Consider the following 55,498-nt stretch of genomic DNA (forward strand, 5'->3'; position numbering starts at 1 on the left):
TTCAGTGTAAAATGTACTTGGGTCATGTAACGTCCTCCTGGGTATGTTTTTGTGGTTAAAAACATTGTACCGTAAAAGGGCTGTTACATGGCCTTTTATCTTTTACACAATTATATGGACGTAATCTTTTTTTATAAATTACTATACTATAATAAACAAGCCACTCTCTACTAAAGAAAGTGACTTTATTTTTTTAAAACGCTCCGGCCATACGTGAAGCCTTTGCTAATTTTCTGTTTAGTTTATCCAATTCACTTGGATTATTTGCATCTACATTGCCAATAGTGATCGTTTGATTTACTGTTGTTTGACTACCTTTACCTCCGATACCTTCTCGTTTTTCACGATCAGATAGAGGTGTGACAGTCGTTTTACCTCGATTGACAGATAATAATTCTGGACCTGCTTCGCCTACGATCGCTTGACCATCGATAAGCGAACCACCTTTTGCTAGATATGGTATTTTCGGTATATTGATACCTATGCCACCGATCGGTGGTATACCTTTTGGAATTTTGATTTTATTTGCTAAATTGATAAAGTCATTGATCAACTTGATCATTCCGTTAATAGGTGCTTTAGCAAATTCGAGTATAGAACCAAAAATACCCTTAAATACGTTGATGATTCCATTCCATGCTTGTTCCCAATTACCAGTAAATACACCAGTAAAGAAATCAATAATCCCATTAAAAATAAGTTTCATATTTTCGATTTGCGCTTTGATAAAATCAAGTATTCCAGTAAACGTTCCTTTTAGATTTTCCCAAACTGCACTAAACGCTCCGATAATCACATCTTTTATAAAAGTGAATGAAGCATTGACTCCATTTCTAAACCATTCGACATTGTTATATGCCCAAATAAAGCCAGCAACGAGTGCGGCAATACCGGCAATAACTAAAATAAAAGGATTAGCTAACAAAAAACCGTATAATTTAGTAAATGCCCCTGATAAAAATTCGACTGCTCCAGATATTTTACTAACTGCCCCTAAAACACTCCCTAGAGCAACTAATATTGGACCAACCGCAGCAATTACCGCTCCAATCGTCACAATCATGTTTTTAGTGTTATCATCTAAACTTCTAAACCATTCAGCAAAGCTTTTTAGTGCTTCTGCTGCTTTTTGTAGATAAGGAGCAAAGACTTCTCCCACTTCGCTTGCTGCGATCATTAAGCTATTCATGGCTTGTTGATAGGTTACAGTTTCCTCAATACCGTTTTTAAAGTTTTCAGCCGCATCTTTTGAATTTTCCAATGAGTTTTGAAATTCTTTAGTAGCTTCATTTGCTTGCCCCATTGCAGTAATTACTTTAATTCCGGCATCTTCTCCTAAAGAACCAAAGATAGTTGAAATAGCCGCCGCTTTTTCTTGTTCTGAACCAAGTTTATTGATTTCAGCTACCATTCTAGGAAATGCTTGTCCGGCCGTAATCTCGCCATTTTTCACTTCTTTAAATACTTGTTGAAAACCGCCGCCCATATCTTCAACAGCTTTTTCTATAGAACCATCAGATAGTCTTATACCAAATTCTTTTACCAAATCATTCACTTTGTCTAAGTTATAAGCGCCACCATCTAAACCGGCTTTTAAGATTGTGAACATTTCTTCTGCGCTATATCCGCTCTGTTCAAACAAAGTTGCATATTCTGCTAAGTTGTCGCCCAGTTCGTGTGTCTTATCCAGTCCACCTTGAGAAGCTACTGTGATAAGGTCCATAGCTTTCTCTCCAGAAATTCCGTAAGCGTCCATAAGAGAGTTTGCCCCTCTAAGTGTTTCTTCAAAATCTGAACCATACGCCTTTTCTAAAGACAAGGCTTTTTCTGTCATATCTTGAATTGTATCAGCACTCGCCGTTTTCAACTTTGGAAACTGATTGATTAAACTGATAACCGCTTCTTTTGATTCATCCACAGATTCAACCATACCGCTTGCAAAAACATTTTCCACCGCATTATTCACGTTTTCTGCTTCTTGGGCAGTTAAACCGAACGCAGCTTGTATTTGCTTTTGAGAGTTATTCAAATCAGTAGCGACTTTAGTGCCAGCTGCTGCAATACCGATAAGTGGAGTTGTAACACCAACAGAAAGCCCTTTGCCGGCTTTTTCAATACTTTTTCCGGCCGCTTCTATCTTTTTTAATTTTTCAGCAGTGGAAATGGAAGTATTTCCTTGTGCTTCTAGTGCATCATTTGTTTTTTCTAACGCTTTACGTAAGTTATTTTCGCTTGTTTCCGATTTCAAGAGCATTTCATAAAGCTTTTGCGACTTCGCTGAATACTGTCCTGTTTCTTGGACAGATTTCTGATATTCTTCGCGCAAACCTTCAGTTTTTGCAGTCATGATCGCAACTTGCTTTTCTAATTTTTGCTTTGCAGCAGTTAGTTTTTCAGTTGCGCTTGCGTTTTTATCCATCGATGATATTTGATTTTTGTACTCTAAATTAGCAACTCGCATATCGTCATTGATTTGTTTGATACTCTTAGAATAAGCAACCTCACCATTCATTCTGAAATTCAGAATAACGTCAGATTCTTTTGTTTTTTTAGCCATAAACTACCCTCCTTTCCTATATGCAATAAATTTATTTTCCGCCTTTAGCATATTGTTAAATAAAGAATCGAAAGATTTTGATTTCAAACTTTTTTTACTTTCTAATTTATTTAAAATGAATTTTACTAACAATATTCTCTTGTTTAACAAGTTGATAGATAATTTATACATTTTACGATGCTCTAATTGTTCTTTTAAAGATACACAATTAAAATCTTCTTTTATTTTCATCAATTCCGTATAAATATATTTATAATCGTTATAAGCATTTTTATCTTGAATATTTAAAGCGTAACTTATCCAAAAATCATCAAATTCTCCGATACAGTCTGATAAAGTTTTATATTTCTTCATAATGCACCTCTCTTTATTCTCTTTTGGCTAGAAAATCATTAAATTCGTTAATGTACGGATCTATTTCTTCATCTTTAGGAAGTAGCGCAACTAATTTTTCAGTAACAGTGGTATATCTTTGTACGATTGCATTGTATGACTTTAAAGCCGGATGCTCTCGCAAGATTGAATAACTTCCTTGTTCCATTTGATCTAATACGCCGTCTTTTTGAATGATTTCTTTTAATTCTCTAAGCGTCACAACCATAAACGCTGCTTCTGCAATCAGACCTCTGACAGTTTTGAGTTTCTTGTCTGGTACTTCGGTAAAAATCGCCATTAAACGCTCAACTTCCGCTTTCTCTTGCATTAATCGTTCTTTCTTTTTCAAGAATCTACCTCCTTTCTTTTAGGGGTGGGGTTATAGAGAGAAACCCGTGTGTTTTTTCGAGGTTGCACTCCGTTCTGTAAAATTTTCAAAAAAATATTTTATAACGGGGGCTATCCTACTTTTTAATTTCAAACGGTTTAGAATGAATTCCTTTAAAAATTTCTACCTTTAACCATTCATCTAAAGATCTTCTAATTTTAGTAGCATAAGCTCTCACACCTTGTGGGCTATTAAAACTTAATCTAGTAGGTAGATCGTGTTGACTAACTTCAATTCCAAATACTTTTACAAGTTGATTTAAAGCAGCATCATTACTTTTATACATAACTCTTTTTGCCTCTAATAACTCTGATAGTTTATAAAGATTAGCAGTTACTTGTTTGAAGTCTTTACCCTCAAATAAAGAATACGCTTCTTGCAAGAGTTCATTATCAAGCGCTCTACATTCTGATTCAATTTGTTTGATATACTGATGCTTTACTTCACTTACAATTTGCGCTCTTACTTTGTACGCATCAGCAATCACTTTCTCTAAGTCCTCAATATCTTGTTTGATTCCTTTTACTGCTTTAAACGAATCTAAACTAAATTTTCCAGTAGATTGTTCTTGCTTTTCTTTTGCAGCAAGTAAAGTATCTAATTCTTTTTCTAAATCATTCAAATTTGTATCGATCTCTAGTAATTCTGATACATAAGGCATTTCAATAGTTTTTGTTTTCATGTTTAATTGTCCCCTTTGATTTTCGTTTTAATTTTATTAATAATCGTTTGTTTATTCTTTGGTACAGTAGATACTCTTTTCTTTCTTGATTCAGCTACAAACTTACTGATTTTAAGGGCTTCTTCTTCCTGTTCCTTTTGTTCAGCATTAAGTTCTTTTTCTTGATCTTCTAAATATTTTTCCCAATCTCTATCTGAGAAAAAATCATCTTTTGTTTTCATGTACTCCTCCTAGTTTGATTCTTTTTTATTTAAAAGACTAAATCTAAAATTCGTAGCTTCTTGTAGCATATCGTTAAAATTTATTGATTCTTTTTTATTTTGATTTAAAACCAATTTCGCCATTCTAGCATAAGCCTTTTTTTCTTCTTTGCTTTTTGCATTCTTAGATAGCACATAAATATCTAGCAATTCTTCTTCCAATAAATCTTCCACGTTACTTTTCAAAATCAATTCCATTCTTTTTTCCTCTTTTCTATTTTTTTATTCCCACTGAAAGACACATTCGTAATCATAATCATGTTTTCTTTCTTTTAGTGGTTCTTTTTCCATACCTAACTTGTATATAAAATCTTTCGCCAATTTGTCGTCTTTATGAAACACTTTCGCTTGTCTGCCGTCTTGGGTCAAAACATATTCTGGTAATACCCTACCTAGTGCAGTGACTTCAAAAGACTTTAGATACAATCTTCCAGTTTTAAGCGTGAACTCCTCGGCTTGATTCGATAGATATTCTTTTTGCTCTTGTTTGACTTTCTGCAATATCATTTCTAGCTTTTTCTCAATTTTTATACGCTTCATTCTGTACTCTCGGATAGGTATATCTAACTTCATAGCCATTACTTCATCAGAATACTGAAGATAGGTTTTTGATATTCCAGTGATAAAGTTAGCTTGCGCCGGTCTGTCGGTGTAATACTTTTCTTTTAGTAGTGTGAGTTCATCTTGATCTAACTGTTTTAAACCTTTAAAGAAAATCAGTGCTGCATATCGTTCTCTTTCGTTTAAATACTCACGATTGATTACATACCCTTTCCAGTGCGCAAAGAACCACTTCAACCGGATAGGCATATCGCTTGCTGAAAACACCTCAATCATCAAATCTAAGTCCTCCAGTGGGTCATTAACCTGTATACGTTCCATTGGTGGCTTAAAGCCATACTTGAAACATATAGCCGTTTCGATCTCGTATATTTCATCTAGCGCTTTTTCCTGTACGCTTTCGCTTGCAGTACCACCTAAAAGGCTCTCACGTTCGTTTCTAGGCAATTTATCTATGAATTGGATAAAATACTTCTGTTTGTCCTTTAGGCGCTTGATACGTTCGTCAATCAGTTCACACGCCACCACGTTATCAGAAACAATATACTCAATCTTTGGCGCTTTAGTGTGCATACCTAATTCATCATAAACAACATGAGTAGCTAGTGTTTGATTGTATATAGATAGGCGTGTTTCTCGTTTGCGCTGCTCTAGTTCGTCAATTACTGCTGCAATGTTTAAATACTTCTCTAAGCTAAATTCTTCCATATCTACCTCCCTAAAAAGTAAAAAAAGAGGATACAAAGACCACCAAATTAATGATGAAATCTTTATATCCTCTGTTATTCACAGTCAGACAAAACAAACTATTCAACTACATTCATTATACCATTTTTTACGATATTTTTCTACTCATCTATTGTAATTTTTATTGATTCCTCAACGTTTCTAGGTGTTTTTAACGGTACAAATTTTTGCCTTTCATTCTTCATTACATTTATAATTTTTCCGTCCTGAACAGAAATTTCTAGTTTGCAAAAGTTCGAAATATATAAGTTTGATTGATTCCCTTGATCGTCTATAAATATTAATCTACTCATGTACTTTAGCCGCCTTTTTATCGTTTAATCATTTGCGAATATATAGCATAATCACAAGTTTATTTTTAATGCCTTAGCTCTTGATACTCCAAGCGTTCTTTTTGATTTCGTTCAATCATTAAAATGTACTATTTTTTTCATGTCTGTTTTCGTTACTTTCTTAATACGATAGCCGGTTTCTTTAAACGGCGATTGATTATTTGTGCAGTGCGCTATAACGTGGCCTTGTTCGTTTCCGTGGTTATGCCATTCGCTACAATAAGGACACCATACCATCAAAGAATTGTCTGATTTACTTCTATTAAATCCTAATAGTACCGGTACATTATTTTTCATTGGTATGCTCCTTTTTCCACTGCTCTAAATCAATTTGTTGTACTAACTGAATACGGACTTCTGTTTCTCGCTGCTGTTTCTTCAGTGCTTCCAAACCCTCGGCCAATTCTGTTGGCGTAGTTGCTACATAATACCCACGATCTTTACCGTTTCTTTTCGCTACAATCGGATTGCCTTTTTTGATTAAACGATTAACGGCATACTGAACTTTTCTTTTCTCTAATCCAATGATTGAACCGATTTCTGTTGACGTTCTTTTGACTGCTGCACCTCTAGGGATTAATTTAAGCACTGCTTCTTCTCGTTCTGTCAAATTCGTATTGATTTTCATGTGTTGTCTCTCCTCTGATCATTAATTTTGCTCTACTTGGCTTCTCACTCATTACTTTTTCTCTCCTTAATCAAATACTCACTTATGGTAAAGGCTGCACAATTTCACGAAACCTTATTTTTTTCTAACTGTTTGCACTATCAACCGTTGCTTGCCATTCTTCCTCTGTAAATGTATCGCCGTTCTTGCTATCACCTATAAGGATTCTCAAGGGCTCTAGCGGTACATCACACTGCTTGGCATACGTTGCAGCAAGAAACAAATCATCATTTCTGTTCTCACTGGTACATTCTATTATTCTTTGGTAGGCCTGTTTTCCGGCTCCTCCCTTGCGTTCAAAACTCGGCATACTAGAAAATTTATATTCCGGCATAATGTACTTAGTATCATATTTTTCTAATGTCTGCTTATCGTAGCTGCCGCCACTAGAAAAGATACGATCTTCAAATGTACCGTCAAAATAATCTATATAAGTACCGTCAAAATAAGCAATGTCTTTACCGTTGTTCGTATACTCTCCGGAAACAGTCTGGCTTCCAGTTAAAACAAAAAAGTTGTTATCTTGCGCTTTGATGTCTACACCTTTTAAATAGCCGATATGCTGCCGGTAGTCTATGCCGTCCACTTTGCGAAAAACTAAATGCTTACCACCTCTGGGCGTAGTTTGAACAAAAGTATTTTGACCGTTCTTGACTATGTCCGGCCACACATCTTCCAACTCCTGTAAACTTTCAAAGCCGTTTTCTCCTTCATCGTGATTTACATCAATATCTATACACCAGATACCACGACACAATAAAACAAGCCCTTTTGCTTCTTGGTACACTGTCTTATTCGCTTCAATAAATTCTTTAGTGATAGGCACATTCTTAAACTCCAGTTTAGGCCGTTTATAATAATTTATTGGTATTGTCTGGTATTCATCTTCTAATAGAAGTAACGCTGCTTCGTAACAATCCACTTCTAAAACCTCCTAGCGTGTAATAATTACTAGCTTTTGTAATGGCCTGTAATTCGCTTGAAACACTGATATATCAACTTAAATTCGTTATGTTTTTTAAAAATTACACGATTACACGATTCTCTATAATAAAGAGTGTGTATATAAAAAATAATACTCTTAAACTATAAAACCATGTAATACGTGTAAGAACCTTATATATCAACACTTTAACCCTGTAAGTCTATTGTAATTGCTAGTAATATATAGTAATTAATCATATAAACTATGGAAAGCGTGTGGATCTTCAATGCAATGTACCCTTGTTGTCTTTCCGTCCACAAATCTTGGTTTACTTAAAGCGATACCGTATTTTTTGAACAATTTTTTCTTGCGATCATTTTCTTCTTTAGATTTTCCATAGCATTTTTCTAACAGTTCTTTTGCTCGTGGATCGCTAGCAAGAATAAAAGGTTCAGTATCAGTTAAATCTTTTTGCATTTTTTCCAAAGTAAGAAAAATATAAGTAAATGCTTCGTTTAAAAAAGATTGTTGAAATTGAACTTCTTTAAAAACAAATTTATTTCCTTGTGCTTTGAAATACTCCAGACTTTCCACCAAGAAAGATAATGCACTGGCTAAAGGTACGTTGTTACCGTCTGGGGCGATATACTCCCAATAAGGTTTAAAAACCTTGTGTCGTTCTGCTTCTGTTTCTTGCATAGGTCTATCTTTTAATGCTAGATTGACCATTCGTGACACATTCGCTTTTAACTCGCCAACTTCTACTTCTCCATTTGTATCTATAATCATGGTACAAAAAGGCTTGAATACAAAACTATCTCCACCAATATTCCTGGCAGTAAGCCATTCATTTGTAGCGATTGGCCGTAACACATTCATATCTCTACTTGTGATCTTTTCGGCTTCATTGATATGCACTACTTCGCAATCATAGGCCTTGATATGTTCGTTGTTGCGTTCAAATACGGCGCTGCTTGTAAGAGTTGGTAAATTCAATTTATTTACTTTAAACAACGTATTGAACGTTTTAACAAATAACCCTTTACCAGTCCGGCCTTTATCTTTGAATAAGAAAAACTTTTCTGCCGGCTCTAGTCCTATTTTTCTCCTCATGATATACGTGTGCATTAAATTTAAGTTGTGCAGCGTATCATCATTTGAAACAATCTTCTTTTTAAATTCTTTGACTAAATCTGTGTTTAGTTCGCTATTCGATACATCATAATAGGCGAAAAACAATTCGCTTTTTAGCGGCTTACGTTCTTCTTTAAGCATTTTTTCCATGTCATATATAAAATCATTCGTATAGAAAGCGTATCGCCGGATAGTGTAGCTATGCTCTCTTTGGATATGGATTCTATACAGTTCTTCAAATACCGGTAGGAAGTGTTTAATTGTGCCTTGTTTAGCTTGTGCCGGATAATGATATTTGAAATAGGCTTCATCAATTACTTCAAATGTTTGATCGTGTCTATTTATTTTGATAAAACAATCAAATTCTTTTGAGAAAATGATTTTTTCATCTAGTAAGTCGGCCACAAAATAGGCATAGTTGCTTTCATTAGGATAATTGACTTTATAACCGACTAACTCGCCGTCTTTATACTTAGGTGTGAAATTAGCATATACAAGCGCCGTTCTTTTGTTTCTAATGTAATACGTCACATCATAGCCATATTTAGTTACTTCTTGTTTACCTTGCTTCAAAATCACTTTTGCTTGGTTTAAATCAAGTTGTTCTTGATCTTGAATATAGCCAAAATTCATATAGTTAAGCACTCGTTTAATCTTTGCTAATGCCGGCGTGTCTATCTCGTTTATCTTTTGGACAATCTCCTGTTTTCTGGTATTTAATTGTCTGGCTTCTTCCACATTGCCAAACTCGTTTGCTTTAATCTGCAAAGTGCTTATGCTCCTTTCTGGTATATAAAAGTCAACTCAACCAGATTGATACCGGAAAATATCCTAGTAAAAGTTGCAAAAATTATTTACTGAATTCTTCTAAATCGTTAGCGTGTTTTTCTGCTAAATATCTGATAGATTCAAGTGTAGCTATTGCGATATTCATTTTCTGTACATCATCAGAAGTCATATTGTAAAGAGCGTTTACAACTCCCTCCAAGCCATTCTTAACGTGTGTAGCTTGTACCACTAAATCATCTATGTTATTCATACTTAAACGCTCCTCTTATTTAATCTGGGCAAATATCGTTACTTATTTGTTGGATTGTGTTTCTAATATCAGAAATAACCTCTCCAATATCTTCTAACAAACCGGATTGTAATTGATGATTGATCGAAAATTGATCTTTATTGATTCGTGCATATTCCACACCTTCAATTAAACGTTCCGCCAACTTTAGTTGATTAGCTGCTGCAGTAAGTCTTTCTGCTCTTTTTAATAGTTCTTTATCGTTCATTTTGTTGCCCTCCAGATTTCATTTTTGATTGCAAAGTAAATTCTTCAAATTCAAGCAGCAGTATCATTGCGATAGGTATACCCACAATAAACTTAAAAAATACTGGCGCTGCCGAAAATACGAGAACCAACAAAATATACGAGAACCAACAAAATAACGGCTAATGTTCTTCTAATCGTGTACATACTTTATTCTCCTATCATAATTTGATATAATGAGAGAACAAAGAATAATAAGCATTATTGCTTACTGTGTGCCTTTAACGTTCGCTTTGGTCGGTGGATACGTTATTGGCTTTTTCTTTGCTCTCATTCATAGAAACCACTCCTACAATTTAATTTCTAGCAAGTCGGCCAAACATTCGATCTCATTGCTTAAATCATATTGAAAATCTTTAATTGTAACCTCACTAGAAAAATTATCATGTGCCATTTGATGAATATTTCTAACTCGTTTAGCAATTTTTTCATCTTTTGGTAGTTCCGCTTCTTTTTCGTTTGCAGCCATTGCAGCGTTTACCATATCTAAAATAGTAATTCGTTTTTCAGTCATTTCTAATCCTCCAGTTCAATTCCTAGCAAGTAAGAAAGTGTATCCAGTGATCTATACAAATAATCTTGTGATTCTGGTACACTCCATTTTTCTAAACAATCTGATTCGATAAACTCATACAATTCTTGCAGCACGCTCTTAACAGTCGGCACTTCCGGCAGTACATTATGATAATCTGCTTGTTCTGCTACCAAGTTATAAACCTTTTCCAATCTCTCTCCTTTTAAGGTAGCTACTTTTTCGGCTGCCTCTACTCCGATAATTTCAACTAATGCTTTTTGGATCGCTTCTGTTTGCGTGATCATCTTTTTTCCTCCTATTATCAAACCATTCGCAACGGACAACTAACTCATTCTGTATGCTCCCTAGGCGTAGTGAGTTATTTTTTGTTTTGTGCTAAAAAATCATCTACATCTTTTTGATCTACTCGGACAATTCCGGAAACTGTAATCAACGGCAAGCCGGCTCTTACAAATTTTTGAAATGTGTTAAAACTACAACCGATATACTCGGCAGCTTGTCCTTTAGTCATGTAACGTGGCAATTCTTGACGCTTAGTGCTAACTTGGTTAGCTTCTTGAATAGCAGCAGCGATTCTTTCAACGATTGGTTGAAATGCCGGATCAGCCAATTCTAATGATTCAATTTTCAATTCCATTGTTTTACCTCCTTTGCATACTTTTCTATACAAGAAGTTTAAAAAAATAAAACAAAATTTAATTTGCATACTTTTCTGTACTTCTTGAATTCATTATAGCGTCACTCAATTTCAAATGCAAGAGTTTTTGCATACTTTTTTGAACTTTTTTTAGAATTTCAAATTAATCTATGATATTATGTAGAAAACTACTATATAGTGGAGGTTCTAGCATGAGTAGAAAAAAATATCCAGAAGCTGTCGAAACTGGGCAAAGAATTAGGATTTCTAGAAAAGAAAAAGGTCTATCCATGGAAGAGTTAGGCCAAAAACTAACACCTCCGGCAAGCAAAGGCGCTGTCAGTAACTGGGAAAACGGCTATAATTTGCCTAATAATAATAGATTGAAACAACTTTCTGATATTTTAGATGTTTCAACTACTTATTTACTAAACGGCGATAAATACGCTGCACTTCTTTATAATCAAGATATAGAAGCAATAGATTTTAATAGAATAAAAAGTTTAAATAAATCTCTTGTATCAATTGTTATTAAAAATAAAATCACTTCTAAAGAAGTACCAGAAATTTTCGATGATAACGGCAAGGTGTTAATCGATCAACAACTTTACAAATTGTTTAAAGATTATGATTGCAAACAATTAAAACTTTTATCTAGTAAACTTTCATTTAATTCTTTAGAAAATTTGAGTTTATACTATGCCTTATGTGAGAAATTGAATATCGAAAATGAATTATCACTTTTTAATGAAGATGAATTATATTTTTATTTATCTAGGTTAAGGCAAGATTACTATAATTTCGAAAAATTCATAAAAAATACTTAACTCTTCCTAATATGCTCCCTAGGCGTAGTACTGGAGGAAAAACAATGGCAACATTTAAACAATACGAAACTAAACAAGGTAAAAAATGGTTATTCAAGGTCTATCTAGGTATAGACGCTGCAACCGGTAAACGTATCGAAACGACTAGACGAAACTTTCCAACAAAAAAAGCCGCTCAATTAGAATTAAGTCGGCTACAAGTTGAGTTTGATCGTGGAGAATACGGCAAAAAGAAACAACCAGAACAAACATTTCAAGAAGTGTTCAAGTTGTGGCAAGAAAACTATGAGTACACCGTTAAAGAAAGTACTTACGTCAAGGCGATTTCACAATACAAGGTACATATATTGCCTGTATTCGGTCATAAAACGCTCTCTAATATCTCTATTAGTGACGTGCAACAATTTGCCAATCAGAAAGTTAAAACGTTCGTAAAGTATCGTGATTTGATTTCTGATATATCTAGGGTATTTGAGTATGCTATTACATTAGGTCTGGTTAAAGATAACCCTGTAAAGCGTATTGTGATACCTAAACGCAAAATTGACGTACAAAAAGAAACCAGAATGAACTACTACACCAAAGAAGAATTAAAAACGTTCTTAGATTGTACGAAAAAGCAGCAGCCGTTTTACATTTACACGTTCTTTCAACTACTGGTGGCTTCTGGCTGTCGTCAAGGCGAATTATTGGGGCTAGAATGGCGTTCTGTTGATTTCAAGAATAAATGTATCCATATCAAACAAACGCTCGCTCGTGGCAAAAATAGGCGCTTATACTTGGAACAACCTAAAACGACACACTCAAAGCGATCAATCAGTTTAGATGATGTTACGATTGCTGCGCTCAAACAATGGAAAAAAGAACAACGTGCCGTTATGCTCCAACTCGGACACAATACTTTAAATGATACGCAACTTGTTTTTTCAAACGAACAAAATACCTTTTTACAATTAAGCAAGCCTAGAAAATGGCTACTGCAAACGATCAATAAAAATAACTTACGTGAAATTACTATTCATGGGTTTAGGCATACAAGCGCCACTCTACTTCTGGAACATGGCGTACAAACTAAAGTTATATCTGAAAGATTAGGTCACTCCTCTATTACAATAACAAATGATATATACCTAAACGTCACAGAAAAAATGGAAAAAGAAGTGCCTAATGTATTCGCAAAAATCATGGAAAATTAGTCAATGTGGGTCAATTCGTGGGTCAGAAAATAAAAAAAGAGTAGTAAAAAACGCTCAAACCCTTGTCGGATAAGTATTTCTACTACTCTATATTCTGACTATAAGGAGAGTACGGGATTTGAACCCGTGCACCGGTTATCCCGGCTCGCTGGATTTCGAGTCCAGTGCATTACCACTCTGCCAACTCTCCATTGTCTTTATTTTTCTACTTTTCAATTCATTTGTCAAGCTAAAAACAGAAGGCAGCCCTATTTTGCACCACCTTCTGTCGTTTACTTATTTTTCTCGTCTTTTAATACAGATTCAATAACTTCATCAATGATCACAGCTTGTTGTTCACGCGTAGGCTCAATGATTCCCGCTTTGCGTAATTGCGCAATTCCTGTGACTGCCATCCAAATCCCGTCATGCATCCGGCTGATTTGGCGTTCTGTTAAGTTTTGCATTTTTTTGTGTGAGGTAATAATGTGCTTAAATTCTTCTAGTGACCGTCTATACAGCATTTTTCCTGATCCAGAGTTATCGAAATACAACGCATTGAATACTTTTGGATACAAGCGTGCAAAATCGATATACGTCGTGCATACATCTAACAACAAGTCTTCAGATTCTGGGATCTCGTTCATTTTTTGAATCATATCTTCTTGAATCCACTTAATTAACGCAACTTTTAAATCTTTCATACTTTCAAAATGAAAATAAATCGGTTGTGTCGAGCCACCCATTTTTTTTGCAATATTCCGAGCAGTAAAATGGTCAAACCCGCTATCAGCCGCAAGATTAAAGGCCGCGCGAAGAATCTGTTCTCTTGTATAAACCTTATGGCGCATAAACTCCCTCCTAGCGTGAAAAGAATATTAAAAAAACTCTTCCTACTCTTATTCTAAAAGATAACGCGAAAAAAGCAAATATAAATTGTTATTTTTCTGATTTTTTTATCAAGAAAAAGGCTTGTGCCTTTGTTTAATACACTGTACACTACAACTAAATTGTTATTATCAAGGAGTGTATTATGTCAAATCCAAAAGACCTTTTAATCGAGACTTGCTTGTTAGCTGGTCGAATTATGATGGAAAATGGTTCTGAAGTCTATCGTGTAGAAGACACGATGGAACGCATTGCTAAAAATGCTGGTGAGGTCAATAGCGTGAGTTATGTGACGGCTACTGGTATTTTTATGAGCTTGCGCAACGATCATTTTACTCAAGTCGAAAACGTAGGAGATCGCATCATCAACTTAGAAAAAGTCGTGGCGGTCAATCGATTATCTCGTGAGTTTGCAGAAAAAAAAATCAATCTCCCTACATTAAATGCACAATTAAAACGTGTGAATCCAGATACACCGACCTTCCCATTTTGGTTACAAGTCTTGGGAGCTGGAGTCGTCAGTAGCACCTTGATGTATGTATTTGGTGGGACTTGGTTTGAATTTATTCCAACTTTTATCGTAGGTATGATCGGCTTTTATAGTGGAACTTGGATCAAGAAGCACGTGACCATGCGCTTTTTCGATATGTTTTTTGCAGCCTTTATTATTGGTGTCTTGGCCATTCTTTTTGCCCATTTTTTCGACCAAGTTACCCCCGATCACATTATTATTGGTGCCGTTATGCCTCTTGTTCCTGGTGTGGCGATCACGAATTCATTTCGTGATATTTTTGCAGGACATATGATTAGTGGGCAAGCGCGAGGCGTTGAAGCCGTCATCGTCGCTTCTGCCATCGCAATCGGAATTGCAACGGTCCTCACCCTTTTAGGAGGTTTAGTATGATCTATTGGTTGATTCAAATCGCATTTAGTTATTTTTGTACTGTCGGCTTTGGCGTACTAACGAATGTGCCAAGACGTGCCTTAAACGGCTGTGGTATTACCGGAATGATTGGTTGGTGTGTCTTTTTGCTGATGCGCCAAAACGACTTTGGCATTGGCTCTTCAAATTTTATTGCTGCCTTTTTGATTGGAATTTTTAGTATCTATTTTTCGCGATACAAAAAAATGCCTGTTATTATTTTTTCAATTCCTAGTATCGTCCCTTTAGTTCCTGGAGGGCCAGCTTACCAAGCCGTACGTGAATTCGTACTTGGGAACTCTTCTAATGGGTTTCAATATGTTGTTATCGTGATTTTGACCTCTGGTGCGATTGCGGCTGCGTTTATGTTAACAAGTTTAGTTGAAAATATCGTGTTGCAATGGCAACAAAAGTATAAGAATCCGTCTAAAGGACGAGGTTAGCAATGCAATGATCACGTATACTAAAAATACGTAAAGTTTACTCTTTTGAAAGAGTTTAAATAGCTTTTTAATGAGGTTTTCGTTTATGATAGAACTTAAAGGGGAGTGGCTTATGAACGTTGCAGTTTCTAGGAAAATCATGAATAGTCTATCGATTGCAGGGATTGGGGTCTCGATAATCTTTGCGATCTATCTTTATCGTTTAGGTGTCTTCCACGATCTAAATTCGATGCGTGGGTTGGTTGGCGATTCGGTTATTTTAGGGCCACTTATTTTCATCTTTATCCAAATCATTCAAGTCGTTGTTCCGATTATTCCAGGTGGAATCTCGACTGCTGCGGGTGTTTTGATTTTTGGTCCTTATGCTGGGTTTATTTACAATTATGTAGGAATCTGTTTGGGATCGATCATTATTTTCTTATTGGCTAGAAAATATGGAAAATCGTTCATCTTGAGCTTTGTCAGTGATGCCACTTTTGCAAAATATTCACGTTGGCTAGAAAATGACAATCGTTTTGCAAAATTATTTGCCATTGCTATTTTTTTACCTGTAGCACCAGACGATGTCTTGTGTCTAATGGCGGGTTTAACAAAAATGAGTACTAAACAGTACACATTGATTATTTTGCTTGCCAAACCTTTTTCGATTTATCTATACAGCTTAGCATTGATTTATGGAGGACATCTTTTATCAGGGCTACTTGCTACGTAAACCAGACGTCACATTGTGTGGCGTCTTTTATTCTAATGTAAGGAAGGGATTTATATGCAATTACTCCGTCAGCAACTGCAACTCACATTTCGTTTTTTAAAACAAAGTCATCGCTCATTTCGAGACGTACTTGTCGTCCACGGGTTACTACTTTTTGTCATCATCCCGGGACTGACTGCAACGGTAAAATTTATTTTATCATCTGGGAATATCACCTACCTTTCGCTTGAACAATTTCCAACACTTATCACAAAACACCCCATCGTGTTAGTAAATTTATTACTTGTCGGTGTATTGATTTTATTAGCTGTGTTTTTTGAATTTACATTTTTACTCTTTAGTATGTACTTCATTCAAAAAAAACAATATGTTAAACTGACACAATTATTGAGATTAAGTAGCCAACAGTTAAAAAAAGTGCGGATTAGTGTACTTTTCTTTTTCCTACTTTATTTTGTCTTGCTGTTACCGATCGGTAGTTTCAATTTTCGTTCAGATTTACTCGCTAAAATTCAGATTCCAGCCTTTATTATGGATTATATCTTCGCCAATCGTGTCAGCGTGATCGTGAGTTTTGCACTTGTATATCTATCGCTTCTTTATCTCGGGATTCGTTTTTTATTTGTACTTCCTGAACTTATTTTAAACAATAAAAAAGTCCGTGAGGCCATCGCAATCAGTTTGCAGCTCACCAAGAAACGTTTTTTGATCATTTTTCTAACTTTTTTAGGTATCTCTTTTGCAATTGTTGCAATCAATACACTTTCATTTATTGTGTTGTTATCGATCCAAGGTCTCTTTGATCGCTATCTGCCACATTACGCTTTGATCGCTGCTGTATTTATTATGTTTTGTATGCAAGCTGCTTTGTTAATCAACATTATTTTAACGACAATCAGTAGTTTTTATTTTATGATCTTATTACTCGATCAAGAACAACGACTTCCACAGCAATTATTTGTTAGCACAGATACGAAAACACAAGCTTTTTCTAGTTGGCAAATGGTCGGACTCACCCTAGTCGTCAGTCTATTTGGGATCTCGGTCGGTTTATATAATTACGATTACTTGAAAAATGCGGAACTTTCTAACCCCTTGACGATCTCGCATCGTGGCGTTTCAAATGGGAACGGGATTCAAAATACTTTGGAAAGTTTAAGTAAAACGTCAGCTGAGTACCATCCAAATTATATTGAGATGGATGTACAAGAAACGAGTGACCATCAATTTATCGTCTATCATGATTTTTCCTATCGCAACTTAGCCAATACACGATTAGTCCCTGAAGAAAATACGCTTGAAACAGCGCGATCCTTACGCTTAAATGAAAATGGTCAGACGGGTACCATCGCCTCTTTTGATGAGTATTTAGCAAAAGCCAAACAATTGAATCAAAAATTATTGATTGAGATCAAAACCCAACAAACAGATAAAAAAGGCTTAGCCGAACGCTTTCTAGCTCGCTACCGTACACAAATCATCAAACAACATCACTTGGTACAATCGCTCAATTATACGGTCGTTGAAGCTTTAAAAGAAAAAGCACCCGAATTGACCGTCGGGTATATTCTACCATTTAATTTAATCGGACCACCTAAAACGAATGCTGATTTTTTAGTTATGGAAATGACGACCTTAACTGCACAATTTGTCACATCTGCGCATCAAGATCACAAACAAGTCTTTGTCTGGACACCTAATGATTTAAACGCTATGAAACGGATGATGTTTTATGGTGTCGATGGCATCATCACCGACCGGATGGACTTGTTGAATCAAGCAAAAAAATTAGATGAAGAAGAAACTTATGCCGACAAACTAGCTTACTTTGTCGTTGGATTTGGTTAAAATATTCTGAAAATTCACTTATAGATTTTTTAATCTTTTTTAAAAAAATAAGTAAATATAATTGTAAAACGATTTAAAAAGTGGTACATTAATGTCGGTGTTAAAACACCGGCATTATAACAATGAAAGGGGTCTTATAACATGACATTTACAAAAGCTGCAATCGAATACAGAATTGCTTTTGATTCTGTGAAAAATGAATTTCTAGCTATTGATGCGCATAATGAAAACCACGTTGCTTCTGGTGTAACGATCGAACAAGCAATCACAAACTTAAAAAACGCGCACAAATAGAGAGGATGCAAACTATGACTTGTGAACAGTCTGAAGATCATTATCAATAGAGGTTATGTTTAGTTTTATACTAAAGATAACCTCTATTTTTATGCCCAATTTTTCTCTCCGCTTATAAAAAAAGAACCGTCGTCAGTACGACAGTTCTCATGATTTGAATGCTTATAAACGAGCGTTTAATTCTTTTGATAGTTCTTCAAATCCAGGTTTGCCTAATAAAGCAAACATATTTTTCTTATATGCTTCTACTCCTGGTTGGTCAAATGGATTGACACCCATCAAATAACCAGATACGCCCACTGCGATTTCAAAGAAGTACATTAAGTAGCCTAAAGTGTACGCATCCATTGCAGGGATTTTAACCAATAAGTTTGGTACATCGCCATCTGTATGTGCCAACAATACACCTTCAAAAGCCTTCGTATTGACAAAATCGACTTCTTTTCCTTGTAAATAGCCTAATCCATCAAGATCAGCATCTTGTACAGGAATTTTCACAGATTTACGTGGATTTTCTACTTTTACGACGGTTTCAAAGATATTGCGGTTACCTTCTTGGATAAATTGACCTAATGAATGTAAATCAGTTGAGAAGTTTGCACTTGAAGGATAGATTCCTTTTTGGTCTTTTCCTTCAGATTCACCAAACAATTGTTTCCACCATTCAGAAAAGTATTGCATTCCTGGTTCGTAATTGATTAACAATTCCGTTACTTTTCCTTTGCGGTATAAAATGTTACGTAATGCAGCATATTGATACGCTTCATTTTCTTCTAATTTATCACTTGAATACGCTTCAGAAGCATCTGCTGCCCCTTGCATCAACGCATCGATATCAGCACCACTTGCTGCAATCGGCAATAACCCAACAGCAGTCAAGACAGAAAAACGTCCACCAACATCATCTGGAATCACGAATGTTTCCCAGTTTTCCGCATCCGCTTCTACTTTTACCGCACCACGCGCTTTATCGGTTGTCGCATAAATACGTTTATTGGCTTCTTCTTTACCATATTTATTGATCAATAATTCTTTAAACACACGAAATGCGATGGCAGGTTCCGTTGTGGTACCTGATTTTGAAATCACATTCACAGAGAAATCGCGATCACCAATCACTTCGATTAAATCTGCTAAATAAGTTGATGAAATCGAATTGCCGGCAAAAAAGATTTGCGGTGCTTTACGTTCTTCTTTTGGCAACACATTATAAAACGTATTTTGTAAAAATTCAATCGCAGCACGAGCACCTAAATAAGATCCACCAATCCCAATGACGACTAATACTTCTGAATCAGATTGGATTTTTTTAGCGGCTTCTTTGATGCGCGCAAATTCTGCTTTATCATATGCTTTAGGTAAATCTAACCAACCACGAAAATCGCTACCAGGGCCTGTACCCTCACGTAATAATTTGTCGGCAGCGGTTACTTGTGATTGCATGTAACTTAATTCATGTTCATTAATAAATGGAGCTACTTTCGAATAATCAAATGTAATATGTGTCATGTTCATCCTCCTAGGGTTGATTTCACTACAAGTATTACTTTACTTTTTTTTGCTAAAATTGGCAAGTAAATCTTGATACACCGCCTATTTGGTCAAACTAGACAAGTCCTTGCGCAAGCATTGCTTTAGCAACTTTTTCAAAGCCTGCAATATTTGCACCGGCTAAAAAATTATTTTTTTGCTTGAAAGTTTCTGCTGTATCACGGCAAGTTTCATAGATATTTTTCATGATTTCATCTAATTGTTGGTCCACTTCTTCAAATGACCATTGCAAACGTTGGCTGTTTTGACTCATCTCTAGAGCCGATACCGCAACCCCACCAGCATTCGCTGCTTTACCTGGACAATAGTATACGCCAGATGCGATCAATTGATTCGCTGCTGGTAAGGTCACCGGCATATTCGCACCTTCAGAAACAACTGTTACCCCAGCATCAATTAGTTTTTGTGCTGCTGTTTCATTGATTTCATTTTGAGTGGCACATGGAAAGGCTAGATCAGCTTTTACTTCATGGTTGTCCCATAATGAGCCTTCATAGTAGTTCGCTGACGGACGTTCTTTGACGTATTCAGTCAAGCGCTCACGGCGTACTTCTTTGATGTCTTTTAATAAGGCTACATCGATTCCTTCTTCGTCGATCACAAATCCATTTGAGTCTGAGCAACTGATTGCTTTAGCTCCTAATTCATGTAATTTTTCGATCGCATAGATCGCCACGTTTCCGCTACCAGAAACTAAAGCCGTTTTGCCTTCTATCGTTTGCTCTAGATCATGTAACAGATGTTTCACAAAATACACTGCACCATAACCAGTCGCTTCCGTACGCGCTAAACTTCCCCAGAATCCTAATGGTTTTCCAGTCAATACACCGGCATCATATTGTTTTAACCGTTTGTACATTCCAAATAAATAGCCGATCTCACGACCACCTACCCCAATATCTCCAGCTGGGACGTCTAAACTTGGACCAATATGTTTTGCAAGTTCTGTCATAAAACTTTGACAAAAACGCATGATCTCAGCATCCGATTTCCCTTTTGGATCAAAGTCACTTCCGCCTTTACCACCACCGATCGGTAATCCAGTCAAAGCATTTTTAAAAATTTGCTCGAATGCTAAAAATTTTAAGATGCTTAGATTTACTGTTGGATGAAAACGCAAACCACCTTTATAAGGACCTAAAGCAGAATTAAATTGGATGCGGTATCCGCGATTAACTGCCCATTGTCCATTATCTTTTTGCCAAGGTACGCGAAATTGGATGATCCGTTCAGGTTCAGTCAGGATATCTAAGACATTCGCTTCTTCAATTTCAGGATGTTCTTCTAAAAAAGGCAAGACAGTCGATAAAAACTCATCTGTCGCCTGTAAAAATTCCTCTTGATGTGGATCCTTACGGTGAATATTTTCTTGAATTCGTTGAAGATATTGTTGTGAATTTTGCATGTGTTTTCCTCCTTTTTTTGTTACTATATATAATAGCAAATACGCTTGGACTTTGCAGAGTTTTTTTCAAAATACTTTGAAAAGTCTGATAATGGAGGAACTATGGAAACAAATTATGATGTAATCGTCGTTGGTGGCGGAACAAGTGGCATGATGGCGAGTATCGCTGCAGCCGAAAATGGAACGTCGGTCCTGTTGATCGATAAAAATAGAAAGTTTGGTAAAAAACTATTAATGACCGGTGGTGGTCGTTGTAACGTGACGAACAATCGGGACGTAGATGATTTGATTCGCCATATCCCCGGAAATGGCAAATTTTTACATAGTACGTTTGCACAATTCAATAACTATGATATTATGAACTTTTTCGAATCGCAAGGTGTCTCACTAAAAGAAGAAGACCACGGTCGGATGTTTCCGGTAACGAATAAATCCAAAACGATCGTCGATGCGCTTGTGGAACGTGCAAAGGCATTAGGCGTCACTTTTTGTCCGAATAGTAAAGTAACAAAATTACTTTTTGACGATACCCAAATGAGCGGTGTAAAGACAGAAACAGATACGTTTTTGGCACCTTGTGTCGTCTTAACAACTGGCGGCAAGACCTATCCTTCAACAGGTTCAACGGGTGATGGGTATCGTTTAGCAAAATCAGCTGGTCACACCATCACTCCCCTTTATGCAACGGAGTCTGCCTTACTTTCTGATGCTGCGTTTATTCAAGATAAAACATTGCAAGGATTATCACTGCAAGATGTGTCTTTAGCGGTACTGGATGAAAAAGGAAAAATAGTGACCGAACACGTGATGGACTTGTTGTTTACTCACTTTGGAGTTTCAGGACCAGCAGCTTTGCGCTGTTCTTCTTTCGTCAATCAACAGCTAGAAAAACACGATGAAGTTCCTGTACGTTTAGACTGCTTTCCCACAAAAAGTCTTACGCAGCTAGCAAAAGAGTGGAACATGACCTATCAAACCTCAAAAAAATCTGTAAAAAACGATCTTGCCCAATGGATACCTGAACGCTTAGCTGATTTTTTTGTGACACGTCTAGCACTAGAAGACGTTGCGAGTTATCAATTAACACAAGTACAACGCGATTCTTTGATTGAACTATTAAAAGACTTTACATTCCCAGTTCATCATACCTTACCGATTGAAAAATCATTTGTAACCGGTGGCGGCGTTCATTTAAAAGAGATCAATCCTAAAACAATGGAAAGCAAACAAAAATCTGGACTCTTTTTTGCCGGTGAACTAATCGATATCAATGGCTATACTGGTGGTTTTAATATTACGGCTGCATTTTGTACAGGACACTCAGCAGGTGTACATGCAGCACAAATCGCAAGTTACTTCCAGTATTAAAAAAACACCCTCAAGTGCGCCTGTCTTGCAAAAGGTAAACTAAACGTCTAGCTTTTCGCAGATCAGTACACCACTTGAGGGTGTTTTCTTTAATTTTTGGTATTCCCAAACATCAAAACTGTATCTTCGCTCGCTGAAAAGCCATGTTTTTGATAGAATTTTTCAGCTGGTGTATCGCGATCTGTATCCAACATGATCGCAGGTATCTCTCTTGATGCAAGTACGATTTTTAAATGCTCCATAAATCGCGTTCCTATATGTTGCGACTGGTGGTTAGGATCAATAAAAAACGTATCTAAAACGTATTCCTCTCCTTGGTACCATGGTTTGATATACCCCAATGCCACTCCTAAAAATGTATGGGTGTCACTTGTTTCAACAATTAAGCCCATAAACGTATTCATCGCAGCTAACCGTTTGATATACATTAAAATCGTCTCAAACTCATGTGTTTCATTCCAAGGTGCTTTTGCAAATGTTTCAATATATTTTTGCGCGATCTGTTCATGATCGACTGCTGTGACTTCCCGATAGCGCATGACCTCACTCCTTTTTACTTAAGTTTCACTTGTAACCGTTAGTTCGACAAAAGTCGCATGAATCAATGAAGCAATCGCGTTTGGTTCGACCTCCATCTGCAATCCTCGTTTTCCAGCTGAGATCGTAAATGCGGCAAGTTCTTGTGCTTGTATCGCAATAAACGTAGGAAAAAGTTTTTTCATCCCTACAGGTGAACACCCTCCACGAATATATCCCGTAGTCGCTTCAAGGTCTTTTAGATGAAGCATTTCGACTTTTTTATTGCCACTAACTTTAGCCAATTTTTTCAGATCTACTTCTTCATCTCCTGGAATAACCGCAACGATCGGGCCTGTTTTATTTCCTGTCGCGACTAGCGTTTTGTAAATAGGTGAAGTCGTATTTACTGCTAACGACACATCATTTGCGCTAACGTGTGCTTCACTCCATTCGTAAGTATGTTCGATGTAGGGAATTTTCTTTTGTTCAATCAAGCGAATCGCGTTGGTTTTTTCTATTTTCTTTTTTGCCATTACTCACTCATCCTTTGATTGCTAATAACTCAAGAATGCGTTCCATATCTGCCACCGGGATCTGACCTGGAGCAGATACTTCTTCTAACGCCCCAAAAGTCAGTACCGAACCGATTGCTTCACTAGAAACGCGCGAGATTTTTCCTAAGTCTCCCATCGACATAATCGCTAGAGGCAACTGATTTAATCCTTTCGCACGTTCAATGATCATCATCATGCGTAAAACATCCGAAAGCATTTTTGGCATAGCCGCGATTTTGCCGATATCTGCTTGAAATTGATTCATCAAGCCAATTTGAAACAGCAACTGGCCATCTTTAGGCGTCTCCTCAAAATAATGTGCACTCATAATGATGCATACATTTTCTTTCTTGATTTTCTGAACAAAGCCGCGTCCCAAAAATTCAACGTGGCGCAACTCTAAATCGATTAAATCTACATCATGCGACTGCGCTACAAGCAAGCAGAGCGTTTCATATTCTGCTAAAGAAAGCGCTCGAGCTCCACCTTCTGCTTTTGTGCGAAACGTAAATAGCAATAATTGTTCAGGCAATTCTTTTCGTAAAATCGCCAGTTGTGCGACTAGTTCTTCACTTGTTTCGTACTCTTCAAATAAATCGGCACGCCACTCAACGATTTGAGCTGCCGATGCGTGTGCCTTTTGCGCTTGCTCCACTAGAGCCGTTTGGGTCTTCGCCGTTAGTGGCACCACTAATTTAGGACGACCTACACCAAATTCAACTTTTTTGATTTGCAACATCACATTCACTCCTTTACTTACATTGATAGAGAATTACTTTAAGATAATTGCCTTCGCTAAATTTCTCATCTACTGCAAAATCTTCTGGTAGTCGGTAGGTAGCGATTTTTTTAAATTGACGCTTTTGATTTGTGAATGCTTGCTCGATTTGGCCTTCAAATTTTTCTAAAGATACGTTAGCTGCATTCGTGGATGCAATCAAATACCCGTCTTTTGCTAGAATCGGCAAGCTTTGTTCGATCAAGTCACCGTAGTTTTTTGCTACTGAGAAAACGCGTTTTTTATTTCGCGCAAAACTTGGTGGATCTAAAATGATCAAATCATATTGAAATTGTTTTCGTGTCGCATATTTGAAATACTCAAATGTATCCATCACTACGATCGATTGCGCATGTGGATCTAAGCCATTCACTTCAAATTGTTCTTGTGTTTTAGGACGACTTCGATTGGCCAAATCCACACTCGTTGTCTCACGAGCACCACCCATCGCAGCAGCTACTGAAAAAGCTCCGGTATAACTAAACATGTTCAATACCCGTTTTCCTGTAGCCAAACCTGAAGCCAATCGTCCCCGAACTTCTCGTTGATCTAAAAAGATCCCTGTCATCAACCCTTCATTTAAATAAGTAGCATACGTGATGCCATTTTCTTTTATCAGTAAAGGTTCAGGTGCTTCTTGTCCATAGACGTGTTGACTTTCTGGTAATGTCGATTGAAAGCGAATTTTCTCATAGACACCAATAATATCTGGAAATACTTCATTTAGCGCGGCCAAAATCTCTATTTTTTTCTCATACATCGTTTCATTGTACCAAGAAATCACCGCAAACGTGGCGTACTGGTCAATAATCAGTCCACCTAGTCGATCGCCTTCGCCGTTGATCAAACGAAAAGCGGTCGTTTGTTCATCATAAAAATAAGCCGACCGTTTCGCTTTTGCTGCTGCAAAGCGCTCTTTAAAAAAGGCTTGGTCCACTGTGAGCGGATGCTTTGCTAACATCCAACCGACTCCTTTATGTTGTTCACCTAAATAACCGTATCCCAAAATCTGTTGGTTGCACATTACGATATCCCACGTACTTTTTTGTCCTTGATTGACTAAATCTTCTTGTTGCAACAAAGGGTATCCTTTTTTAATTCGTTTTGCTGCGTGCGTTGTTACGTTAATTGTCATCTTTTCACCTGCTCTTTAAATTCTCCTCTAGTATATCAAAATCCGCATTATTTGTCTGTGGCTCCTTATTAAAGAAATCTTTAATTAAAGCGGTTAATTCTTTTCTTTTTTATGATTTGTTTGACACTAAAATTTCTTGTGAGTAGAATAGAGAAGATGATGGAAAGAATCAAGATTCTTTTTTACACTTGTTAGTGATCCAAACGAAGAGAAAGTGGGGAAATATATTTGTTTAGAAAGAAAATTAGCTCTTTTTTAAACACACGCATGGGCTTCTTTATCTTGTTAGCCTTTTTAATGTGGGCGAAAAACATGTTCGCCTTTGCGGTTGATTTAAAAGTTGGGTTAGAAAATCCGCTACAGTATTTTATTTTAGCGATTAATCCGTTAGCGACGACCTTATTACTACTCTCAGTTGCTTTATATGTGAGAAGAAAAACACCAGCTTATGTCACAATGTTAGTCATTTACACTGTGATGACGATCTTATTGTACTCAAACGTCAATTATTATCGTGAATTCACTGATTTTATTACGGTAAATACCATGCTTGGTGCTGGAAAAGTTGCCAGCGGATTGGGTGAAAGTGCGCTACGCTTATTTAGACCTTATGATATTTTATTTTTTATCGATATTATTATCTTAGCATTCGCCTTGATCTTTAAAAAAATCAAAATGCAAGAAAAACCCGTACGTGCGCGCATGGCTTTTGCTGTTTCAGTTTTATCCGTTATGATCTTCAGTGGGAATCTATTTTTAGCAGAATCCGATCGCCCAGAATTATTGACACGTACATTTTCAAATGACTATTTAGTCAAATACTTAGGAGTCAACGCATTTACTGGTTACGATGCGATCCAAACTTATAAAACTAATCAAGTTCGCGCTAAAGCAAGCGCTACGGATTTAGATGCGGTAAAATCCTATGTGCGTGAACACTACGCAGCTCCAGATGATAGCCTATTTGGTCTAGCTAAAGGACGCAATGTGATCTATCTACATCTAGAAAGTACACAACAATTTTTGATCAACTACAAGTTAAAAGATGAAAATGGTGTTGAACACGAAGTGACACCATTTATCAATAGTTTATATAATAGTAACAGTACATTTAGTTTCGATAATTTCTTCCACCAAGTCAAAGCTGGGAAAACGAGTGATGCCGAAACATTGATGGAAAACTCATTATTTGGTTTAGATCAAGGGTCCCTATTTACACAATTAGGTGGCAAAAATACATTCCAAGCGGCTCCAAATATCTTAGGCCAAACTGAAGGCTACACTAGCGCGGCTTTCCATGGAAACGTCGGAAACTTTTGGAATCGAAATGAGACCTATAAACATTTAGGCTATGATTATTTCTTTGATGCTTCTTATTATGATGTCAATAGTGATAATTCATTCCAATATGGTCTAAATGACAAACCATTCTTACAACAATCTGTTCAATATTTAGAGCATTTGCAACAACCATTTTATTCTAAATTCATTATGGTATCCAATCACTTCCCTTATTCACAATTAAAAGGTGATGAAACTGGATTCCCATTAGCCAATACGAGTGATCAAACGATCAATAACTACTTCTCAACTGCAAACTATATGGATACAGCTGTCAAAGAATTCTTTGATTATCTAAAAGCAAGTGGCTTATATGATAATTCGATCATTGTCATGTATGGTGACCATTACGGAATTTCAAATTCTCGTAACAAACAGTTAGCAGAATTACTTGGAAAAACAAGCGATGAATGGAGTAACTACGATAACGCTCAACTACAACGTGTGCCATATATGATCCATGTGCCTGGTACAGATAAAGGTGGCATCAACCATACATATGGTGGTGAAATCGATGCACTCCCTACATTATTACACTTACTTGGTGTAGATACACAAAATTATATCCAATTAGGACAAGATTTGTTATCACCAAAACGTGATTCGTTCGTGACGTTCCGTGATGGTGACTTTGTAACTCCAGAATACACCTATTATGGTAATAAATTATATGACAATAAAACAGGTCTCCTGATCGAAGAACCAACAGAAGCACAGCAAACGCAAGTGAAGGCCTTAAAAGAAAAAGCCAATCTTCAGTTAATTACTTCTGATCAAATCAACAACGGTGACCTCCTTCGTTTCTACACCGATAGCGGTTTGAAAACGATCGATCCAAGTGAATACAGTTACTTACACCAAAATGATCGTTTATTGGAAACGGAAAAATCATTAGGTGCAGATTCGACAAGTGTATACTCTAAACACAACAATCAAACAACGGTTGATCTGTTTAAAACACAAACCTATAAAGAATTAAATCCAACTGCAGAACCAACGACTACTTCGTCTTCAGAAGAAACAGGCGCTGCAGAATAATAAAAAGCAAATCATTCGTTTTGAATGATTTGCTTTTTTTGCGTGACTTTTTCATAAATAATTCAAATTCGGCTCGTATACTTTTATTGTAGGGAGGCGAAATCAATGTTCAAACAAAAAGTAAAACATCTTGGACCTTTTATTGGGTGCTTCATTCTTGTAAGCTTTGCGATTATTGCTTGCTTGCGCAGTATTCTTTTATTCTTTTCACTGCAACTAACCGCTAAAAATATCCAAGCGTTTATCGCTTCTTCTAATTATAAAAATGAAGAACAAGAAATTTTAAGCCAATTAAAATCTCCCTTTACACAATTATTGACACATTATCAAACGACTAGCCTAGTCACATCAGGCTTATTGCTTTTACTGATCATCAGTTTTTTCTATTATGTTTTACAATTTTATTTACCAAATGCCTCCACTCGCCAAATCATTAAAAAAATAGCGGGTTATATCAGCCTTATTTTATTAGCCATTCTCGTAATCGGATTATTTTTCCAACCACAAGTCCAATTTTGGTTAGAACAAAATCAACAAAACGATCTATTGAATCGTACGCAGCCCACTTATTTTTCATTGCATCATTTCACTAGTGATATTCAAAATGGATTGACTGTCCGTTTTCCAGCGACAGACTTCGCCTTATTTCAAGCTAACGACTTGAGCACCCATCAGTGGACCTTTTTACTTTTAGGAGTGATCGGAGCGGTTTGGTCATGCATGCTCGTCTGGTTATTATTCATAGCTTATTTATTTCAAAAATTACGTCAAAAAAGCCAATGGACCACTCTCCATCTTTCCTTACTCCAAACAAAAAAACACACACCACGTAAGAACTAGACTGACTGTCATTGTTCTTTGTGGTGTGTGTTTTTATGATTCTGTGTCTGGGAAGGTCAATCTAAAAGTCGACCCTTTACCTAATTCACTTTCGACTTCGATCTCGCCTTTATGCAAACGCATCAATTGTTGTACAATAGGCAACCCTAAACCTGATTCCCCAAATTGTTTATTTTTACGAGAAGGATCGACTTTATAATAACGATCCCAAATATTGGTCACTTGGTCTGGACTCATCCCGATCCCGGTGTCTTTGATCTCAACAATCGTCTTCAAGTCTTTTTTGTAAATACGTAAGACGATGCTGCCTTCTGTAGTAAATTGGATGGCATTTTGCACGATATTCACCACGATTTGTCTAAATCGATCGTAATCTGCATAAATATCAACGGCTTCTTTCGTTTCCAAAAGCAATTGATTGTCTGCAGAATGTGCTTTGGGTGCTAACTGAGTGACAATTTCACTTAATACCGATGTAGCATCAAATTTTTTGATTACCATCGAGATTTGATTCGTTCGAATTTTTTCATAATCTAGATTTTCATTGACCAGTCGAATCAAACGTTCGGTCTCATTTTTCATCAATCGTAATGCATTTTCTTCTTGATCTTTTGAGATCGCTCCATACTGCAAGCCCTCTAACAGTCCATTGATCGTCGTTAGCGGCGTGCGCATTTCATGTGAGGCATCTGCCATAAACTGACGGCGTCGCTCTTCTTGACGTTCGATTTCTTCTTGAGATTCTTTTAAAGACGTCGTCATCTTATTAAAATCAGCTCCCAAATCGTCGAATTCATCACGATTGGCCACCGGAACTTGAATATCAAAATTACCATCGGCGACTTCACGCGTCGCTTTACGCAAGCGATTGATCCGATTCACTTGAAAATGAGCAAAGAAATAACTGATTGCCAGTGCGACGATCAAAGAAAGCAACACGCCACGCAATAAATTTGTATTTAGCTCTTTGACGGAATCTTCGATATTTTTAGCTGGTTGACTCACGATCAAGACACCGAAAAATTGTTGATCATAATCAAAGGGAATCATCGCGTAAGAAGTCGCTTCCTTACGCCCAAAAAGATTGTATTCTGAAGTCATCTGTTGTGCTTCACCATTGGATAAAGCTTGCCAGACTTTGGTAGAAATCTTGATGCTTGGTTGTTTGACCGATAGTGGATAAATAATTTCATGGTTTGTGTTGATAAAGACAAAATTAACACTTTGCTGATTAAGCATCATTTCCGATGTTGCCAATGAATTTTGGATGATTTCTTCTTTTGATAGATCGATCTGATAGCGTTCATTAATACTTTCAGATACTCGTTGCACAGCTTCACCATACCCTGTGAGCTGTGCATAATTATTTTTTTCGATCGTTCGCTCGGTCATGCGCGTAAAGACGACTCCCATCGTCAATAGCGTAATTACGATTACAGCAGTAAATGCCAGTAGTTGCTGATACAGATATTTCATCAGACGATACCTGAATCATCAAATTTATAGCCTACTCCCCAAACAGTTTGTATGACTTGTGGTCCGACCTTTTCCATTTTTTGACGCAGTTTTTTGATATGAGCATCGACCGTTCGTTCGTCACCGAAGTATTGGTAATCCCAAACGAGTTCTAATAGTTGCTCACGTGAAAAAACCTGCCGTGGTTTTTTGGCTAACGTATAAAGTAAATCGAATTCTTTTGGCGTCAATCCTTCGATCAACTGACCATTTAAATACGCTTCACGTGTTTTGGTATTGATTTTAAAGTTTTTCGTTTCGACGTCAAAATGATCATCGTTTTGCTCATCATGCATCGCTTTTTCTGCTAATTCTGTGCGACGGTGTAAAGCCTTCATACGGGCAATCAAGGTTAATGGACTAAAGGGTTTCGTAACGTAGTCATCTGCTCCCATCTCTAAGCCGATCACTTGATCACTTTCGGAATCTCTAGCAGTCAACATGATGATCGGTACCGTACTTGACACTTTACGAATCTCTCTGGCAATCGTCATGCCATCCATACTCGGCAAATTCAAATCAAGCGTGATCATATCCCATACTTGTGGTTCTGCTAAAAAACAGTCTAATCCTTCTTTTCCATCTGCTTTAAATGTTGCTTCCCAGCCTTCATTTAAAAAGAACATCTGCATCATTTCAGATACGGATTCGTTATCTTCAATCATTAATAATCTCACTAAATTCACCTCATTAAGTTTTCAAATTTTTCATCGTTTCTCCCTTCTCCTAGTATACTAAATTCTAATTCAAGAACCAAATGATTCTTGAATCCTTGGTGAAATATCAAGTTTTTTTACAAAACTTGTCTTTTAGCTCAATTTTGTTATGATGAAACGGTAGTATTTAAATAAAGGAGCGTACAACATGACATATCATTCACTTGCTTTTTTTGACTTAGACGGCACCTTGCTTGATCATGAATCTCAGATAACACCAGAAATCAAAGCCGCGATGGCTCAGTTAGTACAAAATGGGACATTACCGATTATCGCTACCGGTCGTACAGAAATCGAGATTACAGACATCAAAGAAGCTGCTGGAATCAATTCAAATATCGTAATGAACGGAGCCTTTATTAGTTTAGATGGTCAAAAAGTTTACGAAGAGATCATTGACCCTCAACTATGCGAACGATTTTTAAACGTTGCCCACAGTCAAGGTCAAGAAGTTTCATTTTATAATGAACAAGCTATTTGGGCATCTGGAAAGACACCTGATCTTCCGAAAGCTTATGCATTGATCCATAGCGAGGTTCCGGAAATACATCCGACAAAACATCTGACAGAAAAAGTCAATATGTTACTCGTTTTAGGTCAAGATGGCGATGCCCGTTATTTAGACGCATTTCCAGAACTCACATTTTATCGGAATGGAAAATATTCGATCGATACTGTATTGAACGGAACATCAAAAGGTGCGGCGGTACGGCGTTTACTTGAGATGCCTGAATTCAAAGGACTGACGACTTATGGATTTGGCGATGGGAGCAATGATTTTGCCTTATTAGAAACTTGTGATCATAAGATTGCGATGGGCAATGCTTTACCTGCATTAAAAGAAATGGCCACGTTTGTCACCAAGAAAAACACTGAAGATGGCATCGTCCACGCGTTAAAACATTTTGAACTGATTTAATTGGATTTTTAGGCTCGCTATGTTATACTATGAATTACGTTGTCCCTATTACGGGGGCGTTACGGATTCGACAGGCATAGTTGAGCCTGAATTGCGCTTCGTAGGTTACGTCTACGCTAAAACGTTACAGTTAAATATAACTGCTAAAAATAATAACAACTCTTACGCTTTAGCTGCCTAAAAACAGTTAACGTAGATCCTCCCGGCATCGCCCATGTGCTCGGGTCAGGGTCCTAACTTAAGTGGGATACGTTTGATTTTTCCGTCTGTAAAATCAAAAAGAGCTCATCAGACTAGCAATACAAACTGCCTGTCGTTCGGCAAGTTGTAACGCGAAACCTTAAATGAATCGACTATGAGCGTAGATTTTTAGGTAGCAATATGTTTGGACGCGGGTTCGACTCCCGCCGCCTCCATTATTTAATGGTCGCAAAAAGCCTTCCACTAGTTTGGAAGGCTTTTTTATTTAACTAAATCTTCAAGTTGAGTCATGATAACTTAGAACCATAGATGTTTTCTAGAAATTATTATCACAGATACTCTGTTACCTTATTTTAAGATCAAAGTTAAAGAATATACTCGCTATAAAACGAAGACTATATGCAATGCTCCAAAATCAATTTAGCGTTTTTAATGCAAAATATCTCCAACTTATATAGTTTAGCATGCCCTTCCTAGTCTAAACGCTCATTTTTTTCAGTGTTTTGCTATTTTTTTTGGACGTGATTTTTCTGGAAAATTTGTTATTCTATATACATAAGAAGTCTCCCCAACTTCCTGTAGTGAAAAACTTTTTTTCCAAACATCTTTAGTTTTTATTCTCTACTCGACCTAGATGAGTTCCCCTCTTCTAGGTTTTTTTATGGTTGCATTCTTATTCAAAAAAAATTACAATCAGTATAATTCACTTGCACAGCTGTGCCTAAAGGAGTCTAATATGCGCATACAACAACTGCTCTATCTAGAAAAAATCATTGAAAAAGGCTCCATTAACGAAGCAGCAAAAGAGCTATTTTTGACTCAGCCCAGCTTATCGACTGCCATCAAAGAGTTAGAACAAGAATTGGGCATCCAATTACTTTTAAGAAGCAAACATGGTGTTACCCCCACACTTGATGGTCGAGAATTTTTGATTTACAGTCGTCAAGTACTAGATCAAGTTCAATTATTAGAAGAGCGGTATAAAAATCAACGTCCTAGAAAACAAACCTTTTCTGTTTCCGCACAGCACTATGCGTTTGTTGTACATGCATTTGTCGAATTAGTCCGCACTGTCACGACCGATGAATATCAACTCACACTACGTGAAACCGAAACGGAAAATATTTTTGAAGACCTCTCTACATTTAAAAGCGAACTAGGTATTTTATATTTAAATTCATTTAATCAACAAGTAATGAAAAAATTATTCAAAGAAAAACAATTACAATTTACACCATTGTTTGAAGCAAAACCACACGTTTTCGTCAGTCGGACGAATCCATTAACGAAAAAAGAGCGTCTAACCCTCGAGGATTTAGAAGACTATCCTTATTTAAGTTATGAACAAGGTGAAACCAATTCCTTTTACTTTTCCGAAGAGATCTTGAGCACGTGGAATCGCAAAAAAGAGATCAAAGTCAGTGATCGCGCGACGATTTTTAATTTGATGGTCGGACTTGACGGCTATACAATCAGTTCCGGGATCATTAGTAGCGAATTGAATGACGATAAAATTATGGCGATCCCACTAGATCATGAAGATACGATCACGATTGGTTGGTTAAAACATCAGCAACGCGAATTGAGTCCAATGGCCACGATTTATCTTGAAATGTTAACAAAACATATTGAAAACTATGGTTTTGCCATACTTTAGCAATATTTGTTTTATTTCTTTTTACAACTGTAATCTAGACGAAACGCCTGTAATACCAACTTGTGCTATCCTTTTTTTAAGGAGGCGATCCGTGTGGAAGATATCTTTTTTATCCCATTTGATTGGTTGTACCAAGTGATTTCAAAACAACAATAAAGCCCTTATTTTCATCTGTATATACAAAAAACCAGCCGATAATTTGGCTGGTTTTTTTCGTCATTATGCTTGATAACTTGCGACTAAGATCTCGACAAATTTTTCTAGATACTCTTGATCGATGGCATCATAACTACCAATCTCACTACTATCGATATCTAGGACACCTAATAATTGGCCGTCTTTGGTCATTGGTACTACGATTTCAGACATCGCAGCAGAGTCACATGAAATATAGTTCTCGTGTGTTTTAACATTTTCGACAATCATCGTTTCGTTCTTTTCTGCAGACTCGCCACACACGCCTTTACCCATTGCAATACGCGTACATGATACTTTCCCTTGAAATGGACCTAAAATCAATTCATTTCCATCGAATACATAATAACCAGCAAAGACTGTCGTAGGTAATGTTTCATTTAATAAAGCAGAAGAATTCGCTAGATTTGCAATCCAATTGCTTTCGATTTCTAGCAATCCTTTAAATTGTAATAACATTAATTCATATGCGTCTTTTTTCTTTTTTTGATCCATGGTATCACCAATCCTCTCACTAGCCCTTATTATACGCAAAGAGGCAAAAGAATAGCAATCCATTGAACCAAAAAATTAGGATTGCTCCACTCTTGCAAAATAGTCTTCTTTGGTCAAATGGTAGTATGCATCATCGACTGGACGAAGTGGATCTTTATTGTCTATTCGATGATAAGGCAACACGCCGAGATATTGTAGACCAGCTTTTTCCATCACACGACCAGAAGCTGGATTGCGTACGTCATGTATGGCACACAGATAATTAAAGCCGATCTGTTCAAATCCTACTGTGATCAAGGTGCGACAAGCTTCTGTCATATAGCCTTTTCCCCAGTAATCTTTATGCAAGGTATAGCCTAGTTCAGCGGATTTTGTTGCTTCGTTGATGCTATGGTAGTCAATGGTTCCGATCATTTGATTCGTTTCCTTTTCTACGATCGCATACTTTCCTAAGGGTTCTTTTAAAAAATAAAATGCAAGATCATGTTTGGTTTGTGCCAAATCTTTATGCGTGCTAAATACAAAATATGTCGTATCAGGGTCTGAAGCATATTGATTCATCGCTTGCGCATCTTCTAATTCTACTGGACGCAAGACTAATCGTTCAGACTCGATCACGCGATTCTCATGTAATTTTTCATACAATTGATTCATCTGTTCACCCACTTTTTGAAATTTCTACTAGTGTAGCGAATTTTACGCAAAATGACAAGGACTAATGGATTTCTTTGATGCTTCGAGCAGGTGTACCCGCAACGACAGTATATGCGGGTACATCTTTCGTCACTGTCGAGTCTGCAGCAATTACTGCCCCTTCTCCTACAGTCACACCAGGTAAGATCGTGACATTGGCACCGATCCACGCTCCCTTTTTGATGACAACCGCTTTCACTTCAAGCCCTCGACGTCTTTTAAGATCTAGCAGATGGTTGACTGTAATAATGCGAGACATCGGCCCGATCAACACATCTTCTTCGATCGTAATACCACCTAGATCTACAAATGTAACATTTTGATTCAAAAAAACACGTTCTCCCACTGTAATATGCTTCCCAAAATCGGTATAAAATGGCAATGAAATCACTGTACTTTCCGGAATGGATCGCCCTGTAATTTCACCTAGACGTTTACGCACTTGTTCTGGTGTATGATAAGCCGTATTTAATTCTACGACCAAACGTTCATTTTCTCCTTTTACTTGATGAATCTCATCGTATAATAACGAGCCTAGTTCGATTTCTTGATTTTGAATACGCTCTAAAAGTGACATTGCCGCTCTTCCTCTCATTCTTGTTTTCTTTAGTATAATTCGCTACAATAAAAGAATAAAGCACTTGTTTACTATAGCCGTTATACGTCAAAGGCATCGCAAAAGGAGGATTACGATGGGAAAACGATATATTGTAACAGAAGATACGGGTTGTGGATATGGCTGCGGTGGCTGTATGAATTTTATTTTAGTCCTAATTGTCATCAGTATCCTCGCCTCAATCGCGCCTTACTTGATTGTAGTTGCTTTGGTTATTTTACTCATTTGGTTATTTGTAGGTTATCCTAAACGCAAACAGAAAAAAATGGAACAACGTGAAGATGCTGAACTTGCTGCACGTGAACGTGATCTAGAACGCGCTGAAAAGCGCCGTGCACTTGCCGAACGCGAACGCCAATTTAAGCAACAAAAAGAACAAGAAGACGATTGGGATGATTTTTAAAGTTTTAACAAGCGACTAGCTGGATTGACTGCTTCAAAATTAATTTTTTAATCTATGTTTTAATGCTATTAATTATATATTATATGCTCTACCATACTGAATAATGGAGGAAACATAATGGATAATGAAAATTTTAAAGACAATTTAAAAGCGGTAGGAAAACGAGTAGGACAATTAAAAGATAGTATTGGAACAGAAGAGGCGACGAAAACAGCGTTAATTATGCCTTTTTTTCAAACTTTAGGTTTTGATGTATTCAATCCTGTAGAATTCGTACCTGAATTTACTGCAGATATTGGAATTAAAAAAGGTGAAAAAGTTGATTATGCCATTGTACTAGACGGTAAACCTTCAATTTTGATAGAAGCAAAATCAATTAATGAACCTCTCACAAAGCATGATTCACAATTATTTAGATACTTCGGCACAACTACTTCAAAATTTGGTATTCTAACAAATGGTAAAGAGTATAAATTTTTTACAGATTTAGATGAACCAAATAAAATGGATACTACACCCTTTCTAACAATTGACATTTCAAATATAAAAGACTCGCAAATTCCAGAAATTATGAAATTTCATAAAGATAATTTTGATATTGAAAGTATAACAAGCTCCGCAGCTGAATTAAAATATTTAAACAGCTTAAAAATATTTTTAGCAGAGCAATTACAAAATCCTAGTGAAGAATTTACAAAGTTTTTCCTTGGAAATATTTATGATGGCGTTAAAAATAAGCAAACAATTGAGAGATTCTCGCCAATTATCAAAAAAGGTATTAATCAGTTCATAACAGAAAGAGTAAGCGAAAAATTAAGTGCAGCATTAAATACCTCTGTTTCAGTAAAAGATGAGGTAACAATCAAAACATCAGAGTCTTCAAAAAATGAGCAGACTATCGTCACAACACATGAAGAATTAGAGGCATTTACTACAGTAAAATTAATTTTAAAAGATATATTACCATTAGATCGTTTGTTTTATCGAGATAATAAAAGTTACTTTAATATCTTATTAGATGATAATATCCGTAAATGGATTTTACGATTTTTTTCAAATAATAACGGTATGCGTATTATGTTAAACGATGAGAACAAAACTTCTTACGACTTAAACAATCCTATTGATATTACAAACTTCAAAAATGAAATTATAGAAGTTACAACAAAATTCATCTAAATTAATTCAGACTCAAACCGTAAACTGCGATTTGAGTCTTTTTTTACATACAAAAAAAGCCCTTGTTTCCAAGGACTTTCGTTTCGATCGATAATAAGATTAACGACGGATTTCTTTGATACGAGCTGCTTTTCCGTGTAATGCACGTAGGTAGTACAATTTCGCACGACGTACTTTACCAAAGCGAACTACTTCTAATTTTGCAACACGTGGTGTATGTAGTGGGAATGTACGTTCCACACCGATACCGTTTGATACTTTACGTACTGTGTAAGTTTCGCTGATTCCAGCTCCACGGCGTTTGATTACAACACCTTCGAATAACTGAATACGTTCGCGAGTTCCTTCGACAACTTTTGCATGTACGCGTACTGTATCTCCAGGACGGAATGCAGGAATGTCTGTACGTAATTGTTCTTGAGTTAGTTCTTGAATCAATGGATTCATAATTTATCATTCTCCTTATTTCCAAATATTCTTATAAGTCACACTCACAGCGGAATATTGTAATAGTTGAGTTTTCACTCACTAAAGCATCATAGCATATCTTGATAGTAATTGTAAAGAAAAAATCTTGACGCGCTATTGATTTTCTTCGCGCTTGATTTCGGCTAACCATTTTTCCATCTGCGGCGTTAGTTCATAGGCGTTTAGCATATCTGGACGACGTAGATACGTCCGACGCAAGGATTCTTTTGTCTGCCACTCTTCGATCAATTTATGATTGCCATTCGTCAAAACTTCAGGTACTTTCATCCCGCGAAAATCAGCCGGACGTGTGTATTGCGGATGCTCAAGTAGACCTGTGGAATGCGAATCTGTTTGGGCGGAAAGATTATTTCCTAAAACTTCTGGCAATAAGCGTACCGTCGCATCGATCATGACCATCGCCCCTAATTCGCCACCAGTCAAGACATAATCTCCCAATGATACTTCATCGGTAACGAGCGTACGGATCCGTTCATCATACCCTTCATAATGCCCACAAATAAACACGAGTTGTTCTTCTTGTGAGAACTCCTCAGCCATTTTTTGATCGAATTTTTTACCTGCTGGATCGAGTAAAATCACGCGTGGCATCACTTCAGGTCGTTCTTGTTTGATCGCTTCGATATTGTCAAAAATCGGTTGGACTTTTAATAACATCCCTGCACCGCCACCATACGGGTAATCATCGACCGTTTGGTGTTTATTATCTGAGAACTCACGAAAATTCGAAACACGGATATCCAATAATCCTTTATCACGCGCTTTTCCAATAATCGATTCGCCCATCGGACCTTCAAACATGCGTGGAAATAGTGTCAATACATCAATTCTCATCGTCTAGTAACCCCTCTGGAATCTCTACGATCACTTCGCCATTTGCGATATCGACTTTTTTAACAACAGATTCGATATACGGAATCAACGCATCTTTTTTTCCTGGACGTTGGACGACCCAAACATCATTGGCTCCTGGAGATAAGATTTCTTTGATTTTTCCTAATACGCGATCTTCTTCTTTGACTTCTAGACCGATGATTTCATGATAGTAAAATGCGTTTTCTTCTAATTCGACTAGTTCGTCTTTGGATACTTTTAAGATTCCATCGCGAAATGGTTCCACATCATTGATAAAGGGATAGCCTTCGAATGTCAGTAAATCAAAATTTTTATGTTTACGATGTGATTCGATCACAAGTTTTAATGGTTTTTGGTGTTCACGAAATAACATCAAGCTATTGCCTGGTTGATAGCGTTCTTCTGGAAAATCAGTTTGCGAAATTACACGAACTTCACCGCGAATACCGTGTGTGTTGACGATCTTTCCTACATTTAAATACTCTGTCACTTTCTTGTCCTCATTTCTATTAAATTCTGGTTTATTGTATCACGGATACGTAGTCTTTGCATCTACTACCAGAAGCTTAGATTGGTAAGGATTGTTGAATAAGTTGAGTAAAACGCTCTACTTGTTGGGCGATAAACGTGATGGCTTGGCTTGTCGTGTTGCGTAACGTTCCTCCTGGTAAAAAGCTTGCTAGTTGATAGAACGCTTGGAAGATCGTGTCACGAAAGTACCAAGCCACAAATAACACCACAAGAAACCCGAAAATGCGCCAGATCAAACGACTGATTTTAAAGATCAACCAAATCAAGATGATTACGATGACTAAAAATAAGATATTTTCCATAAGTCCCTCCTAAAATACTTAGTATGACAGGTTTTCTTAAAAAAACCTAGCCTTACGTTCAATTCTTAAAAAAAGCACAAAAAAAGCCCTGAATCATTCAGAGCTTTTTGCATCTTGGTCCAAAATCGTCAAACGAATTTTTTGTTTGGTCTGCGTACGTACACTATAGACGATCGTTCGAATCGCTTTTGCGACCCGTCCTTGCTTTCCAATCACTCGCCCGATATCTTCTGGAGCCACAGCTAATTGATATTCAATGAAATCATCTGATTCAACGACTTTGATCGTCAATTGATCAGGTTCAGTAACTAATGGACCCACGATTGCTAAGATTAACTCTTTCACATCTGCCATAAGTTTCCCTCTTATTTCTTAGTGAATTTAGCTTCGTGATGTTTCTTCATAACGCCTTCTTTAGAAAGTAAGTTACGAACTGTATCAGAAGGTTGCGCACCTTTAGATAACCAATCTAAAACTAAATCTTCTTTAAGAGTTACTTCAGCTGGATCTTTTAAAGGGTTGTAAGTACCTACTGTTTCGATGAAGCGTCCGTCACGTGGAGAACGTGAATCAGCAACTACGATACGGTAAAAAGGACTTTTCTTAGAACCCATACGTTTTAAACGAATTTTTACTGCCATTACGATATACACCTCCGTTGGTTTTAATCACAAGATGTATTCTATCAGTTTTTTACGTAGGTGTAAAGAGTTTTTTCTTTACAGTTGATAAAAAAATTGCTTACTTTTTAAAAGAGATATCTTTTGCAAAATTTTTAGATTTTTCTTACAATAATCTTGTAATTGAATTTAAGGAGGATGTTAGCATATGACAAAAACAATCGGTGTCTTAGTTGGGAGTTTACGTGAAGGTTCATATAACAAGTTAGCTGCAGAAACATTTATTTCATTATTACCTGAAGGATTTGAAGGAAAAATCATCGAAATCGGCGATCTACCTTTATATAATGAAGATTTAGATGTTGAAGGAAAGGTTCCTGAAGCTTGGACTCGTTTTAGAAATGAATTAAATGCAGTCGACGGTGTCTATTTCTTCACTCCAGAATACAATCGCTCAATGCCAGCTACAATCAAAAACGCATTAGACGTAGGTTCACGTCCTTATGGCCAAAGTGCTTGGGATAATAAACCAGCTTTAGTCGTTTCTGTTTCAGTTGGAGCTGTTAGTGGATTTGGTGCGAACCATCACTTACGTCAATCATTAGTCTTCTTAAACGTTCCAACCTTACAACAACCAGAAGCCTATATCGGCAATGTTACAAATCTTTTAGAAGATGGTGCATTCAAACAAGATACAAAAGACTTCTTCCAAATGATTACAGATAAATATATCGAATTTTTCAATCGTTTCGCCTAAACATGCAATAATAGGCTGTGACAGAAGTGGGCAGCTCCAAGAAATAAGCCGAATCATTCCGATAATAGGTTCACCTATTTTGGCAATGGTTCGACTTATTTTCGCAAGAGTTACTTCTGGAACGCCGTTTACTCTATTTTGAAGAGGTTATGACAAGTGCCTGTCACAACCTTTTTTCATTATAAAAAGAGTTCGTCTAAAGACGAACGCTTTGGTGATTACTCTTTATCTTTTTTATCTTTATGATTGAATTTTTCAGCTACGTCATCTGCAAATTCTTCAACTTTTTCTTTTACATCGCCGAAGCCTTTTTTGATTTTACCTTTTAGTTCTTCGGAGTCATCACCAGTTACTTTACCTTTAGTTTCTGTTACTTTACCTTCAACTTGTTCTTTGTTCACCATTGTGCATTCCCCTTTCTGTTATATAATAATAGTACCATGAGTCGCTTTTTCCGACAAATAATAAGCTATCAAAAAAAGTGTGACAGAAGTCTGTCACACTTTTTTGACTATTTTTTCTTTTTCTTTTTCTTCTTGTTTTTCTTGACCATACGATTCATAGCCATTTTTCCTAATTTTCCTTTGATTCCTGAACCAAACATTTGATCCATTCCTGGCATGTCAAAATTCCCATTCGACATTTTTTTCATCATTGTACGTGCTTCTTTGAATTGTTTGATCATCCGATTCACTTCAACGACGCTATTTCCAGAACCTGCGGCGATTCGACGACGACGACTTGGATTTAATAGATCGGGATTTTCACGTTCAGCTGGTGTCATAGAGAAAACGATCGCTTTTTTACGTGCGATATCTTTAGGATCGACTTTGAAATTATCCATTCCTGGCATTTGATTCATTCCCGGAATCATTTTCATCAAATCTTCTAATGGTCCCATACTCATGACTTGATCGAGTTGTTCGATGAAATCATTGAAGTCAAAGCTATTTTCTTTCATTTTCTTCGCTAATTCTTCAGCTTTTTTCTCATCGTAATCTTGTTGCGCACGTTCGATCAGCGTCAACATATCCCCCATACCTAAGATACGGCTCGCCATGCGATCTGGGTGGAAGACTTCTAGATCTGTTAATTTTTCACCAGTTCCGGTAAATTTGATTGGCGCTCCTGTAATCGAGCGAATCGATAATGCCGCTCCTCCACGAGTATCCCCATCTAGTTTCGTAATGATAACTCCGGTGATCCCAAGCTGTTGGTTAAAACTATCCGCAACGTTTACTGCATCTTGTCCTGTCATGGCATCAACGACTAATAAGATCTCATTTGGTTGGGCAAGTGCTTTAATATCTTGTAACTCTGTCATCAAGGCTTCATCGACATGCAGACGTCCTGCCGTATCGATCAAGACATAGTCGTTTTTCTTTTCTTTCGCTTGTTCTAGTCCTTGACGAACGATTTCCACTGGACTAACTTCTGTTCCCATTTCAAAAACAGGAACATCTAACTGTTGACCCAATACTTTTAATTGATCGATCGCTGCTGGACGATAGACGTCTCCTGCAATCAACAACGGACGTGCATTTTCTGTTTTCTTTAAATGATTTGCTAGTTTCCCGGTAAAGGTCGTTTTTCCGGCCCCTTGTAATCCGACCATCATGATCACAGTTGGGATCTTAGGATTTTTCTCTAACTCAACCGTTTCTGAACCTAACGTTTTCGTCAATTCTTCATTTACGATTTTTACGATTTGTTGTGCAGGGGATAAGCTATCTAAAACTTCCACACCAACCGCACGTTCACGAACGCTTTTCGTAAATTCTTTGACTACTTTTAAGTTGACATCGGCCTCTAAAAGCGCAAGACGGATCTCGCGCATCATTTCTTTAACGTCAGCTTCCGTTACTTTTCCTTTTTTACGTAATTTTCCCATCGCTTGTTGCAAGCGTTCTGTTAAACTCTCAAATGCCATAATAATTCCTTCCTTTATTCATCGATTTCTTGTAGTTGCGCAAGTAGCGGCGCAATGATTTGATCTTGTGGATATTCTTTGGTGACATGTCGTTCTAATCGATCGAGTAATTGTGCACGGACGATATAGTTTGAGTACATGTGTAATTTACGTTCATAATCTTCTAAGATTTTCTCGGTTCGTTTGATATTGTCGTAAACTGCTTGACGACTCACACCATATTCTTCAGCAATTTCACCTAGCGAAAAATCATCTGCATAATACAGCTCCATATAGTTCATTTGCTTTTGTGTTAAAAGAGTAGAATAGAATTCAAATAACGCATTCATACGATTCGTTTTTTCAAGCTCCATATATTCCCCTCCTTTATTGACCTCTTTGTCTTAGTCAAAGTCGAGTCTTATTATACCATAGTCCCGCTTAGATTTTCATGATAAAATAGAGAAAGCAATCTACTTATCCTAAAGGAGCCACACATACGATGAAAAAAATACTTGTGGTCGATGATGAACCTTCGATCGTAACTTTACTGACATTTAATTTAGAAAAAGAAGGCTATCAAGTAACTACTGCTCAAGATGGTTTAGAAGCATTTCAAATCGCTTTAAGCGAACAATTCGATTTTTTGCTCGTTGACGTGATGCTTCCAGGTCTAGACGGGATCGAATTGACTCGAAAATTGCGTCAAGAAAAAATCGAAACACCGATTTTGATTTTAACGGCTAAAGATGATCCAATCGATCGTATTTTAGGTCTTGAGATCGGTGCAGATGATTACATCAGTAAACCCTTTAGTCCACGAGAAGTTTTGGCGCGGATGAAGGCGATCTCAAGAAGAATGGAACACCGCCCTCACCTTGCTAGTGATGATGTTATCGAAAAACCTATCCGGATCGGTGAGATCTACGCCGATACAGCCAACTACCAAGTCCGTGTACGAGATCAACTGATCGATTTGACGCCTAAAGAATTCGAATTGTTGGTCTATTTTATGAAACGTAAAAATCGCGTGATCGATCGTGACACGCTCTTAGACCGCATTTGGAAATTTGATTTTGATGGCCAAACACGAATCGTCGATGTCCACATCAGTCATTTACGTGAAAAAATCGAACATGATCCGAAACGGCCGCAATACTTGGTCACGGTACGCGGATTTGGTTACAAATTTCAGGATCCTACCTTATGAGTAGAATCCAAAACTGGCTTAAAAATTACGGCTTGATCACGCTAGCTTTACTGGTTTTCTTTATTATCAGCTGGCAATTTATCGCTCGTTTTTACGATCAACAAGTCACCCAGCAACAAGTGACCTATCTTGAAAAAAAAGGGGATTTTTTACTAGCCGTTAGTCAAGATGATCTGACACAAGTCGAGCGCTTTGCTAAAAAAGATCTAGTACAACAAGGAGAACGGATCACCTTATTAAATCAAGCAGGAATGATCCTTTACGACAGCTACGACGAACATCTCCAAAACGATTCTAGAACGAACCGCCCAGAAATCAAAGCCGTGATGGATGGCAACTCTCTGGGCCAAGCGATTCGTAAAAGTGATACCTTGAATGAAACACTTCTATACGTTGCCTTACCCATCAAAAAAGGTGGTAATTTAGTAGGCTACTTACGCTTGTCTGAACCGGTGACAGAATTCGTTGCCCAAGCGGCAGGTATCAAACGTTCGATCTTTATTTATTATTTATTGTTTTATCTAATGGGCTATCTACTTGTCTTCCGCTTGATCAGAAAACGTAACCGACCGGTGGAGACCGTATTGCCTGTCTTACAACGGATGTTGGATGATCCTAAGACAAAAAAAACATTGATCTATGAGTCCGATTCACCTGATATGCAAGAACTTTATCAGGTAATCACTCAATTAAATGAACAGATGCAAAAAACGTATACAGCTTATGAAACGAGTGAAAAACGCTTATCGACACTACTTAATGAGTTGATGATCGGTGTTTTCTTATTGGATGATCAGCAAGTGTTGACGATGAATGTCGTCATGCAAAAAATGCTTGGACTCCAAACAGCTCCTAAGGAAAACCAACCCTTCACACACGTATTGACCGATACACAACTGATCCAACTGATCTATCATGTTAGTGAAGATTGTCCATTCGTTCAACAAGAACTAACACTTAGTCAAACAAATATGGTCGTCGATGTGACCTTGCGCTATTTTAAAGAAGATCATCAAATTTTAGCTACTGCATACGATTTAACAAAAATTCGCCAGCTGGAAAAAATGCAACGTGATTTTGTAGGAAATGTGACGCACGAATTGAAGACACCGGTCACTTCTTTGATTGGATTTACGGAAACGTTACTTGACGGAGCAAAAGAAGATCCCGAAACTTTGGAAAAATTTTTATTGATTATGCAAACTGACGCTAAACGTCTGGAAGCTTTGATCCAACAAGTGATCCAACTATCTAAAATGTCGACACGCTATGACTATGAATGGAAAACGATTCCGATCCATGCATTTATCAAACAAATCATTGAACGCTATCAAGCTTTGAGCCATGAAAAGCGCGTACAGTTCGTTTTAGATGGTTCTGAACAACTTCTTTTTTTGACTAAACTTGAATTATTCGATGGCATTTTAAAAAATTTGATTGAAAATGCTTTGTTCTATTCGCCAACCGATACTACTGTTCATATCCACTTTGTTACCGAGCAAGATCATCTGATTTTAACGATTGCAGATCAAGGAATCGGGATCGCAAAAGAAGATCAAGAACGGATCTTTGAACGCTTCTATCGAATCGACAAAGCCCGTACAAGGCATTCTGGAGGCTCTGGATTAGGTCTAGCAATCGTAAAAGAATATGTCGATGCACTAGATGGAACGATCGAAGTCAAAAGTGCACTCCAACAAGGATCAACTTTTAAATTGACGTTCCCTTTATACTAAAAAAACCTCTCAGCCGATATTTCAGGCTAAGAGGTTTTTTGTATTTATTTTGTTGTAATCTCTCCATCAACTGAACGTTCGACTTTCATCGCTGTGATCGGCAAGTAACCCAATTCTTTGACCACACCTTCTTGTACATCTGTGCTAACCATGTAATCTAAGAATGCTTTAACATCTTGATCTGGTTCACCTTTTGTATACATATGCTCATAAGACCAAATTTTCCAGTCATTTGTTTCAATCGCTTCGGCACTTGGTTTGACACCGTCTAAACCAAGTGTTTGAAGTGAATCATCTAAATAAGAAAGCGCTAGATAACTGATTGCACCTGGTGTTTGCGCAACGATTTTCTTCACTGCTCCTGATGAATCTTGCTCTTGGCTTTGCATCGCTTCGGCACCATCTAAGCCCCATTTTTCAAATGTTGCACGTGTACCACTACCCGATGCACGGTTGACTACTGTTACCGCGACATCTTTTCCACCAACTTCTTTCCAGTTTTTGATTTTACCTGTAAAGATATCGATCAATTGTTTTTGGGAAATATTGTCAACACCGACTTCTTTATTGGCTACTGGTGCCATACCGACTACAGCAACTTTATGATCGACTAATTCATCAGCCTTTACGCCTTCTTTTTCTTCAGCGAATACATCAGAATTTCCAATCGTCACAGAACCACTGGCAACTTGACTCAGCCCTGTACCTGAACCGCCACCTTGAACTGTAATCGTGTAATTTGGATGTTCAGTTTGAAAATTTTCTTGTGCTGCTTCTACTAATGGTTGGAGCGCTGTAGACCCTACTGCAACGATTTCAACCGGTTTATCAGAAGAAGATTTTGAATCATTTGTTGCTGAACTTGCGCTGTTCCCACATCCTGCAAGTAATACTCCAGTTAAGACTAAAATGGCACCTAATTTTTTCATGTTGTATCTCCTCTCTTTATTACAAACATAGTGTAACAAGTGTGTGTAAAGAGAAAATGGACTTTATGTAAACATTACTGCTCTCTTTGTCAAATTTATGTAAATAAAAAAAAGCTGCGACGAAAGTGGACAACTCAAAAAATAAGCCGAATCATTCCGATAATAGGTTCAACTATTTCGGTAATGATCCAACTTATTTAATCGAGAAGATCGATTATTCGAGTTTTGACACTATAATCAACTTATGTTACAGCTTTTTTTCGTTTTCCATATAAGCGCGTAAACGAGCCATCGCTTCCGTTAAGTTTTCCATACTTGCTGCATAACTGATTCGCACATATCCTTCTGCCTCTGGACCAAATGCGATACCTGGAATGATCGCTAATTGATTTTTTTCAGCTAGGTCTACACAAAATTCCATCGAATCGTTGAGATACCCGGTTGGAATTTTCGCAAAAATATAAAACGCTCCTGAGGGTTTCGCGATCTCAAATCCCATTTTCGTCATTTCCTCATAGACCATATTGCGACGTTTACGGTATTCTTCTTTCATGACCTCGGCATCTTTGATTCCTTCTACTAATGCCCGAACGGCAGCTTTTTGCGAAATCGTTGAAGCCGCAGTGACCAAGTATTGATGTACTTTAATAATTTGTTGTGCTAAAACTTGTGGCGCAAAAATAAATCCGATACGCCATCCTGTCATTGCATGAGATTTTGATAGTCCATTGATCACGATTGTTTGATCATATAAAAATGTTGCAATGCTCTCATGCGGCGCATCATAAGATAATTCGCTATAGATCTCATCACTGATCACAAAAACATCATATTTTTTCAACACTTCAGCTAAAGCGGATAGTTCGTCAGCTGTGTACGTCACACCTGTTGGATTACTTGGAAAGTTTAAGATCACCGCTTTGACTTTATCACCGCGTTTGATCAACTCTGCTTCCAATGCTTCAGGAGATAGAATAAAGTCATTATCTGTCGTATCGATATACACAGGAGTCGCACCTGCTAGATGGATGATCGGTTCATAACCAGGATAGATCGGTGCAGGTAAGATTACTTCATCTCCAGGGACCAACACACTCAAAAGAGTCGCAGAGATGGCTTCTGTCGCGCCAACTGTAACCATTACTTCTGATTGACAGTCGTAGGCTACATGATATTTTTCTTTGAAAAAAGCAGATGCCGCTTGACGAACATCATTTAATCCAGCCATTCCAGAATAATGACTAAAATTATCTTCGATCGCTTTGATACCAGCTTGTTTGACATGCTCTGGTGTATCAAAGTCTGGCTCTCCTAAAGTTAATTTGAGCATATTGGGAATGTTGGATACACGCTCATCAAACTGGCGGATCAAGGAAACTGTAATTTTTTCTAACTCGGGGTTAAAACGTTGACTTAAATTTGACACAAACTTCACTCCTTTTTTCATATAGTAGCAGATTTTTGCAACAGAAACAGCCGAAAATCATTCTTTTATTAAAATTTTTCTAATGATTATCTTTTTTACGAACGCAGATTGGTAATCTTCTTCTCCGATCAGCTCGATCGCAAATGGCGTTGCATGGGCTTGTGAGAGTACATAGGTCAATTTTCCTGTTTTTTGTAACTCTTCTAACAACTCATTGATTCCTTGGAAAGCATCTCGTTTTGAGATAAATCCAAAATCTGTCAATTGTTCATCCAATTTTTTAACGGCAATCGTCGTATTCGGTACGATCTTCGTTTTAACTAAATCCAGTAATTCATTTGCACGAATGTGACTTGAAACTTCCGGATCAGGTTTTTTTGTCTCTACTTGAACCTCATTTGCACGTAACTCATCTAGTTCTTTGACTAAAGATTCATAGAGTTCTTGTGTTAGCATAACTCCAGCAATCTTTTCACGATTAAAAATATAGACACCCGTTTTTTCTTTACGTGCTTGTTGGAAGACATCCATCGGTGATTTTTTTACTTCAGTAATGGAAGAAGTAGGAACTTCTAATTTTTTAAATGTCATATTTATGGACTCCTTTTTCACCTATTTTGCTTATTATAGCATAGCTTGAAAACACAAAAAAAGCCTTCTCAAAAAAGAGAACGCTTTGTTTTGAGAATCGTGGCATGATAATGTGTCTGCTCATTGATTTGATCTTTGATCGCCTCATTTGATAGCTGTGTGTCATCATACGTCACACGTGCTTGCTCTTTTTTCAAATCGACTGTCGCTTTCTTGATTCCAGGTAGAGACTGGATCGCTTGTTCAACATGTTTGACACAATTTTGACAACTCATTCCCGTAACGTGTAGTTCTTGTTTCATCATATTCCTCACCCTTTCTAATGATGACAATTGCATTGACCAGGTAAACAACTACAAGTAATCTCAGTTGCTTGTTTATTTGCTAATACTGTTTTTAATAATGCTAGATCGGTCTGACTTAGTGGTGTATTTTGGATCATATTGGCTAAGGTCTGACCCACATTTTTTGCACATATCCGTGCTAAAAAGTCCTCAGTCAACCGTTCCATCGCACTTTCTTGGGAAATTAAAGGACTGTAAATGAACCGTTTGCCTTCTTTTGTCGTCTCGATCCATTCTTTTGTCACCAGTCGCCCTAAAAGGGTTTTAACAGTAGCCAATTTCCAATCTAGTGGTTCATGGATAGCTTCATAGATTTCTTTAGCGGTTGTCTCACGTTTTGTCCAGATTACGCGCATGACTTGCCATTCTGCTTCGCTGATTACTTGGTTTTCTTTTTGTGTCGCCATCGTTTCACTTCTTTCGTTTACAAAAGTAATCTTTATGTATCCTAGCTTACTCGCTTTTTATTTTTTTGTCAAAAAAAGTAGCTGTCAAAAGACAACTACTCCTTTCCAATTAATTCGTAAGTGGTTTGAGAATGAAATGGTGTTTCGGGGGTTAAAACAATCGATGGAAACTGTTCATAACGTTCACTTCCTGGAATCCCTTGTGTTTCGATGGCAATCGAACCACGATTGGCCATTGTTTGATTTTGCTTCATCATCTGACCTTCTTCATGACTACCAGTAGTGTATAAAATCACGGCTGGTGCATCAGTATTTACAGTCAAGACGACTTGTTCATCTGGGCTAGTCAACACCAAATCGACTGCTTCTTCATGATCCAAAATAAATGGATCATCTAAAGCCACTTCACCGATCCGCTTCATCTGTTCAAAATCATAAGGCGTTTCGGCGACTACTAATCGTTCACCCGTTGTCGTTACATCGGCTTTTTTGGCTGCAACATGATGTGCGTTTATCTGCAAATAATGCGCATTAATCGCCTGACCAGCATCTCCTGTTAAGTTAAAGTACCCATGATTAGTTGGATTGAATAAAGTCGGTGTATCTGTTGTCGCATCATATGTGATCGTAAGTTGATTGGCTTTCGTTAACGTATAGGTCACTTTTACCAAAATCTTTCCTGGGAATCGGTTATCAGGATCTTTAAATGTAGTCACAAAGCATACACTAGCTTCTCCTTGCGTTTCATTTGTACTTGCCTCAAACATCACTTGATCAAGTCCTAAAGCCCCACTGTGCAAGGTATGCCCATTTTCCGTTGTTTCTAATTGATAGACACGATCTTCTAGTGTAAAATTCCCATCGATGATCCGCCCTGCCACAGGTCCGATCGTTGCCCCAAAGTAACGATGTTCTTTATGCTGTGAAAGTGAATCAAAGCCGACCACGATATCTCTTTTTGTATCTGCTATGTTGATTTCCCATCCAAGTAAACGCGCTCCGAAGGGACTTAAACTTACTGCTTGCGTTTCGTTTTGCAATACATAAACCGTACCTAATGTTTCTGTCTGACGAATCTCTACTTGAACCATCTTGCTTCCTCCTAAATGTAAAGCCTTTCATTACTCTTTTGAGTATAGTGAAGTTTGAAATTGAAGTCAAGAAGACAAAAAAATAAGCGGTTTGGCATGGCTACCAATCCAACTTATTTTTGATTCTTTTTAAATCGTTTTGACCACTTCGCCAAACGTTCATGACGAAATTGTTGATTTCCAAAAAATTGGAAGAAATGCATCAATGGTTGACGATTTTCACCAACTAATCCAATCAGTTCAATAAATAATTCTAATCCTAATGTGGTCATGATCACCAGTAAAATGATCGCCATCGTGCTGGCATAATTCATTAACAACGCAATAAATGAAAAAATCATCGCTAATGCATAAATTGTCATCACCGCTCCACGATGACTAAATCCTAGTGAGATCAAACGATGATGCAGATGCATACGATCAGGTGAAGAGATCTTTTGTTTATTAAACAAACGGCGAATAATCGCATAGATCGTATCGGTAATCGGGACTCCCAAAATAAACATCGGCGTCAGTACAGAGATAAACGTGACATTTTTTAGCCCTTGTAACGAAAATACAGCGATAAAAAAGCCCAACATCAATGCTCCCGTATCTCCTAGATAAATGGAAGCCGGATTGAAATTGTACGGGAAAAATCCCATCATCGATGCCACAAGTGTGAAAATCATAATCGAAATAAAGACACCATTATCTGGTAAATAAAAATAACTTACTAGTCCGATCGTAATTAATGCGATCATCGAAACCCCTGTTGCTAAGCCATCTAATCCATCGATCAAGTTGACCGCATTGGTGATCGCTAATATCCATAGTAAAGTTACAGGTAAGCTTAGCCAATGCAGATCAAACATGCCAATAAATGGAATCGAGATCGTATTGATGCGAATACCTGCTACATAGTAGATTTCAAGTCCTGCTAGAATCAATCCAATCAATTTAGGGAGCGGCTTCAACTCACGGATATCATCAATCAAACCGGTAATGACGACGATCAAAGCTCCCAGTAAGATTGGAACGACACTAGTGTCCAACAGATTGGAACGAAATTCCCAGATCGTAGATAGCGTAAATGTAATAAAAATCGCCAATCCGCCTGCAGTAGGCATCGGTTTGGTATTGATCCGTCTGGCATTTGGCATATCGACAGCCCCGATTTGAAAAGCTAATAACTTAACGATCGGTGTAATGACTGCAGCACACATCATGGTCAAAAACAATTGGGTGATCAATTTAAATGTAAATTCCATCAGTCAGACTCACTTTCTTTTTTGACTTTACGCTTGATCTTACGCGACAAGCGATTGATGCGGTCTTTTCCTTGTTGCACTTCGCGCCCACTGACCATTTCTTCGATCACTGCGTTTAAAATCCCACCTAAAATGATAATCATTGAAATAAAATTCAACCAAATCATCAATACGATAAAACTTCCAATGATTTGGTACCCACTCACGCGTCGCGCAAAATAGGTCGCATAGATCCCAAACACTTGGGATAATACGATCCAACCGATCGATGTCAAAACAGCTCCAGGTAAAGCTGAGCGTAATTTGACACGTCCGTTTGGCACTAACCAATAAATCATCGTCATCATTGCGATCAATACGATCATCGTCAATGGCCAACGAATCGTCTGGAAGATACTGACCCATTCATTTGGAAATTGCAGTATCGGCTGTAAAACGTCTAAAATTAGTTTTCCAACTCCAAATACGATAAAGACGCCGACAATCGAAATCATAAAAAAGATAATAACGACTAACGATACAGCACGCACCACAAAAAAATTCGCGCGCTCTTCAACACCATAAGCTTTATTCATCGCGGTCTGTAAGGCATTGATACTTTTACTAGCCGACCACAATGCTCCTAGAGCGGAAATGGAAAGTAATTTCCCAGATCCTTGAGTCAGCAATTCTTTGATCACTGGCCCTAAAAACTGATAAATCTGTTCTGGAATCAACTCTTGCATATACGGTAAAATTTTATTTGGATCGATTTGCAATAAGGGCAACACGTTACCGATCGCAATCAATAAAGGAAAAATCGAAAGTAGCAAATAATACGTGACGACTACTGCACTATTTCCGATTTCTGCATCCGTTAAGCGTGTTTTTAAAATATCTAGAAAATGGGTCAACTTCTCATTTCGGAGAATCTTTTTTACACGTGTCATTTCAGCTACCTCTTAGGCATTAATATGTGCCTTCTTCTCCTTGTGAAGTCAGTAGACGTGGACCTTCCTTGGTAATGGCTAAGCTATGTTCATACTGACAGCTTAGTGAATTATCTTTACTATAAGCCGTCCAACCATTTGGGTCCATTTTCATGCGCCAATCGCCAATATTGACCATTGGTTCGATTGTAATGACCATACCTTCTCTTAAGCGTAGTCCTTTACCGGCTTGTCCATAATGTGGCACCATGGGTTCTTCATGAATCGTAGGACCGATACCATGACCGATAAAATCGCGAACTAAGCCATAGCCTTCTCCTTCAACATACGTTTGGATCGCATGACCGATATCTCCAATGCGATTGCCGACCACAGCTTGTTCGATCCCTAGATAAAGTGCTTTTTTCGTCACTTCCATCAATTTTTCAACTTCAGGTGAAGGTGTGCCCACTGCATATGCCCAGCAAGAATCTGAGATTGCGCCTTTATAATCGACACACATATCGACTTTGATCAAATCGCCGTCTTTTAGGACTTTTTTACGTGGAAAACCATGACAGATCTCGTCATTAATACTACAGCAAGTTGCAAATTCATATCCTTCATAACCGATCTGTGCTGCGATCGCACCGCGGCTTTCAATATACTCTTTTACAAATACCTCGATATCCCAGCTTGTGATCCCAGGTTTGATAAATGTGCGTAATTGTTTATGTACATCTGCTAAAATGGCTCCAGATTCGGCCATTTGGTCAATTTCACGTTGTGATTTTAAAGTAATCATAAATTTTTCGTCTCCTTCATTTAAATACTACTCATTTTAACATAGGCGAATTCATTTTTCCAAATTCTCTCATGGTTTTGTTCGCTATTTTCAATCATTCTTTCTTTTGCTATACTAGAAACAGCTACAGAAATAACAAAGATGGTGGGATAAACAATGACTCTAGCAAAAATTGTCTATGCAAGTTTGACTGGAAATACAGAAGAAATCGCAGATATCGTTGCTGAAACAATGGAAGATGCTGGTATTGAAGTTGAAATCAATGAATGTACCCAAGTCGATGCTGCTGAATTTAGCGACGCCGATATTTGTATCGTGGCTTCTTATACATATGGTGATGGTGATTTACCAGATGAGATCATGGATTTTTACGATGATCTAGAAGAACTCGATTTAAGTGGGAAAATTTTTGGTGTCTGCGGCTCTGGGGATACATTTTATGATTTCTTTTGTAAAGCTGTTGATGATTTTGAACAAGCCTTTACAAAAATCGGTGCAAAAAAAGGAGCAGACAGTGTTAAAGTCGACCTTGCTGCTGAAGAAGAAGACATTCAAAAATTGGAATATTTTGCCAAACAATTGATCAACGCTTCAAATAAATAAGACAAAAAAGGTATTCTAGAGCCCATATGCGCGTGCTAGAATACCTTTTTCTTTGATGTTGTTTTTCTCATTTTAGTCCCTTACACTTCTAAAAACACTGAAACGGTCCTACAAAATCTCTTTGCTATGGTTAACATCAACTACGATCGATACATTATCATGCACGATTGTAGTCAGCGTATCTTCCAAAATCTCGATTGTACGGTCGCGAGTTGGGTTGATAATACCTGCTGACATTAAAGAAGCTAAACCTGTCGTCATAATCCAAAATCCCATGTATACCGATTGAAATTGTTCATCCGGTAACGTTGAATACTCTGGGTCAGTCGACGAAACTTTTTTAAACCATTCAAAAGAAGTTTCTTGCATTAATTCGCCATTTCCTGAATCTTCTAAATACAATGCTCGATACAAACGCTTCTCTGAGGTTGCGAAGTCGATATAATTTAAACCAAAATCTACTAATTTGTTCCCAGTTACTTCACGAGTAAACACTTCAGTCGATAGATAATCAAAAATATCCTGAATCAATGTTTGCTTCAGATCGTCCATGTTTTTAAACTCCAAATAAATAGGCTGTGTTGAGCATTTCATCTTTGTAGCAATGTTTCTAGCTGTAAATTTCGAGAATCCTTCGCTTGCAACTACTTCATGAGCAGCTTTCAAGATTTGTTCGCGCGTAATCGTCTTTTTTCTAGCCATTTCTACATCTCCTTACAATTACAATACTTCGTTTCCGCCCTTACTATATTCATTCTAACACTCTTAGAACATAAAGCAAAGTTTCAGTCTCGATTATCCAAAAGAATAATCGAAAAGATATTTTTGAGAACCTATCTCCGATGGATTATAATTGTCAGTATTTTTAGGCAATGTTATTATATAGGGAGTTATACAACAAATTATAATATAAAAAAGGAGCGAGGTTTTTATGTCTTTAGAAAATTTTAATAAAAATTTAAACAAATATGCAGAGTTGATTACAAAAGTTGGGGTCAACGTCCAAGAAGGCCAAACAATTGTTCTCAACATCAGCGTAGAACAAGCACCTTTAGCCCGTTTGATTACTGCTTCTGCATATGCTTTAGGAGCTGCTGAAGTGGTCGTTCAATGGAGTGATGATACGATCCAACGTGAATTTTTAACTCATGCACAAACAGAACGCTTGACAGAAGTCCCTCAATATAAAATCGACCAAGCAGACGATTGGGTTGCAAAAGGCGCAAGCCGGATCAGTGTGGTTTCTGCAGACCCTAGCGCATTAGCCGGAGTCGATGCCACACGTATCGCTTCTTATCAAGCTGCTGTAGGAAAAGCAATGATCAATTTGAGAAAAGCAAGCCAAGCCAATAAAATCAGCTGGACCGTCGTCGCTGCGGCTAGT

66 protein-coding genes, 1 tRNA gene and 1 other RNA gene (1 of these 68 cut by a window edge) are annotated in these 55,498 nt (G+C 37.3%); 20 read left to right on the plus strand and 48 right to left on the minus strand.

Annotation, left to right across the window (positions count from 1 at the left end; translation table 11 throughout):
• Nucleotides 1-193 precede the first annotated feature (193 nt).
• From ACWOEC_RS09065 to ACWOEC_RS09140, 16 genes are all read right to left on the minus strand, one after another.
• Nucleotides 194-2,557, minus strand: coding sequence for a phage tail tape measure protein (locus tag ACWOEC_RS09065; RefSeq protein WP_455307591.1), 2,364 nt, complete (start codon nt 2,555-2,557; stop codon nt 194-196).
• Nucleotides 2,558-2,560: 3 nt separating this feature from the next.
• Entirely contained in the window at nt 2,561-2,911 is a 351-nt protein-coding gene (locus ACWOEC_RS09070) for a hypothetical protein (RefSeq protein ID WP_455307593.1), read from the minus strand.
• A gap of 13 nt (nt 2,912-2,924) precedes the next feature.
• Complete coding sequence (locus ACWOEC_RS09075; protein ID WP_455307595.1) at nt 2,925-3,281, minus strand: hypothetical protein; 357 nt, start codon at nt 3,279-3,281, stop codon at nt 2,925-2,927.
• Nucleotides 3,282-3,396: 115 nt separating this feature from the next.
• On the minus strand, nt 3,397-4,002 hold the full coding sequence (locus ACWOEC_RS09080) for a hypothetical protein (RefSeq protein ID WP_455307597.1): 606 nt from the start codon (nt 4,000-4,002) through the stop codon (nt 3,397-3,399).
• A gap of 2 nt (nt 4,003-4,004) precedes the next feature.
• Nucleotides 4,005-4,223: a hypothetical protein gene (locus tag ACWOEC_RS09085; RefSeq protein WP_455307599.1), complete on the minus strand. Its 219-nt coding sequence runs from the start codon at nt 4,221-4,223 to the stop codon at nt 4,005-4,007.
• A 9-nt stretch (nt 4,224-4,232) separates the two neighbouring features.
• Nucleotides 4,233-4,460 carry a hypothetical protein gene (locus ACWOEC_RS09090; RefSeq protein ID WP_455307601.1) on the minus strand — a complete coding sequence of 76 codons (228 nt, stop codon included), beginning with the start codon at nt 4,458-4,460 and terminating at the stop codon, nt 4,233-4,235.
• A 24-nt stretch (nt 4,461-4,484) separates the two neighbouring features.
• Nucleotides 4,485-5,531, minus strand: a complete 1,047-nt coding sequence (locus ACWOEC_RS09095; RefSeq protein ID WP_455307603.1) for a hypothetical protein — start codon at nt 5,529-5,531, stop codon at nt 4,485-4,487.
• 443 nt (nt 5,532-5,974) lie between these two features.
• Complete coding sequence (locus ACWOEC_RS09100) at nt 5,975-6,199, minus strand: hypothetical protein (RefSeq protein ID WP_455307605.1); 225 nt, start codon at nt 6,197-6,199, stop codon at nt 5,975-5,977.
• Nucleotides 6,189-6,530 (minus strand): hypothetical protein, encoded by a 342-nt coding sequence (locus tag ACWOEC_RS09105; protein WP_455307607.1) that lies wholly within the window; start codon nt 6,528-6,530, stop codon nt 6,189-6,191. Before ACWOEC_RS09105 ends, ACWOEC_RS09100 begins: the two co-directional genes overlap by 11 nt.
• A gap of 124 nt (nt 6,531-6,654) precedes the next feature.
• On the minus strand, nt 6,655-7,491 hold the full coding sequence (locus ACWOEC_RS09110) for a bifunctional DNA primase/polymerase (RefSeq protein ID WP_455307609.1): 837 nt from the start codon (nt 7,489-7,491) through the stop codon (nt 6,655-6,657).
• A gap of 252 nt (nt 7,492-7,743) precedes the next feature.
• Complete coding sequence (locus ACWOEC_RS09115) at nt 7,744-9,396, minus strand: DUF5906 domain-containing protein (RefSeq protein WP_455307611.1); 1,653 nt, start codon at nt 9,394-9,396, stop codon at nt 7,744-7,746.
• Between the two features lie 82 nt (nt 9,397-9,478).
• Nucleotides 9,479-9,667 (minus strand): hypothetical protein, encoded by a 189-nt coding sequence (locus ACWOEC_RS09120; RefSeq protein WP_455307613.1) that lies wholly within the window; start codon nt 9,665-9,667, stop codon nt 9,479-9,481.
• A 19-nt stretch (nt 9,668-9,686) separates the two neighbouring features.
• The gene (locus ACWOEC_RS09125; RefSeq protein ID WP_455307615.1) at nt 9,687-9,914 is read right to left on the minus strand and encodes a hypothetical protein; all 228 of its coding nucleotides are present in this window, start codon (nt 9,912-9,914) and stop codon (nt 9,687-9,689) included.
• Between the two features lie 327 nt (nt 9,915-10,241).
• Complete coding sequence (locus ACWOEC_RS09130) at nt 10,242-10,466, minus strand: hypothetical protein (RefSeq protein ID WP_455307617.1); 225 nt, start codon at nt 10,464-10,466, stop codon at nt 10,242-10,244.
• A gap of 2 nt (nt 10,467-10,468) precedes the next feature.
• A complete protein-coding gene (locus ACWOEC_RS09135; protein WP_455307618.1) occupies nt 10,469-10,771 on the minus strand; it encodes a hypothetical protein in 303 nt (100 codons plus the stop codon).
• A 74-nt stretch (nt 10,772-10,845) separates the two neighbouring features.
• The gene (locus ACWOEC_RS09140; protein ID WP_455307620.1) at nt 10,846-11,124 is read right to left on the minus strand and encodes a helix-turn-helix domain-containing protein; all 279 of its coding nucleotides are present in this window, start codon (nt 11,122-11,124) and stop codon (nt 10,846-10,848) included.
• A gap of 212 nt (nt 11,125-11,336) precedes the next feature.
• Between ACWOEC_RS09140 and ACWOEC_RS09145 the strand changes: the two genes are divergently transcribed.
• Both ACWOEC_RS09145 and ACWOEC_RS09150 read left to right on the plus strand, forming a co-directional pair.
• A complete protein-coding gene (locus tag ACWOEC_RS09145) occupies nt 11,337-11,951 on the plus strand; it encodes a helix-turn-helix domain-containing protein (protein WP_455307622.1) in 615 nt (204 codons plus the stop codon).
• A gap of 44 nt (nt 11,952-11,995) precedes the next feature.
• Nucleotides 11,996-13,147 (plus strand): tyrosine-type recombinase/integrase, encoded by a 1,152-nt coding sequence (locus ACWOEC_RS09150; RefSeq protein ID WP_455307624.1) that lies wholly within the window; start codon nt 11,996-11,998, stop codon nt 13,145-13,147.
• Nucleotides 13,148-13,250: 103 nt separating this feature from the next.
• Here ACWOEC_RS09150 and ACWOEC_RS09155 read toward each other — a convergent pair.
• Both ACWOEC_RS09155 and ACWOEC_RS09160 read right to left on the minus strand, forming a co-directional pair.
• Nucleotides 13,251-13,337, minus strand: a tRNA-Ser gene (locus ACWOEC_RS09155).
• An 82-nt stretch (nt 13,338-13,419) separates the two neighbouring features.
• A complete protein-coding gene (locus ACWOEC_RS09160) occupies nt 13,420-13,977 on the minus strand; it encodes a TetR/AcrR family transcriptional regulator (protein ID WP_455307626.1) in 558 nt (185 codons plus the stop codon).
• Between the two features lie 182 nt (nt 13,978-14,159).
• Between ACWOEC_RS09160 and ACWOEC_RS09165 the strand changes: the two genes are divergently transcribed.
• From ACWOEC_RS09165 to ACWOEC_RS09185, 5 genes are all read left to right on the plus strand, one after another.
• The gene (locus tag ACWOEC_RS09165; RefSeq protein ID WP_455307628.1) at nt 14,160-14,918 is read left to right on the plus strand and encodes a threonine/serine exporter family protein; all 759 of its coding nucleotides are present in this window, start codon (nt 14,160-14,162) and stop codon (nt 14,916-14,918) included.
• A complete protein-coding gene (locus tag ACWOEC_RS09170) occupies nt 14,915-15,379 on the plus strand; it encodes a threonine/serine exporter family protein (protein WP_297074455.1) in 465 nt (154 codons plus the stop codon). The genes ACWOEC_RS09165 and ACWOEC_RS09170 overlap by 4 nt, the downstream gene beginning before the upstream one ends.
• A gap of 112 nt (nt 15,380-15,491) precedes the next feature.
• The gene (locus ACWOEC_RS09175; RefSeq protein WP_455307696.1) at nt 15,492-16,091 is read left to right on the plus strand and encodes a TVP38/TMEM64 family protein; all 600 of its coding nucleotides are present in this window, start codon (nt 15,492-15,494) and stop codon (nt 16,089-16,091) included.
• A gap of 54 nt (nt 16,092-16,145) precedes the next feature.
• Nucleotides 16,146-17,939 carry a glycerophosphoryl diester phosphodiesterase membrane domain-containing protein gene (locus ACWOEC_RS09180; RefSeq protein ID WP_455307630.1) on the plus strand — a complete coding sequence of 598 codons (1,794 nt, stop codon included), beginning with the start codon at nt 16,146-16,148 and terminating at the stop codon, nt 17,937-17,939.
• A 141-nt stretch (nt 17,940-18,080) separates the two neighbouring features.
• Nucleotides 18,081-18,233: a hypothetical protein gene (locus tag ACWOEC_RS09185; protein ID WP_455307632.1), complete on the plus strand. Its 153-nt coding sequence runs from the start codon at nt 18,081-18,083 to the stop codon at nt 18,231-18,233.
• Between the two features lie 162 nt (nt 18,234-18,395).
• On the opposite strand, the gene ACWOEC_RS09190 is transcribed toward ACWOEC_RS09185, so the two are convergent.
• Complete coding sequence (locus ACWOEC_RS09190; protein WP_455307634.1) at nt 18,396-19,742, minus strand: glucose-6-phosphate isomerase; 1,347 nt, start codon at nt 19,740-19,742, stop codon at nt 18,396-18,398.
• Nucleotides 19,743-19,839: 97 nt separating this feature from the next.
• The gene (gene gdhA / locus ACWOEC_RS09195; RefSeq protein WP_455307636.1) at nt 19,840-21,189 is read right to left on the minus strand and encodes an NADP-specific glutamate dehydrogenase; all 1,350 of its coding nucleotides are present in this window, start codon (nt 21,187-21,189) and stop codon (nt 19,840-19,842) included.
• Between the two features lie 102 nt (nt 21,190-21,291).
• Between gdhA and ACWOEC_RS09200 the strand changes: the two genes are divergently transcribed.
• A complete protein-coding gene (locus ACWOEC_RS09200; protein ID WP_455307638.1) occupies nt 21,292-22,557 on the plus strand; it encodes an NAD(P)/FAD-dependent oxidoreductase in 1,266 nt (421 codons plus the stop codon).
• 89 nt (nt 22,558-22,646) lie between these two features.
• Here the strand turns inward: ACWOEC_RS09200 and ACWOEC_RS09205 are convergent, their stop codons facing one another.
• The 4 genes from ACWOEC_RS09205 to ACWOEC_RS09220 are packed head-to-tail and all read right to left on the minus strand — an operon-like array spanning nt 22,647 to nt 25,543.
• Nucleotides 22,647-23,096 carry a GNAT family N-acetyltransferase gene (locus ACWOEC_RS09205; RefSeq protein ID WP_455307640.1) on the minus strand — a complete coding sequence of 150 codons (450 nt, stop codon included), beginning with the start codon at nt 23,094-23,096 and terminating at the stop codon, nt 22,647-22,649.
• 18 nt (nt 23,097-23,114) lie between these two features.
• Nucleotides 23,115-23,609 carry a Cys-tRNA(Pro) deacylase gene (ybaK, locus tag ACWOEC_RS09210; protein ID WP_455307642.1) on the minus strand — a complete coding sequence of 165 codons (495 nt, stop codon included), beginning with the start codon at nt 23,607-23,609 and terminating at the stop codon, nt 23,115-23,117.
• A 7-nt stretch (nt 23,610-23,616) separates the two neighbouring features.
• Nucleotides 23,617-24,369, minus strand: a complete 753-nt coding sequence (gene aroD, locus ACWOEC_RS09215) for a type I 3-dehydroquinate dehydratase (protein ID WP_297075599.1) — start codon at nt 24,367-24,369, stop codon at nt 23,617-23,619.
• A 13-nt stretch (nt 24,370-24,382) separates the two neighbouring features.
• Nucleotides 24,383-25,543, minus strand: coding sequence for a class I SAM-dependent rRNA methyltransferase (locus tag ACWOEC_RS09220; protein WP_455307644.1), 1,161 nt, complete (start codon nt 25,541-25,543; stop codon nt 24,383-24,385).
• A 267-nt stretch (nt 25,544-25,810) separates the two neighbouring features.
• Here ACWOEC_RS09220 and ACWOEC_RS09225 point away from each other — a divergent pair, with 267 nt between their 5' ends.
• The gene (locus ACWOEC_RS09225; protein ID WP_455307646.1) at nt 25,811-27,922 is read left to right on the plus strand and encodes an LTA synthase family protein; all 2,112 of its coding nucleotides are present in this window, start codon (nt 25,811-25,813) and stop codon (nt 27,920-27,922) included.
• 105 nt (nt 27,923-28,027) lie between these two features.
• Complete coding sequence (locus ACWOEC_RS09230) at nt 28,028-28,762, plus strand: hypothetical protein (protein WP_455307648.1); 735 nt, start codon at nt 28,028-28,030, stop codon at nt 28,760-28,762.
• Between the two features lie 33 nt (nt 28,763-28,795).
• Here ACWOEC_RS09230 and ACWOEC_RS09235 read toward each other — a convergent pair whose 3' ends face one another.
• Complete coding sequence (locus ACWOEC_RS09235) at nt 28,796-30,238, minus strand: ATP-binding protein (protein WP_455307650.1); 1,443 nt, start codon at nt 30,236-30,238, stop codon at nt 28,796-28,798.
• Nucleotides 30,238-30,954, minus strand: a complete 717-nt coding sequence (locus tag ACWOEC_RS09240; protein WP_297075589.1) for a response regulator transcription factor — start codon at nt 30,952-30,954, stop codon at nt 30,238-30,240. The genes ACWOEC_RS09235 and ACWOEC_RS09240 overlap by 1 nt, the downstream gene beginning before the upstream one ends.
• Nucleotides 30,955-31,141: 187 nt before the next feature.
• Between ACWOEC_RS09240 and ACWOEC_RS09245 the strand changes: the two genes are divergently transcribed.
• The 3 genes from ACWOEC_RS09245 to ACWOEC_RS09255 all read left to right on the plus strand — a co-directional run bounded on the left by ACWOEC_RS09245 (nt 31,142) and on the right by ACWOEC_RS09255 (nt 33,770).
• Nucleotides 31,142-31,912: a Cof-type HAD-IIB family hydrolase gene (locus tag ACWOEC_RS09245; protein WP_455307653.1), complete on the plus strand. Its 771-nt coding sequence runs from the start codon at nt 31,142-31,144 to the stop codon at nt 31,910-31,912.
• A gap of 52 nt (nt 31,913-31,964) precedes the next feature.
• Nucleotides 31,965-32,331, plus strand: a transfer-messenger RNA (tmRNA) gene (ssrA, locus tag ACWOEC_RS09250).
• Nucleotides 32,332-32,849: 518 nt separating this feature from the next.
• Nucleotides 32,850-33,770: a LysR family transcriptional regulator gene (locus ACWOEC_RS09255; protein ID WP_455307655.1), complete on the plus strand. Its 921-nt coding sequence runs from the start codon at nt 32,850-32,852 to the stop codon at nt 33,768-33,770.
• Nucleotides 33,771-33,989: 219 nt separating this feature from the next.
• Here the strand turns inward: ACWOEC_RS09255 and ACWOEC_RS09260 are convergent, their stop codons facing one another.
• The 3 genes from ACWOEC_RS09260 to ACWOEC_RS09270 form a co-directional block, all read right to left on the minus strand.
• Nucleotides 33,990-34,460 (minus strand): GAF domain-containing protein, encoded by a 471-nt coding sequence (locus tag ACWOEC_RS09260; protein ID WP_297077773.1) that lies wholly within the window; start codon nt 34,458-34,460, stop codon nt 33,990-33,992.
• A 75-nt stretch (nt 34,461-34,535) separates the two neighbouring features.
• Entirely contained in the window at nt 34,536-35,114 is a 579-nt protein-coding gene (locus ACWOEC_RS09265; protein WP_455307657.1) for a GNAT family N-acetyltransferase, read from the minus strand.
• Nucleotides 35,115-35,175: 61 nt separating this feature from the next.
• Nucleotides 35,176-35,730: a DapH/DapD/GlmU-related protein gene (locus tag ACWOEC_RS09270; RefSeq protein ID WP_455307659.1), complete on the minus strand. Its 555-nt coding sequence runs from the start codon at nt 35,728-35,730 to the stop codon at nt 35,176-35,178.
• Between the two features lie 115 nt (nt 35,731-35,845).
• Here ACWOEC_RS09270 and ACWOEC_RS09275 point away from each other — a divergent pair, with 115 nt between their 5' ends.
• Nucleotides 35,846-36,172 carry a hypothetical protein gene (locus tag ACWOEC_RS09275; protein ID WP_455307661.1) on the plus strand — a complete coding sequence of 109 codons (327 nt, stop codon included), beginning with the start codon at nt 35,846-35,848 and terminating at the stop codon, nt 36,170-36,172.
• Nucleotides 36,173-36,289: 117 nt separating this feature from the next.
• Complete coding sequence (locus tag ACWOEC_RS09280; RefSeq protein WP_455307663.1) at nt 36,290-37,351, plus strand: type I restriction endonuclease; 1,062 nt, start codon at nt 36,290-36,292, stop codon at nt 37,349-37,351.
• 99 nt (nt 37,352-37,450) lie between these two features.
• Here the strand turns inward: ACWOEC_RS09280 and rplS are convergent, their stop codons facing one another.
• The 6 genes from rplS to rpsP all read right to left on the minus strand — a co-directional run bounded on the left by rplS (nt 37,451) and on the right by rpsP (nt 40,169).
• On the minus strand, nt 37,451-37,798 hold the full coding sequence (gene rplS, locus ACWOEC_RS09285) for a 50S ribosomal protein L19 (RefSeq protein WP_016184536.1): 348 nt from the start codon (nt 37,796-37,798) through the stop codon (nt 37,451-37,453).
• A 135-nt stretch (nt 37,799-37,933) separates the two neighbouring features.
• A complete protein-coding gene (trmD, locus tag ACWOEC_RS09290) occupies nt 37,934-38,674 on the minus strand; it encodes a tRNA (guanosine(37)-N1)-methyltransferase TrmD (protein WP_297076119.1) in 741 nt (246 codons plus the stop codon).
• Nucleotides 38,664-39,185: a ribosome maturation factor RimM gene (gene rimM, locus ACWOEC_RS09295; RefSeq protein WP_455307665.1), complete on the minus strand. Its 522-nt coding sequence runs from the start codon at nt 39,183-39,185 to the stop codon at nt 38,664-38,666. Before rimM ends, trmD begins: the two co-directional genes overlap by 11 nt.
• Nucleotides 39,186-39,261: 76 nt before the next feature.
• Nucleotides 39,262-39,528, minus strand: a complete 267-nt coding sequence (locus ACWOEC_RS09300) for a hypothetical protein (protein WP_455307667.1) — start codon at nt 39,526-39,528, stop codon at nt 39,262-39,264.
• 93 nt (nt 39,529-39,621) lie between these two features.
• Nucleotides 39,622-39,882, minus strand: a complete 261-nt coding sequence (locus ACWOEC_RS09305) for a KH domain-containing protein (protein WP_297076111.1) — start codon at nt 39,880-39,882, stop codon at nt 39,622-39,624.
• Nucleotides 39,883-39,893: 11 nt separating this feature from the next.
• Nucleotides 39,894-40,169 (minus strand): 30S ribosomal protein S16, encoded by a 276-nt coding sequence (rpsP, locus tag ACWOEC_RS09310; protein WP_297076109.1) that lies wholly within the window; start codon nt 40,167-40,169, stop codon nt 39,894-39,896.
• A gap of 187 nt (nt 40,170-40,356) precedes the next feature.
• Between rpsP and ACWOEC_RS09315 the strand changes: the two genes are divergently transcribed.
• Complete coding sequence (locus ACWOEC_RS09315; protein ID WP_297076107.1) at nt 40,357-40,905, plus strand: NADPH-dependent FMN reductase; 549 nt, start codon at nt 40,357-40,359, stop codon at nt 40,903-40,905.
• 218 nt (nt 40,906-41,123) lie between these two features.
• Here the strand turns inward: ACWOEC_RS09315 and ACWOEC_RS09320 are convergent, their stop codons facing one another.
• The 3 genes from ACWOEC_RS09320 to ACWOEC_RS09330 all read right to left on the minus strand — a co-directional run bounded on the left by ACWOEC_RS09320 (nt 41,124) and on the right by ACWOEC_RS09330 (nt 43,188).
• Nucleotides 41,124-41,309, minus strand: coding sequence for a CsbD family protein (locus tag ACWOEC_RS09320; protein WP_297076105.1), 186 nt, complete (start codon nt 41,307-41,309; stop codon nt 41,124-41,126).
• 107 nt (nt 41,310-41,416) lie between these two features.
• The gene (gene ffh, locus ACWOEC_RS09325; RefSeq protein ID WP_297076103.1) at nt 41,417-42,835 is read right to left on the minus strand and encodes a signal recognition particle protein; all 1,419 of its coding nucleotides are present in this window, start codon (nt 42,833-42,835) and stop codon (nt 41,417-41,419) included.
• A 14-nt stretch (nt 42,836-42,849) separates the two neighbouring features.
• Nucleotides 42,850-43,188 carry a putative DNA-binding protein gene (locus ACWOEC_RS09330; RefSeq protein WP_297076101.1) on the minus strand — a complete coding sequence of 113 codons (339 nt, stop codon included), beginning with the start codon at nt 43,186-43,188 and terminating at the stop codon, nt 42,850-42,852.
• A 128-nt stretch (nt 43,189-43,316) separates the two neighbouring features.
• Between ACWOEC_RS09330 and ACWOEC_RS09335 the strand changes: the two genes are divergently transcribed.
• Together ACWOEC_RS09335 and ACWOEC_RS09340 are read left to right on the plus strand one after the other, a co-directional pair.
• Nucleotides 43,317-44,024, plus strand: coding sequence for a response regulator transcription factor (locus tag ACWOEC_RS09335; RefSeq protein WP_455307671.1), 708 nt, complete (start codon nt 43,317-43,319; stop codon nt 44,022-44,024).
• Nucleotides 44,021-45,760, plus strand: coding sequence for an ATP-binding protein (locus ACWOEC_RS09340; protein WP_455307673.1), 1,740 nt, complete (start codon nt 44,021-44,023; stop codon nt 45,758-45,760). The genes ACWOEC_RS09335 and ACWOEC_RS09340 overlap by 4 nt, the downstream gene beginning before the upstream one ends.
• A 44-nt stretch (nt 45,761-45,804) precedes the next feature.
• Here the strand turns inward: ACWOEC_RS09340 and ACWOEC_RS09345 are convergent, their stop codons facing one another.
• The 9 genes from ACWOEC_RS09345 to map all read right to left on the minus strand — a co-directional run bounded on the left by ACWOEC_RS09345 (nt 45,805) and on the right by map (nt 53,511).
• Nucleotides 45,805-46,689: a phosphate ABC transporter substrate-binding protein PstS family protein gene (locus ACWOEC_RS09345; protein ID WP_455307675.1), complete on the minus strand. Its 885-nt coding sequence runs from the start codon at nt 46,687-46,689 to the stop codon at nt 45,805-45,807.
• Nucleotides 46,690-46,936: 247 nt separating this feature from the next.
• Nucleotides 46,937-48,115: a pyridoxal phosphate-dependent aminotransferase gene (locus ACWOEC_RS09350; protein ID WP_455307677.1), complete on the minus strand. Its 1,179-nt coding sequence runs from the start codon at nt 48,113-48,115 to the stop codon at nt 46,937-46,939.
• A 57-nt stretch (nt 48,116-48,172) separates the two neighbouring features.
• Nucleotides 48,173-48,706: a hypothetical protein gene (locus tag ACWOEC_RS09355; RefSeq protein WP_455307679.1), complete on the minus strand. Its 534-nt coding sequence runs from the start codon at nt 48,704-48,706 to the stop codon at nt 48,173-48,175.
• A 68-nt stretch (nt 48,707-48,774) separates the two neighbouring features.
• Nucleotides 48,775-49,008 (minus strand): heavy-metal-associated domain-containing protein, encoded by a 234-nt coding sequence (locus ACWOEC_RS09360; protein ID WP_455307681.1) that lies wholly within the window; start codon nt 49,006-49,008, stop codon nt 48,775-48,777.
• A gap of 17 nt (nt 49,009-49,025) precedes the next feature.
• Nucleotides 49,026-49,457: a CopY/TcrY family copper transport repressor gene (locus ACWOEC_RS09365; protein ID WP_455307683.1), complete on the minus strand. Its 432-nt coding sequence runs from the start codon at nt 49,455-49,457 to the stop codon at nt 49,026-49,028.
• 95 nt (nt 49,458-49,552) lie between these two features.
• Nucleotides 49,553-50,548, minus strand: coding sequence for an aldose epimerase family protein (locus tag ACWOEC_RS09370; protein ID WP_455307685.1), 996 nt, complete (start codon nt 50,546-50,548; stop codon nt 49,553-49,555).
• A gap of 113 nt (nt 50,549-50,661) precedes the next feature.
• Entirely contained in the window at nt 50,662-51,798 is a 1,137-nt protein-coding gene (locus ACWOEC_RS09375; protein ID WP_297076080.1) for a glycosyltransferase family 4 protein, read from the minus strand.
• Nucleotides 51,798-52,727, minus strand: coding sequence for a YihY/virulence factor BrkB family protein (locus tag ACWOEC_RS09380; protein WP_455307688.1), 930 nt, complete (start codon nt 52,725-52,727; stop codon nt 51,798-51,800). The genes ACWOEC_RS09375 and ACWOEC_RS09380 overlap by 1 nt, the downstream gene beginning before the upstream one ends.
• 19 nt (nt 52,728-52,746) lie before the next feature.
• A complete protein-coding gene (gene map, locus ACWOEC_RS09385; protein ID WP_297076075.1) occupies nt 52,747-53,511 on the minus strand; it encodes a type I methionyl aminopeptidase in 765 nt (254 codons plus the stop codon).
• 156 nt (nt 53,512-53,667) lie between these two features.
• Between map and ACWOEC_RS09390 the strand changes: the two genes are divergently transcribed.
• Nucleotides 53,668-54,114: a flavodoxin gene (locus ACWOEC_RS09390; RefSeq protein WP_455307690.1), complete on the plus strand. Its 447-nt coding sequence runs from the start codon at nt 53,668-53,670 to the stop codon at nt 54,112-54,114.
• 108 nt (nt 54,115-54,222) lie between these two features.
• Here ACWOEC_RS09390 and ACWOEC_RS09395 read toward each other — a convergent pair whose 3' ends face one another.
• Nucleotides 54,223-54,816, minus strand: a complete 594-nt coding sequence (locus tag ACWOEC_RS09395) for a TetR/AcrR family transcriptional regulator (RefSeq protein WP_455307692.1) — start codon at nt 54,814-54,816, stop codon at nt 54,223-54,225.
• A 229-nt stretch (nt 54,817-55,045) separates the two neighbouring features.
• Here ACWOEC_RS09395 and ACWOEC_RS09400 point away from each other — a divergent pair, with 229 nt between their 5' ends.
• Nucleotides 55,046-55,498 carry the 5' portion of an aminopeptidase gene (locus tag ACWOEC_RS09400; protein WP_455307694.1) on the plus strand. It continues 783 nt past the right edge of the window, so the window shows 453 of its 1,236 coding nt (coding positions 1-453); its start codon is at nt 55,046-55,048; the stop codon falls past the right edge of the window.

This window comes from Enterococcus bulliens, assembly GCF_053761865.1.

What these genes read in the sequence shown, in the direction of transcription:
- ACWOEC_RS09185 (WP_455307632.1), top strand. Translation starts at nt 18,081, where the DNA reads ATGACATTTACAAAAGCTGCAATCGAATACAGAATTGCTTTTGATTCT.
- ACWOEC_RS09245 (WP_455307653.1), top strand. Translation starts at nt 31,142, where the DNA reads ATGACATATCATTCACTTGCTTTTTTTGACTTAGACGGCACCTTGCTT.
- ACWOEC_RS09190 (WP_455307634.1), bottom strand. Translation starts at nt 19,742, where the DNA reads ATGACACATATTACATTTGATTATTCGAAAGTAGCTCCATTTATTAAT.
- ACWOEC_RS09135 (WP_455307618.1), bottom strand. Translation starts at nt 10,771, where the DNA reads ATGATCACGCAAACAGAAGCGATCCAAAAAGCATTAGTTGAAATTATC.
- ACWOEC_RS09330 (WP_297076101.1), bottom strand. Translation starts at nt 43,188, where the DNA reads ATGGAGCTTGAAAAAACGAATCGTATGAATGCGTTATTTGAATTCTAT.
- ACWOEC_RS09315 (WP_297076107.1), top strand. Translation starts at nt 40,357, where the DNA reads ATGACAAAAACAATCGGTGTCTTAGTTGGGAGTTTACGTGAAGGTTCA.
- ACWOEC_RS09120 (WP_455307613.1), bottom strand. Translation starts at nt 9,667, where the DNA reads ATGAATAACATAGATGATTTAGTGGTACAAGCTACACACGTTAAGAAT.
- ACWOEC_RS09175 (WP_455307696.1), top strand. Translation starts at nt 15,492, where the DNA reads ATGAACGTTGCAGTTTCTAGGAAAATCATGAATAGTCTATCGATTGCA.
- ACWOEC_RS09335 (WP_455307671.1), top strand. Translation starts at nt 43,317, where the DNA reads ATGAAAAAAATACTTGTGGTCGATGATGAACCTTCGATCGTAACTTTA.
- ACWOEC_RS09170 (WP_297074455.1), top strand. Translation starts at nt 14,915, where the DNA reads ATGATCTATTGGTTGATTCAAATCGCATTTAGTTATTTTTGTACTGTC.
- ACWOEC_RS09235 (WP_455307650.1), bottom strand. Translation starts at nt 30,238, where the DNA reads ATGAAATATCTGTATCAGCAACTACTGGCATTTACTGCTGTAATCGTA.
- ACWOEC_RS09090 (WP_455307601.1), bottom strand. Translation starts at nt 4,460, where the DNA reads ATGGAATTGATTTTGAAAAGTAACGTGGAAGATTTATTGGAAGAAGAA.
- ACWOEC_RS09180 (WP_455307630.1), top strand. Translation starts at nt 16,146, where the DNA reads ATGCAATTACTCCGTCAGCAACTGCAACTCACATTTCGTTTTTTAAAA.
- ACWOEC_RS09340 (WP_455307673.1), top strand. Translation starts at nt 44,021, where the DNA reads ATGAGTAGAATCCAAAACTGGCTTAAAAATTACGGCTTGATCACGCTA.
- ACWOEC_RS09380 (WP_455307688.1), bottom strand. Translation starts at nt 52,727, where the DNA reads ATGACACGTGTAAAAAAGATTCTCCGAAATGAGAAGTTGACCCATTTT.
- ACWOEC_RS09140 (WP_455307620.1), bottom strand. Translation starts at nt 11,124, where the DNA reads ATGGAATTGAAAATTGAATCATTAGAATTGGCTGATCCGGCATTTCAA.
- ACWOEC_RS09275 (WP_455307661.1), top strand. Translation starts at nt 35,846, where the DNA reads ATGGGAAAACGATATATTGTAACAGAAGATACGGGTTGTGGATATGGC.
- ybaK (WP_455307642.1), bottom strand. Translation starts at nt 23,609, where the DNA reads ATGGCAAAAAAGAAAATAGAAAAAACCAACGCGATTCGCTTGATTGAA.
- ACWOEC_RS09130 (WP_455307617.1), bottom strand. Translation starts at nt 10,466, where the DNA reads ATGACTGAAAAACGAATTACTATTTTAGATATGGTAAACGCTGCAATG.
- ACWOEC_RS09145 (WP_455307622.1), top strand. Translation starts at nt 11,337, where the DNA reads ATGAGTAGAAAAAAATATCCAGAAGCTGTCGAAACTGGGCAAAGAATT.
- ffh (WP_297076103.1), bottom strand. Translation starts at nt 42,835, where the DNA reads ATGGCATTTGAGAGTTTAACAGAACGCTTGCAACAAGCGATGGGAAAA.
- ACWOEC_RS09220 (WP_455307644.1), bottom strand. Translation starts at nt 25,543, where the DNA reads ATGACAATTAACGTAACAACGCACGCAGCAAAACGAATTAAAAAAGGA.
- ACWOEC_RS09085 (WP_455307599.1), bottom strand. Translation starts at nt 4,223, where the DNA reads ATGAAAACAAAAGATGATTTTTTCTCAGATAGAGATTGGGAAAAATAT.
- ACWOEC_RS09260 (WP_297077773.1), bottom strand. Translation starts at nt 34,460, where the DNA reads ATGGATCAAAAAAAGAAAAAAGACGCATATGAATTAATGTTATTACAA.
- ACWOEC_RS09395 (WP_455307692.1), bottom strand. Translation starts at nt 54,816, where the DNA reads ATGGCTAGAAAAAAGACGATTACGCGCGAACAAATCTTGAAAGCTGCT.
- ACWOEC_RS09375 (WP_297076080.1), bottom strand. Translation starts at nt 51,798, where the DNA reads ATGGAATTTACATTTAAATTGATCACCCAATTGTTTTTGACCATGATG.
- ACWOEC_RS09355 (WP_455307679.1), bottom strand. Translation starts at nt 48,706, where the DNA reads ATGACATTTAAAAAATTAGAAGTTCCTACTTCTTCCATTACTGAAGTA.
- rplS (WP_016184536.1), bottom strand. Translation starts at nt 37,798, where the DNA reads ATGAATCCATTGATTCAAGAACTAACTCAAGAACAATTACGTACAGAC.
- ACWOEC_RS09150 (WP_455307624.1), top strand. Translation starts at nt 11,996, where the DNA reads ATGGCAACATTTAAACAATACGAAACTAAACAAGGTAAAAAATGGTTA.
- rpsP (WP_297076109.1), bottom strand. Translation starts at nt 40,169, where the DNA reads ATGGCAGTAAAAATTCGTTTAAAACGTATGGGTTCTAAGAAAAGTCCT.
- map (WP_297076075.1), bottom strand. Translation starts at nt 53,511, where the DNA reads ATGATTACTTTAAAATCACAACGTGAAATTGACCAAATGGCCGAATCT.
- ACWOEC_RS09225 (WP_455307646.1), top strand. Translation starts at nt 25,811, where the DNA reads ATGGGCTTCTTTATCTTGTTAGCCTTTTTAATGTGGGCGAAAAACATG.
- ACWOEC_RS09345 (WP_455307675.1), bottom strand. Translation starts at nt 46,689, where the DNA reads ATGAAAAAATTAGGTGCCATTTTAGTCTTAACTGGAGTATTACTTGCA.
- ACWOEC_RS09125 (WP_455307615.1), bottom strand. Translation starts at nt 9,914, where the DNA reads ATGAACGATAAAGAACTATTAAAAAGAGCAGAAAGACTTACTGCAGCA.
- ACWOEC_RS09390 (WP_455307690.1), top strand. Translation starts at nt 53,668, where the DNA reads ATGACTCTAGCAAAAATTGTCTATGCAAGTTTGACTGGAAATACAGAA.
- ACWOEC_RS09280 (WP_455307663.1), top strand. Translation starts at nt 36,290, where the DNA reads ATGGATAATGAAAATTTTAAAGACAATTTAAAAGCGGTAGGAAAACGA.
- ACWOEC_RS09320 (WP_297076105.1), bottom strand. Translation starts at nt 41,309, where the DNA reads ATGGTGAACAAAGAACAAGTTGAAGGTAAAGTAACAGAAACTAAAGGT.
- ACWOEC_RS09095 (WP_455307603.1), bottom strand. Translation starts at nt 5,531, where the DNA reads ATGGAAGAATTTAGCTTAGAGAAGTATTTAAACATTGCAGCAGTAATT.
- ACWOEC_RS09365 (WP_455307683.1), bottom strand. Translation starts at nt 49,457, where the DNA reads ATGGCGACACAAAAAGAAAACCAAGTAATCAGCGAAGCAGAATGGCAA.
- ACWOEC_RS09080 (WP_455307597.1), bottom strand. Translation starts at nt 4,002, where the DNA reads ATGAAAACAAAAACTATTGAAATGCCTTATGTATCAGAATTACTAGAG.
- ACWOEC_RS09065 (WP_455307591.1), bottom strand. Translation starts at nt 2,557, where the DNA reads ATGGCTAAAAAAACAAAAGAATCTGACGTTATTCTGAATTTCAGAATG.
- ACWOEC_RS09160 (WP_455307626.1), bottom strand. Translation starts at nt 13,977, where the DNA reads ATGCGCCATAAGGTTTATACAAGAGAACAGATTCTTCGCGCGGCCTTT.
- trmD (WP_297076119.1), bottom strand. Translation starts at nt 38,674, where the DNA reads ATGAGAATTGATGTATTGACACTATTTCCACGCATGTTTGAAGGTCCG.
- gdhA (WP_455307636.1), bottom strand. Translation starts at nt 21,189, where the DNA reads ATGCAAAATTCACAACAATATCTTCAACGAATTCAAGAAAATATTCAC.
- ACWOEC_RS09265 (WP_455307657.1), bottom strand. Translation starts at nt 35,114, where the DNA reads ATGAATCAATTGTATGAAAAATTACATGAGAATCGCGTGATCGAGTCT.
- ACWOEC_RS09205 (WP_455307640.1), bottom strand. Translation starts at nt 23,096, where the DNA reads ATGCGCTATCGGGAAGTCACAGCAGTCGATCATGAACAGATCGCGCAA.
- ACWOEC_RS09360 (WP_455307681.1), bottom strand. Translation starts at nt 49,008, where the DNA reads ATGAAACAAGAACTACACGTTACGGGAATGAGTTGTCAAAATTGTGTC.
- ACWOEC_RS09070 (WP_455307593.1), bottom strand. Translation starts at nt 2,911, where the DNA reads ATGAAGAAATATAAAACTTTATCAGACTGTATCGGAGAATTTGATGAT.
- ACWOEC_RS09165 (WP_455307628.1), top strand. Translation starts at nt 14,160, where the DNA reads ATGTCAAATCCAAAAGACCTTTTAATCGAGACTTGCTTGTTAGCTGGT.
- ACWOEC_RS09230 (WP_455307648.1), top strand. Translation starts at nt 28,028, where the DNA reads ATGTTCAAACAAAAAGTAAAACATCTTGGACCTTTTATTGGGTGCTTC.
- ACWOEC_RS09105 (WP_455307607.1), bottom strand. Translation starts at nt 6,530, where the DNA reads ATGAAAATCAATACGAATTTGACAGAACGAGAAGAAGCAGTGCTTAAA.
- ACWOEC_RS09100 (WP_455307605.1), bottom strand. Translation starts at nt 6,199, where the DNA reads ATGAAAAATAATGTACCGGTACTATTAGGATTTAATAGAAGTAAATCA.
- ACWOEC_RS09370 (WP_455307685.1), bottom strand. Translation starts at nt 50,548, where the DNA reads ATGGTTCAAGTAGAGATTCGTCAGACAGAAACATTAGGTACGGTTTAT.
- ACWOEC_RS09300 (WP_455307667.1), bottom strand. Translation starts at nt 39,528, where the DNA reads ATGGAAAATATCTTATTTTTAGTCATCGTAATCATCTTGATTTGGTTG.
- ACWOEC_RS09255 (WP_455307655.1), top strand. Translation starts at nt 32,850, where the DNA reads ATGCGCATACAACAACTGCTCTATCTAGAAAAAATCATTGAAAAAGGC.
- ACWOEC_RS09200 (WP_455307638.1), top strand. Translation starts at nt 21,292, where the DNA reads ATGGAAACAAATTATGATGTAATCGTCGTTGGTGGCGGAACAAGTGGC.
- ACWOEC_RS09305 (WP_297076111.1), bottom strand. Translation starts at nt 39,882, where the DNA reads ATGGCAGATGTGAAAGAGTTAATCTTAGCAATCGTGGGTCCATTAGTT.
- ACWOEC_RS09270 (WP_455307659.1), bottom strand. Translation starts at nt 35,730, where the DNA reads ATGTCACTTTTAGAGCGTATTCAAAATCAAGAAATCGAACTAGGCTCG.
- aroD (WP_297075599.1), bottom strand. Translation starts at nt 24,369, where the DNA reads ATGTTGCAAATCAAAAAAGTTGAATTTGGTGTAGGTCGTCCTAAATTA.